Source organism: Micromonospora sp. NPDC049139 (genome assembly GCF_055586845.1).
In genome coordinates, this window is the sequence record NZ_JBVJHK010000007.1 from 113070 (window position 1) to 170376 (window position 57307).

General features: G+C 73.1%; 49 protein-coding genes and 1 pseudogene (2 of these 50 only partly in view). 20 read left to right on the forward strand and 30 right to left on the reverse strand.

Annotated features, from left to right (window positions below):
• Together ACZ6Q9_RS15485 and ACZ6Q9_RS15490 are read right to left on the reverse strand one after the other, a co-directional pair.
• Positions 1 to 477 carry the 5' portion of a D-alanine--D-alanine ligase family protein gene (locus ACZ6Q9_RS15485; protein ID WP_393259532.1) on the reverse strand. It extends 522 nt beyond the left edge of the window, so the window shows 477 of its 999 coding nt (coding positions 1-477); its start codon is at positions 475 to 477; its stop codon lies off the left edge, out of view.
• 7 nt (positions 478 to 484) lie between these two features.
• Positions 485 to 1798, reverse strand: a complete 1314-nt coding sequence (locus ACZ6Q9_RS15490; RefSeq protein WP_393457649.1) for an aminotransferase-like domain-containing protein — start codon at positions 1796 to 1798, stop codon at positions 485 to 487.
• 292 nt (positions 1799 to 2090) lie between these two features.
• Here ACZ6Q9_RS15490 and ACZ6Q9_RS15495 point away from each other — a divergent pair, with 292 nt between their 5' ends.
• Positions 2091 to 2756, forward strand: coding sequence for a GNAT family N-acetyltransferase (locus ACZ6Q9_RS15495; protein ID WP_357450258.1), 666 nt, complete (start codon positions 2091 to 2093; stop codon positions 2754 to 2756).
• Between the two features lie 85 nt (positions 2757 to 2841).
• Here ACZ6Q9_RS15495 and ACZ6Q9_RS15500 read toward each other — a convergent pair whose 3' ends face one another.
• The 7 genes from ACZ6Q9_RS15500 to murJ form a co-directional block, all read right to left on the reverse strand.
• Positions 2842 to 4005 carry an N-acetylmuramoyl-L-alanine amidase gene (locus tag ACZ6Q9_RS15500; protein ID WP_393457652.1) on the reverse strand — a complete coding sequence of 388 codons (1164 nt, stop codon included), beginning with the start codon at positions 4003 to 4005 and terminating at the stop codon, positions 2842 to 2844.
• 151 nt (positions 4006 to 4156) lie between these two features.
• Complete coding sequence (gene trxA / locus ACZ6Q9_RS15505) at positions 4157 to 4480, reverse strand: thioredoxin (RefSeq protein ID WP_132235478.1); 324 nt, start codon at positions 4478 to 4480, stop codon at positions 4157 to 4159.
• 29 nt (positions 4481 to 4509) lie between these two features.
• Entirely contained in the window at positions 4510 to 5463 is a 954-nt protein-coding gene (trxB, locus tag ACZ6Q9_RS15510) for a thioredoxin-disulfide reductase (RefSeq protein WP_393260640.1), read from the reverse strand.
• A gap of 182 nt (positions 5464 to 5645) precedes the next feature.
• The gene (locus ACZ6Q9_RS15515) at positions 5646 to 6725 is read right to left on the reverse strand and encodes a hypothetical protein (RefSeq protein ID WP_393259527.1); all 1080 of its coding nucleotides are present in this window, start codon (positions 6723 to 6725) and stop codon (positions 5646 to 5648) included.
• Positions 6722 to 7543, reverse strand: a complete 822-nt coding sequence (gene sigM / locus ACZ6Q9_RS15520) for an RNA polymerase sigma factor SigM (RefSeq protein ID WP_393259526.1) — start codon at positions 7541 to 7543, stop codon at positions 6722 to 6724. The genes ACZ6Q9_RS15515 and sigM overlap by 4 nt, the downstream gene beginning before the upstream one ends.
• A gap of 43 nt (positions 7544 to 7586) precedes the next feature.
• Positions 7587 to 9185 carry a protein kinase family protein gene (locus tag ACZ6Q9_RS15525; RefSeq protein WP_396829211.1) on the reverse strand — a complete coding sequence of 533 codons (1599 nt, stop codon included), beginning with the start codon at positions 9183 to 9185 and terminating at the stop codon, positions 7587 to 7589.
• 457 nt (positions 9186 to 9642) lie between these two features.
• A complete protein-coding gene (murJ, locus tag ACZ6Q9_RS15530; protein WP_393457660.1) occupies positions 9643 to 11391 on the reverse strand; it encodes a murein biosynthesis integral membrane protein MurJ in 1749 nt (582 codons plus the stop codon).
• Positions 11392 to 11526: 135 nt separating this feature from the next.
• Here murJ and ACZ6Q9_RS15535 point away from each other — a divergent pair, with 135 nt between their 5' ends.
• Complete coding sequence (locus ACZ6Q9_RS15535; RefSeq protein ID WP_393457662.1) at positions 11527 to 12987, forward strand: CCA tRNA nucleotidyltransferase; 1461 nt, start codon at positions 11527 to 11529, stop codon at positions 12985 to 12987.
• Positions 12988 to 13068: 81 nt separating this feature from the next.
• On the opposite strand, the gene ACZ6Q9_RS15540 is transcribed toward ACZ6Q9_RS15535, so the two are convergent.
• Positions 13069 to 14586, reverse strand: a complete 1518-nt coding sequence (locus tag ACZ6Q9_RS15540; protein WP_396829213.1) for a flotillin family protein — start codon at positions 14584 to 14586, stop codon at positions 13069 to 13071.
• Between the two features lie 29 nt (positions 14587 to 14615).
• Positions 14616 to 15137 (reverse strand): hypothetical protein, encoded by a 522-nt coding sequence (locus ACZ6Q9_RS15545; RefSeq protein ID WP_393457786.1) that lies wholly within the window; start codon positions 15135 to 15137, stop codon positions 14616 to 14618.
• A 107-nt stretch (positions 15138 to 15244) separates the two neighbouring features.
• On the opposite strand from ACZ6Q9_RS15545, the gene ACZ6Q9_RS15550 reads away from it, so the two are divergent.
• Complete coding sequence (locus tag ACZ6Q9_RS15550) at positions 15245 to 15649, forward strand: hypothetical protein (RefSeq protein ID WP_393457668.1); 405 nt, start codon at positions 15245 to 15247, stop codon at positions 15647 to 15649.
• A 69-nt stretch (positions 15650 to 15718) separates the two neighbouring features.
• Here the strand turns inward: ACZ6Q9_RS15550 and ACZ6Q9_RS15555 are convergent, their stop codons facing one another.
• Positions 15719 to 16618: an SdrD B-like domain-containing protein gene (locus ACZ6Q9_RS15555; RefSeq protein ID WP_393259515.1), complete on the reverse strand. Its 900-nt coding sequence runs from the start codon at positions 16616 to 16618 to the stop codon at positions 15719 to 15721.
• Positions 16619 to 16792: 174 nt separating this feature from the next.
• On the opposite strand from ACZ6Q9_RS15555, the gene ACZ6Q9_RS15560 reads away from it, so the two are divergent.
• On the forward strand, positions 16793 to 17275 hold the full coding sequence (locus ACZ6Q9_RS15560) for a methylated-DNA--[protein]-cysteine S-methyltransferase (protein ID WP_396829215.1): 483 nt from the start codon (positions 16793 to 16795) through the stop codon (positions 17273 to 17275).
• 100 nt (positions 17276 to 17375) lie between these two features.
• Here ACZ6Q9_RS15560 and ACZ6Q9_RS15565 read toward each other — a convergent pair whose 3' ends face one another.
• From ACZ6Q9_RS15565 to ACZ6Q9_RS15575, 3 genes are all read right to left on the reverse strand, one after another.
• A complete protein-coding gene (locus tag ACZ6Q9_RS15565; protein ID WP_396829216.1) occupies positions 17376 to 18050 on the reverse strand; it encodes a hypothetical protein in 675 nt (224 codons plus the stop codon).
• A gap of 144 nt (positions 18051 to 18194) precedes the next feature.
• Positions 18195 to 19274: an inositol-3-phosphate synthase gene (locus ACZ6Q9_RS15570; RefSeq protein ID WP_393259510.1), complete on the reverse strand. Its 1080-nt coding sequence runs from the start codon at positions 19272 to 19274 to the stop codon at positions 18195 to 18197.
• Positions 19275 to 19297: 23 nt separating this feature from the next.
• The gene (locus ACZ6Q9_RS15575; protein ID WP_350677787.1) at positions 19298 to 19936 is read right to left on the reverse strand and encodes a PadR family transcriptional regulator; all 639 of its coding nucleotides are present in this window, start codon (positions 19934 to 19936) and stop codon (positions 19298 to 19300) included.
• A gap of 175 nt (positions 19937 to 20111) precedes the next feature.
• Here ACZ6Q9_RS15575 and ACZ6Q9_RS15580 point away from each other — a divergent pair, with 175 nt between their 5' ends.
• The 3 genes from ACZ6Q9_RS15580 (at position 20112) to ACZ6Q9_RS15590 (ending at position 25259) form a co-directional block, all read left to right on the forward strand.
• Entirely contained in the window at positions 20112 to 20579 is a 468-nt protein-coding gene (locus ACZ6Q9_RS15580) for a DUF5318 domain-containing protein (RefSeq protein ID WP_393259507.1), read from the forward strand.
• A 197-nt stretch (positions 20580 to 20776) separates the two neighbouring features.
• Entirely contained in the window at positions 20777 to 23635 is a 2859-nt protein-coding gene (locus ACZ6Q9_RS15585; protein ID WP_396829217.1) for a transglycosylase domain-containing protein, read from the forward strand.
• 118 nt (positions 23636 to 23753) lie between these two features.
• Entirely contained in the window at positions 23754 to 25259 is a 1506-nt protein-coding gene (locus ACZ6Q9_RS15590) for a glycosyltransferase family 87 protein (protein ID WP_396829218.1), read from the forward strand.
• 54 nt (positions 25260 to 25313) lie between these two features.
• Here ACZ6Q9_RS15590 and ACZ6Q9_RS15595 read toward each other — a convergent pair whose 3' ends face one another.
• Positions 25314 to 27734 carry a hypothetical protein gene (locus tag ACZ6Q9_RS15595; RefSeq protein ID WP_396829219.1) on the reverse strand — a complete coding sequence of 807 codons (2421 nt, stop codon included), beginning with the start codon at positions 27732 to 27734 and terminating at the stop codon, positions 25314 to 25316.
• A complete protein-coding gene (locus ACZ6Q9_RS15600; protein WP_396829220.1) occupies positions 27731 to 28522 on the reverse strand; it encodes a deoxyribonuclease IV in 792 nt (263 codons plus the stop codon). The genes ACZ6Q9_RS15595 and ACZ6Q9_RS15600 overlap by 4 nt, the downstream gene beginning before the upstream one ends.
• 635 nt (positions 28523 to 29157) lie before the next feature.
• Here ACZ6Q9_RS15600 and rpsF point away from each other — a divergent pair.
• From rpsF to rplI, 4 genes are all read left to right on the forward strand, one after another.
• A complete protein-coding gene (gene rpsF, locus ACZ6Q9_RS15605; RefSeq protein ID WP_076468436.1) occupies positions 29158 to 29448 on the forward strand; it encodes a 30S ribosomal protein S6 in 291 nt (96 codons plus the stop codon).
• An 81-nt stretch (positions 29449 to 29529) separates the two neighbouring features.
• Positions 29530 to 30066 (forward strand): single-stranded DNA-binding protein, encoded by a 537-nt coding sequence (locus ACZ6Q9_RS15610; protein ID WP_172896610.1) that lies wholly within the window; start codon positions 29530 to 29532, stop codon positions 30064 to 30066.
• 41 nt (positions 30067 to 30107) lie between these two features.
• Positions 30108 to 30347 carry a 30S ribosomal protein S18 gene (gene rpsR / locus ACZ6Q9_RS15615; protein ID WP_007073789.1) on the forward strand — a complete coding sequence of 80 codons (240 nt, stop codon included), beginning with the start codon at positions 30108 to 30110 and terminating at the stop codon, positions 30345 to 30347.
• Between the two features lie 14 nt (positions 30348 to 30361).
• Positions 30362 to 30808 carry a 50S ribosomal protein L9 gene (gene rplI / locus ACZ6Q9_RS15620; protein WP_091100601.1) on the forward strand — a complete coding sequence of 149 codons (447 nt, stop codon included), beginning with the start codon at positions 30362 to 30364 and terminating at the stop codon, positions 30806 to 30808.
• Positions 30809 to 30896: 88 nt separating this feature from the next.
• Here the strand turns inward: rplI and ACZ6Q9_RS15625 are convergent, their stop codons facing one another.
• Positions 30897 to 31085 (reverse strand): hypothetical protein, encoded by a 189-nt coding sequence (locus ACZ6Q9_RS15625; RefSeq protein ID WP_393457687.1) that lies wholly within the window; start codon positions 31083 to 31085, stop codon positions 30897 to 30899.
• A gap of 1087 nt (positions 31086 to 32172) precedes the next feature.
• Here ACZ6Q9_RS15625 and dnaB point away from each other — a divergent pair.
• Both dnaB and ACZ6Q9_RS15635 read left to right on the forward strand, forming a co-directional pair.
• Complete coding sequence (dnaB, locus tag ACZ6Q9_RS15630) at positions 32173 to 35013, forward strand: replicative DNA helicase (protein WP_396829221.1); 2841 nt, start codon at positions 32173 to 32175, stop codon at positions 35011 to 35013.
• Between the two features lie 164 nt (positions 35014 to 35177).
• Positions 35178 to 35969 (forward strand): hypothetical protein, encoded by a 792-nt coding sequence (locus tag ACZ6Q9_RS15635; RefSeq protein ID WP_396829222.1) that lies wholly within the window; start codon positions 35178 to 35180, stop codon positions 35967 to 35969.
• A 27-nt stretch (positions 35970 to 35996) separates the two neighbouring features.
• Here ACZ6Q9_RS15635 and ACZ6Q9_RS15640 read toward each other — a convergent pair whose 3' ends face one another.
• The 5 genes from ACZ6Q9_RS15640 to ACZ6Q9_RS15660 all read right to left on the reverse strand — a co-directional run bounded on the left by ACZ6Q9_RS15640 (position 35997) and on the right by ACZ6Q9_RS15660 (position 41760).
• A complete protein-coding gene (locus ACZ6Q9_RS15640; RefSeq protein ID WP_396829223.1) occupies positions 35997 to 36617 on the reverse strand; it encodes a maleylpyruvate isomerase N-terminal domain-containing protein in 621 nt (206 codons plus the stop codon).
• A gap of 188 nt (positions 36618 to 36805) precedes the next feature.
• A complete protein-coding gene (locus ACZ6Q9_RS15645; protein WP_396829224.1) occupies positions 36806 to 37201 on the reverse strand; it encodes a TFIIB-type zinc ribbon-containing protein in 396 nt (131 codons plus the stop codon).
• A 22-nt stretch (positions 37202 to 37223) separates the two neighbouring features.
• Entirely contained in the window at positions 37224 to 37859 is a 636-nt protein-coding gene (locus tag ACZ6Q9_RS15650; RefSeq protein WP_393259490.1) for a phosphoribosyltransferase, read from the reverse strand.
• A gap of 9 nt (positions 37860 to 37868) precedes the next feature.
• Positions 37869 to 39170: a glycosyltransferase 87 family protein gene (locus ACZ6Q9_RS15655; RefSeq protein WP_396829225.1), complete on the reverse strand. Its 1302-nt coding sequence runs from the start codon at positions 39168 to 39170 to the stop codon at positions 37869 to 37871.
• Between the two features lie 70 nt (positions 39171 to 39240).
• Positions 39241 to 41760, reverse strand: a complete 2520-nt coding sequence (locus ACZ6Q9_RS15660; protein ID WP_393259488.1) for a putative bifunctional diguanylate cyclase/phosphodiesterase — start codon at positions 41758 to 41760, stop codon at positions 39241 to 39243.
• A gap of 904 nt (positions 41761 to 42664) precedes the next feature.
• On the opposite strand from ACZ6Q9_RS15660, the gene moaC reads away from it, so the two are divergent.
• From moaC to ACZ6Q9_RS15680, 4 genes are all read left to right on the forward strand, one after another.
• Positions 42665 to 43156, forward strand: coding sequence for a cyclic pyranopterin monophosphate synthase MoaC (moaC, locus tag ACZ6Q9_RS15665; protein WP_393259486.1), 492 nt, complete (start codon positions 42665 to 42667; stop codon positions 43154 to 43156).
• Positions 43153 to 43623 carry a MogA/MoaB family molybdenum cofactor biosynthesis protein gene (locus ACZ6Q9_RS15670; RefSeq protein ID WP_393259485.1) on the forward strand — a complete coding sequence of 157 codons (471 nt, stop codon included), beginning with the start codon at positions 43153 to 43155 and terminating at the stop codon, positions 43621 to 43623. Before moaC ends, ACZ6Q9_RS15670 begins: the two co-directional genes overlap by 4 nt.
• A gap of 98 nt (positions 43624 to 43721) precedes the next feature.
• Complete coding sequence (locus tag ACZ6Q9_RS15675) at positions 43722 to 44981, forward strand: molybdopterin molybdotransferase MoeA (RefSeq protein WP_396829226.1); 1260 nt, start codon at positions 43722 to 43724, stop codon at positions 44979 to 44981.
• The gene (locus tag ACZ6Q9_RS15680) at positions 44978 to 45442 is read left to right on the forward strand and encodes a molybdenum cofactor biosynthesis protein MoaE (protein WP_393259482.1); all 465 of its coding nucleotides are present in this window, start codon (positions 44978 to 44980) and stop codon (positions 45440 to 45442) included. Before ACZ6Q9_RS15675 ends, ACZ6Q9_RS15680 begins: the two co-directional genes overlap by 4 nt.
• 15 nt (positions 45443 to 45457) lie before the next feature.
• On the opposite strand, the gene ACZ6Q9_RS15685 is transcribed toward ACZ6Q9_RS15680, so the two are convergent.
• Positions 45458 to 46900: a glycosyltransferase 87 family protein gene (locus ACZ6Q9_RS15685; protein ID WP_393259481.1), complete on the reverse strand. Its 1443-nt coding sequence runs from the start codon at positions 46898 to 46900 to the stop codon at positions 45458 to 45460.
• A gap of 215 nt (positions 46901 to 47115) precedes the next feature.
• The gene (locus tag ACZ6Q9_RS15690) at positions 47116 to 47661 is read right to left on the reverse strand and encodes a DoxX family protein (RefSeq protein WP_393457708.1); all 546 of its coding nucleotides are present in this window, start codon (positions 47659 to 47661) and stop codon (positions 47116 to 47118) included.
• Positions 47662 to 47829: 168 nt separating this feature from the next.
• On the opposite strand from ACZ6Q9_RS15690, the gene ACZ6Q9_RS15695 reads away from it, so the two are divergent.
• Positions 47830 to 48375 (forward strand): GNAT family N-acetyltransferase, encoded by a 546-nt coding sequence (locus ACZ6Q9_RS15695; RefSeq protein ID WP_396829227.1) that lies wholly within the window; start codon positions 47830 to 47832, stop codon positions 48373 to 48375.
• Positions 48376 to 48394: 19 nt separating this feature from the next.
• On the opposite strand, the gene ACZ6Q9_RS15700 is transcribed toward ACZ6Q9_RS15695, so the two are convergent.
• The 3 genes and pseudogenes from ACZ6Q9_RS15700 to ACZ6Q9_RS15710 form a co-directional block, all read right to left on the reverse strand.
• Positions 48395 to 49636 carry an ATP-binding protein gene (locus tag ACZ6Q9_RS15700; RefSeq protein ID WP_350702516.1) on the reverse strand — a complete coding sequence of 414 codons (1242 nt, stop codon included), beginning with the start codon at positions 49634 to 49636 and terminating at the stop codon, positions 48395 to 48397.
• Positions 49637 to 49786: 150 nt separating this feature from the next.
• Positions 49787 to 50215 (reverse strand): LppU/SCO3897 family protein, encoded by a 429-nt coding sequence (locus tag ACZ6Q9_RS15705; protein WP_393260635.1) that lies wholly within the window; start codon positions 50213 to 50215, stop codon positions 49787 to 49789.
• 590 nt (positions 50216 to 50805) lie between these two features.
• A pseudogene (locus ACZ6Q9_RS15710) lies at positions 50806 to 51318 on the reverse strand (LppU/SCO3897 family protein); the annotation flags it as partial.
• 347 nt (positions 51319 to 51665) lie between these two features.
• Here ACZ6Q9_RS15710 and ACZ6Q9_RS15715 point away from each other — a divergent pair.
• Entirely contained in the window at positions 51666 to 52694 is a 1029-nt protein-coding gene (locus ACZ6Q9_RS15715; RefSeq protein WP_396829228.1) for an EamA family transporter, read from the forward strand.
• Positions 52695 to 52704: 10 nt separating this feature from the next.
• Positions 52705 to 53451, forward strand: coding sequence for a prepilin peptidase (locus ACZ6Q9_RS15720; protein WP_396829229.1), 747 nt, complete (start codon positions 52705 to 52707; stop codon positions 53449 to 53451).
• Positions 53452 to 53464: 13 nt separating this feature from the next.
• Here ACZ6Q9_RS15720 and ACZ6Q9_RS15725 read toward each other — a convergent pair whose 3' ends face one another.
• A complete protein-coding gene (locus tag ACZ6Q9_RS15725) occupies positions 53465 to 56659 on the reverse strand; it encodes a UvrD-helicase domain-containing protein (RefSeq protein ID WP_393457717.1) in 3195 nt (1064 codons plus the stop codon).
• A 100-nt stretch (positions 56660 to 56759) separates the two neighbouring features.
• Positions 56760 to 57307: the 3' end of a metallophosphoesterase gene (locus ACZ6Q9_RS15730; protein WP_396829230.1), read on the reverse strand. It continues 697 nt past the right edge of the window; 548 of the gene's 1245 nt are visible here — the last part of the coding sequence; its start codon lies beyond the right edge, outside the window — the gene reads right to left on this strand; it ends in the stop codon at positions 56760 to 56762.

A 57307-nucleotide genomic window follows, 5' to 3' on the forward strand; every position in this document is an offset into this window, starting at 1 on the left:
GAGCGGCAGCCCCAGCCGGTCGACGATGCGGTCCAGCACCGCCACCGCGCCCAGCTCCGAGAAGCGGTCGTGCGGGAGGGCGACCCAGTCCGGGGTGGGGATGCCCGCCTCGCGGAGCACCGCCTTGGCCGACGGCTTGTCCCAGGCGAGCCGGGACGCGCGGGCGTCGCACCCCACGTACGGGACACCGCAGAGGTCGAGCACGCCGCGCAGCGAGCCGTCCTCGCCGGTCGCGCCGTGCAGGGCGATGACGACGGCGTCCGGCGGGTCGACGGTCAGGGCCGGCAACAGGGTCACGTCGGCGTCCCGCAGCTCGGCCTCCATCCCGACGGCGCGCAGCGCGTCGAGCACCCGGCGGCCGGACCGGAGCGAGACGTCACGTTCGTAGGAGAGCCCGCCGGCGAGCACCAGCACCCGCAGGTCGGCGGTGACGGCGGAGTCGGTCACGACGGAACGGTCGGCAGCGGTGGGAGCCATGCCGGAATCATGCCAAGTCGGGACCCGGCGTGTCCGAGCCGGCCTGCCCCCGCCGCGATCCGGGGCGGCCGACCGCGCCGAACACCCGCCGCATGGCGATGTCCTGCTCCATGACGCCGGCCAGCCGGCGCACACCCTCGCGGATCCGCTCCGGGGGCGGGAAGGAGAAGTTGAGCCGCATGTTGCCGCTACCCGTGCCGTCGGCGTAGAAGCCGGTGCCCGGCACGTACGCCACACGCGCGGCGATGGCCCGCGGCATCATCGCCTTCGAGTCGAGGCCGTCGGGGAGGGTCGCCCAGACGAAGAGGCCGCCGCCCGGCGTCGTCCAGGTGGTGCCCGCCGGCATCAGGTCCTCCAGCGCGGCGAGCATCGCGTCGCGCCGTTCCCGGTAGACCTCGCGGTAGACCTTGAGCTGCTCCCGCCAGGGCATGGTGCCGAGGTAGGTGGAGACGGCGGCCTGTGCGTAACCGCTGGGGCAGAGGATCTGCGCCTCGCTGGCGATCACCAGCTTGTCGCGGACGGCGTGCGGCGCCAGGATCCAGCCCACCCGCAGGCCCGGGGCGAAGGTCTTGGAGAAGGTGCTGAGGTAGAAGACCCCGTCGCGGCGCCGCGCGCGCAGCGGCGCGGGCGCGTCCCCCTCGAAGCCCAGCTGACCGTACGGGTCGTCCTCGACCACCAGGAGGCCGGCGCGCTCGCAGATGTCGAGCACCCGTTCCCGCCGCTCCTCGGTGAGCGTCACGCCGGTCGGGTTCTGGTAGGTGGGGATGGTGTAGAGGAACTTCACCCGGCGGCCGGCGCGCGCCTGCTCGGCGATGGCCGCCTCCAGCGCCTCCGGGACCAGCCCGTCGTCGTCCATCGGCACGTGCACCACCTGCGCCTGGGCGGCCTGGAACACCCCGAGCGCGCCGACGTAGGTCGGGCCCTCGGCGAGCACCACGTCACCCGGGTCGAGGAAGAGCCGGGCCACCAGGTCGAGCGCCTGCTGCCCACCGACGGTGACGACCACGTCCTCCGGGGAGGCGCCGCAGGCGGCGTCGATGCCGGAGAGCGCCATCACCTCGCAGATCCGCTCGCGCAGCTCCAGGGTGCCCTGACCGATGCCGTACTGGAGGGTGGTGACACCGTGCTCGGCGCCGAGCCGGCCGAGCATCTCACCGACGGCGTCGAGTGGCAGCGCCGCGATGTAGGGAGCGCCGCCGGCGAGCGAGACCACCTCCGGCCGGCTGGCCACCGCGAAGAGCGCGCGGATCTCCGAGGCGGTCATGCCCCGCACACGGCGGGCGTACCGGTCGGTGTAGTCGTCGAGCGTCGTGCCGGTCATGACATCACCTCGATGGCTGCTCGGGTGGATCCCGCCCCGGCGTACCCGGGACACCGGCGACCATGGCGACGCGGGACGCCGGGTGTCGATCCTAGTCGCCCCTGCCAGGAAGGCCGCTACGACGTGACCAGCGTCCACATCGCGGACCACCGGTGGCCCTCCCGGAGGTGGTCATTCGTGCGTCCCCTCCCGTGGCGTCCGGAACCGGCGTACGATCGCTCGTCGGGGGCAGGAAGGCGGCGTTGTCGTTCCGTGCCGGTCTCACCTCCGAGCCTAATGTGGGGATGCGCCAATGTCGCGACGTCTGGTCAGCTTGACCCTCGACACCCTGGAGGACGTGCCCCGTCCGTGCCGGCAGTGCGTCTACTGGGAGCTTGACCCGGTTTCGGCGGACCGGGCCTGCGCCGCGGGCGACCCGGGGCTGGAGAAGGAGGCATGGGTCTCGCAGACGCTGCTGGAGTGGGGGTCCTGCGGCAAGCTCGTCTACGTCGACGGCATGCCGGCCGGCTACGTCCTGTACGCCCCGCCGGCCTACGTGCCCCGCTCGATGGCGTTCCCCACCTCCCCGGTCTCGGCCGACGCGGCGCTGCTGATGACGGCCAACGTGGTGCCCGCCTTCGCCGGTGGCGGGCTGGGCCGGATGCTGGTCCAGGGGGTCGCCCGGGATCTCACCAAGCGCGGCATCAAGGCGATCGAGGCGTTCGGCGACGCGAAGTTCGGTGACGCGGCGGACCCGGCCGGCACCTGCGTCGCCCCGGCCGACTTCTTCCTCTCCGTGGGCTTCAAGACGGTCCGCCCGCACCCGCGCTTCCCCCGCCTCCGGCTGGAGCTGCGCACGGCCCTGAGCTGGAAGTCCGACGTCGAGTACGCGCTGGAGAAGCTGCTCGGCTCGATGAGCCCCGAGACGCTGCTCCGCCCGGTCCGCCCGGCCCCCGCCACCCGCTCCACCGCCGGCTGACCACGCCGACCGCCCACCCGGTCCACGACACCATCGGGCCGCTGCCGGTCCACGCCCGCCCGTCCGCGACCGCGCCGACCGCCGTTCAGTCCACCACCGTGCCGGCGGCCACGACCGCCCGCAGCTCGCTCACGTCGATCGAGCCGGTGGGCACGTCCCGCTCCACGGGGAAGAACATCCGCTGCACCGCGGCCACGACGGCCTCGGCCACCAGGTCCCGGAACCGGGGGTCGACCAGCCGGGCCCGGTCGCCGGGCGAGGTGAGGTAGCCGACCTCGACGCGTACGGCCGGCATCCGGGTCAGCCGGAGCAGGTCCCACGCCTTCGCGTGCGTACGGCAGTCGCGCAGCCCGGTACGGGCGACGATCTCCCGCTGCACGAGCCCGGCGAGCCGTTCCCCGGTCGCCGAGGTGACCCCGTTGTCGGTGCCGTAGTGGTAGGTCGCGACGCCCTCGGCCGCCGGGTTGGCGTGCCCGTCGAGGTGCAGCGAGATGAACACGTCGGCCCCGAGCGAGTTGGCCAGCCCGGCCCGGTCGACGTCCGGCAGGCAGTCCTCCGGGGCCGGCCCGCGGGTGAGCTGCACCCGGACGCCGGAGGCGGCGAGCCGGCCCTCCAGCCGGCTGGCCAGGTCGTGCACCAGGTCCGCCTCGGTCCACCGCAGCCGCCCGTCCGGCACCACCACGCCCGGGTCGGTGCCCCCGTGACCGGGGTCGACGACCACGGTCCGCCCCACCAGCGTCGGGCCGGACTGCCGGATGGCGTCGGACTCGCGCAGCCACTGCGGCCGCCCGCCGACGACCTTGCGCCCGAGCCGGCGCAGCGCGTTCATGGTGTGCGGCCCGCACGAGCCGTCGGGCGTCAGCCCGACCTCGCGCTGGAACTGGGCGACCGCCCGCGAGGTCCGTACGCCGTAGATCGCGTCCGCGCGACCCACGTCGTACCCCATCTCCAGCAGTCGTTCCTGGAGCGACCGGACGTCCTCGCCGGTGAGCGGCTCGGGGACCGAGTGGTAGAGGGTGCGGGCGCCGAGCCGCCAGCGGGCGGCGTCCAGGGCCCGCCAGGTCTCCGCGCCGACCCGGCCGTCCACGCTGAGCCCCCGGGACTGCTGGAAGGCCCGGACGGCCCGTTCGGTGTGGGCGTCGAACTCGTCGACGTCGGGTGCCATCGGCGCGAGCAGGTCGAGGCCGGTCAGCACCGTACGGATCTCGGTGACCGCGGGTCCACGGTCACCGGGTCGGATCGGACGCACGCACGACCCCCTCTGCACGGACGCTGGCTGGCCGGGCGGCCCCGGGGTTGAGGTTATGCGTTCCGGGGACCTCAGGTGGGCGCGCCGGGAAAAGACGTCGACCCCGTCCCCCGGGCGGACCGGGTACGGGGTCGACGTGCGTACGTGCAGATCAGAGCGCCGATTCGATGAGCCTGACCAGCTCACCCTTCGGCTTGGCGCCGGCGATCGACTGCACCGGCTCGCCGTTCTTGAACACGGTGAGGGTCGGGACGGACATCACCCGGTACGCGCGGGCGGTCTCCGGGTTCTCGTCGATGTTGAGCTTGACGATGGTGACCTGGTCGCCCATCTCGCCGGCGATCTCCTCCAGCAGCGGCGACACCTTGCGGCACGGCCCGCACCACTCGGCCCAGAAGTCCACCAGAACCGGCTTGTCGGACTTCAGCACGTCGGCGGCGAAACTCGCGTCGGTGACCGACTTCGTTGCTCCCACTATGACCCTCCTCCGGAGTTTTCGGTTGTTCAGCCCTGCAGCGTGGCGATGAAGCGCTCGGCGTCCAGCGCGGCGGCGCAGCCCGTACCGGCGGCGGTGATGGCCTGCCGGTAGGTGTGGTCCACCAGGTCACCGGCGGCGAAGACACCGGGCACGCTGGTCCGGGTGCTCGGCGACTGGACCTTCACGTAGCCCTCGTCGTCCAGCTCCACCTGACCCCGGAAGAGCTCGCTGCGCGGGTCGTGGCCGATGGCCACGAAGACGCCGGTGACGTCGAGGACCTTGGACTCGCCGGTGTGCGTGTTGCGCACCCGTACGCCCGAGACCTTGCCGTCGTCGCCGAGGATCTCCTCGACCACGGTGTTCCACTCGACCTTGATCTTTTCGTTGCCCAGCGCCCGCTCGGCCATGATCTTGCTGGCCCGGAAGGAGTCCCGGCGGTGGATGATGGTGACCGACTCGGCGAACCGGGTGAGGAAGCTGGCCTCCTCCATCGCCGAGTCACCGCCGCCGACGACCACGATGTGCTGGTTGCGGAAGAAGAAGCCGTCGCAGGTGGCACAGGACGAGACACCGTGGCCCAGGTACTCCTGCTCGCCGGGGACGCCCAGCGGACGCCACGCCGAGCCGGTGCTGAGGATGACGGCCCTCGCCCGGTAGGCGGTCTGACCCACCCAGACGGTGCTGACCGCGTCGGAGCCGACGCTGCCGGTGTCCTTCAGCTCCACCCGCGTCACGTCGTCGGTGAGGAACTCCGCGCCGAACCGCTCGGCCTGCTTGCGCATGTTGTCCATCAGCTCGGGGCCGAGGATGCCGTCGGCGAAACCGGGGAAGTTCTCCACCTCGGTCGTCGTCATCAGCGCGCCGCCGGACTGCACGCCCTCGATGATGAGCGGCTTGAGGTTGGCGCGCGCCGCGTAGACCGCCGCCGTGTAACCGGCCGGCCCGGAGCCGATGATGATCAGGTTGCGGACCTCGTCCACTGCCGTCTCCCGATAGGTGTTGTTCGCCATCGGCGCGCGCACCGATGCCGATCCGATGCCGACGCCCCTCGCGGTGCCGGCAGTCTGATGTGCAGAACGTCATCGTAGGAACCGGGGATTCCCGAGCCGGTCATCCGGTGGGTCAGGTCACGTGGACGGTCAAACGTCCGGTGGCCGCGAATTCACCCTACCCGCGTGCGGTAGCGGCTGTCCGAGCCGGATCCGGGCACCCCGCAATCCGGTCCGCTCACCCAGGCCCAGTGGGCGCCGCTGTTGTCGGTGAACCGGACGACCAGCGCTGGGCGGCCCTGGAACCGGGCGTAGTCGACCACCTCGACCACCAGCGGCCCGCCGCCGTGCTCGGCGCCGATCTCGTCGATGCAGTCGCTCAGCGAGGCCGGGTCGGTGAGCCGGTCGAGGCCGACCACGTCGCCGGGCAGCCGCCCACCCTCCGCCTGGGCATCGGGCCGGGGGCCGGCGCTGAACTGCTGTGCCCTCATCGTCGGCGAGACGTCGGCCAGGGACTCGGGTTTGTAGTCCCTCCCACTGCGGAGTGTGGGCTCGCCCGCCCGGAATGGCGTGCCGGCGGGGCCGGCGACCTCCGGTCTGGTCGGCCGGGACAACGCCGTGTCCGCGGCGCCGTCCCCCTGCTCCCCGGTGAACTGGCCGATGCCCAGCCCGACCGCCGCGATCGACGCCGCGGCGAGCGCGACCGGGCCGGCCAGCCGGGACCAGCGGCGGCGCCGTCGGCCCGGCCCCGTGGTCGCGCCCCGGCCGGGCTCCGAGCGGGGTACGCCGGCAGGGCGCCGCGCGGACCCGCCGAGCGGCTGCGCCGGCACAACCCCGCCCGACCTGCCCGTTCCCGGTTCGTCGGCCGGCACCGCGTCGCCGCCCCCGGAGGGGGAGCCGACGGCCTCGGAGCGGGCCGGCTCGGAGTCGTGTGGCTCGGGATGCACCAGATCGGAGCGGGCCGGCGTCGGGTCGAGCGGGCCGGAGTCGGGCGCGGGGGCGTTGGCCAGGGCCGCGACGAGCCGGTCGGTGACGTCCGTGGGCATCTCGGGGGCGGGGCCGGCCCAGGCGGCGGCCAGGTCGGCCCGGACGCTTGCCAGGGCCGGGGCGAGCAGCGCGTACGCCTCCGCCCAGGCCGCGTCCTCGTCGACCAGGCGGGCGACGCGTGCTTCGTCCGGGGTGCCGTCCAGCGCCCCGCCGACGTAGTCGGCGAGCAGGTCGTGGTCGACCTCTCCGAACCCCCCGGCCGTCACGCGTCCTCCTGGTGGGCATCCCGCCGGGACCGTCCCGACCCCGATCGGACGCCCTCGGGCGGTCGCGGGTTCCCTTCGGTGACGGCCGGCACGTTGGGGCCCGCCGCCGGGGCGGGCTGCGGCGACTCCTGCCGCTGCGGGGCGGGGCCCGGCGGCTCGGACTGCTGCGGGGCGGGCCGGGGGCGCAGGTGCCCGAGCTGCGTTGCGAGGCGGGCCCGGCCCCGGGCGCACCGGCTCTTGACCGTGCCCTCGGCGACGCCGAGGATCCTGGCCACCTCGGCCACCGGGTAGCCCTGCACATCCACCAGGATCAGCGCCGATCGTTGCTCGGCCGGCAGCCCGGCGAGTGCCTGACGGACCACCAGCGCCGTGTCGTGGTCGTGGACGGGAGCCGCCGGCTCGACGCCGCCCGTGGCGGATTCGGAGCCGCCGTCCCGGACACCGTCCGGCAGCGGAACCGTGGGATGCGCCTGCCGGCGCCGGATCCGGTCCAGGCAGGCGTTCACGACGATCCGGTGCAGCCAGGTGGTGACCGCCGAGTCGCCCCGGAACCGGCCGGCGGCGCGGTGGGCGGACAGCAGCGCGTCCTGGAGGGCGTCGGCGGCCTCCTCGCGGTCGCCGAGCGTCCGCAGCGCCACCGCCCAGAGGCGGTCGCGGTGCCGGTGGAACAGCTCGGCGAAGGCGTCCCGGTCGCCCGCCACGTGGGCGTGCAGGAGTTCCAGGTCCGTCGGCCCGGCCGGCGGCACGGACGACGCGACCGGTGGGCCGCTCGCTCCGCCCACCGGTCCACCGCTCGTCCGCTCCCCGCGTACGCCCATCACCACGTCCGGCGGGTGCGGTGCCCTGGGCGCGGCGGCCGGCTCACGATCCCTGGACCGTGATCTCCTGGACGCCGACCTTGTAGCCGCGCTCGCTCGGCGGCAGCTCGGTGATCCAGAGCAGCAGGTAGCGGTACTTCTTGTCGGCGTCGAAGCCGTTGAAGGTCATCTTGGTGCCGTCGTGCTCCTCGAACGGCTGCCCGATCGGCGTCTTGTACTCCGCGACGAGCTGGGCGTCGCCGGAGGCCGACGAGGGGGGGTTGGAGGTCCCCGTGAGAAGCCGGGCGGAGGCGCCTCGGGCGGAGAGCAACACCTGCACCGACTTGACGGTGTGCTCCTCGCCCAGGTCGACCCAGACGCCCATGCCCTTCTTCAGATTGCCGAAGTTGGGGCGGTTCTCGTAGGTCTGGGTCTCCCAGCCCTTGTCCTCGTCGCCGTCGTACACCCGGTCGGCGTTGCGGAGTTCCGTGCGGTCGCCGTCCGGATCGATGATCCGGGCACCGCTGATCTTCAGCTCCCGCACCGTGGTGGCGGCCGGGGTGGCGTCGCCGCCGGGCGCGCTCGACGAGGGCGCGGCCACCGGGGTCTGTGGGCTCTCGTCGCCCCCGCCCAGCGCGCTGATGCCGATCAGCAGGCCCACCAGGGCGACCGCCAGCAGGCCGGCGATGCCGATGGCGACCTTGCGACCGCCGGCTGCGGCCAGCGGGGACGGCTCGTCGGCGGTGTCGGCGGCGAAGCGCAGCGGGCCGGTGTTGTCCAGGAACTGCTCGTCGGCCGGCACGTCCAGGCGGGCCAGCTCGGCGGCGAGCACGTCCGACGAGGGCGGCGCGATCTCGGCGTCGAGCAGGTCCATGGTGAGGTCGTCGAGGTACGCCGGCACGCCCGCCCGGACCTGCCGGGGCGCGGCGATCGCGCCGGCGGCGTCGCGGACGGCGTCGGGGATGGCGGCCCGGCCGTGGCCGGCGGTGGCGCCGCGCAGCGGGGCCTCGGCGTGCGGCCAGTGCCCGGTCAGGGCGAAGTAGAGGACCCCGCCGATCGCGCGCACGTCGCTCTGCTGGCTGTCGTCGCCGTCGGTACGCGCGTCGGCCAACACCACCCGGCCGTCGTCACTGATCATCACCGTGCCGGGGTGGACGTTGCCGTGCACCATGTCGGTGGCGTGCACGGCGGCGAGGGCGCTCGCGACGGCGTTGCCGATGGTGGTGGCCCGGGCCGGGTCCAGCGGGCCGTCGGCGACCAGCTCGCGCAGGGACCGCCCGTCGACCCACTCGCGCACCACGTACGCCCGCTCGGCCTCGTCGATCGCGTCGTAGACGCCGACCAGGTTGGGGTGGATGACCCGGCTCGCCGCGACGGCGCCCTGGAGCATCTCGGTGGCGGAGTCGCCACCCGGGTAGCGCAGCACGACCGCGACGGGACGGCGGAGGATGACGTCGACGCCCCGCCAGACCAGCCGACCCGCGCTGTCGTTGTTGATGTGCTCGACCAGCTCGTAACGCTCGGCGAGGATCTCACCGGCCGTGGGAGCACCGAAGGTCATGACGTGCGGAGCGCTCTCCTCCGCCTCCTGACCCTCGCCGACCTGGGTCACCCGTCCTCCCTCGGTGATCGTGTCGATCGATGGACCCGCGCTGCTGGGCATGTGGCTTCCCGCTCTGCCTTCGAAGGAACCGGCCGACCGGTGTCGACGCGGAGCGTCGGCGCCTGCCGTACCCGTCGAGAGCGACCTTACCCGGGTTGGCGGTCTCCCCGACATGTCATCTTCGCGCCGCTCCCGGGTCGGGCTGCCGGCCGGCGATCAACTTGTCCGGTTGCGACCGTTGTCAGCCACGTTGCTGGCACATGTACTAACCAATCTAGACGTTGACCGCAAGTGCTCGCCGGAGGGGTTGACCTGTGTGGCGGCGACGCCGACGCCCCCGGGTTCCCTCCGACCGTGCCGCCATGCTCAGCCGTACGGCTGGTTATCCACAGGCCCGTCCGGCGTCTGAGCCGTGATTCGTGGAGTTATCCACAGGCGCATCCCCAGGCTGGTGATCCTCGTTCACAGAGCGTGCAGACCATCCGCGGGTCGTCGGCCCGCACCCGAGCGCGGCGCGTCAGCGGCCCAGTCGGCGGCGGACCATGCCGACGACCTCGGTGATCTCACCGATCCGCAGCGCCATCGCGAGCCCGAGGTAGGCCCCGCCGATCACCGCGCCGCCGACCACGAGCTGGATGATCGCCTCCAGGCGGGTTGGCGTGTCGTCGCCCGGCAGCAGCGCGACCACCAGTAGACCGGCCAGCGCCGCGCCGAGCGCGGCGACCGCGACCCGGCCGAGAGTGCGCATGATCCCGCCGAGCCCGATCCGGCCGACCCGGGGACGGAGCAGCCAGGCGGAGGCGATCGCGGCGGCCAGGTAGGAGACGGCGTTGCCGATCATCATCCCGGCGGCCGCGAAGTGGGCGGCGAAGGCGGCGAAGAGGACGATCTGGACGCCGATCCGAAGCGCCACCACCGGGATGTTGATCAGCGCCGGGGTCCGGGTGTCGGGGAGCGCGTAGAAGGCGAAGGTGAACAGTTGGCTGACCGCGAACGGCACCAGCGCGAGCGCGGCCACCAGCAACACCACCGAGGTGTCGGCCGCGTTGTCGTCGCTGAACGCGCCGTAGCGGAACAGCACCACCGACAGCGGCGTGGCGAGCACGGCGTAGCAGACAGCAATCGGGGCCAGCACCGCCGAGACGGTCCGGGTGCCCCGGGACAGGTCGGCGGCGAGGTCGGCGTAGCGGCCGTCGGCGGCGGCCGCGCTCATCCGGGGCATCAGCGCCGTGATGATCGAGACAGCGATGATGCCGTGCGCCATCATCAACAGCAGGAAGACGTTGTTGTAGATCAGTGCGCCGGCGTCGCCGTCGCCCGCCCGGTTCAGCAGGTTGAACAGCACGATCAGGCCGACCTGGCTGACCGCGACGTAGCAGAACATCCACCCGCCCAGGCGGCCCAGCTCGGCCAGCCCCAGGGCGCGGAAGTCGAAGCGCAGCTTCCACCGGAAGCCGACCTTGCGCAGCGCCGGCAGCAGACCGGCGGCCTGGATGGCCACGCCGAGCAGCGTGCCGCCGCTGATCAGCACGATCCGCCCGGGGGTCATCTGCTCCGGCCGGATGATGTCCGCGCCGAAGATCGCGATGTAGAGCCCGGCGGTGCCGATCACCACCAGGTTGTTCAGGATCGGCGCCCACATCGGCGCGGCGAAATGCCCCCGGGTGTTGAGCACCGCGCTGATCAGCGCGCTGAGGCCGGTGAAGAAGATCATCGGCAGCATCAGGTACGACAGGTTGGTGACCAGGTCCTGGTAGTCGGTGCCGCGGTTGTCGCTGGTGTACAGCTCAGTCAGCCAGGAGGCGGCGAGCACCGCGAGCAGCGCGGCCCCGGCCAGAGTGACCACCGCGAGGGTGAGCAGCCGCTGGGCGTACGCCTGACCGCCGTCCGCGTCCGCCTTGCGCCGGCGTACCAGCACGGGGATCAGGACGCTGGTGAGGATGCCGCCGAGCAGGAACTCGTAGACCATCCCGGGCAGGATCTGCGCGGTGGTGTACGCGTCACCGACCAGCGCGCCGCCCAGCGCGGCCGTCAGCACCAGGGTGCGCAGGAAGCCCGTACCCCGGCTGACGAGGCTGCCGATCGCCATCACCGCGCTGTTGGTCGCGGCGCTGGCCTCGGCCACCTGCTCCTGCGGCGGCGCGGTCGACTCCATGGCCGGCTGGTTGAGCGGCTCGGCGGAGATGAACGTCGCGCCGTCCGACGGCCGGCCGGGCGCGGCGCCGCCCTGGGCGGCGTTCGCGCTGCGGTAGAGACCGCCGCTCATCTTGTCGCCTCCAAGGCAGAGGGGGTACGTCCGAGCCGGGCACGGGCCCGCACGTCACAGACGATAGTCAACGGTTGCCCGATACCCGCGCCCGGCGGACCGCATCCCCGCCGGGACCGATAGTCTGGCGCTCCCATGTCCGAAGCCTCCGCTCCCCACGCCGCCGACCGCCGCGAACTCACCGCCGCGCAGCGCAACGCCGTCGCCGAACTGCTCCGGGTCTCCCCGGTCGCCGACGAGCTGGGCCGCCGGTTCGCGCGGGCCGGCCACGAGCTGCACCTGGTGGGCGGCTCGGTCCGCGACGCCCTGCTCGGCCGCCTCGGCGACGACCTCGACTTCTGCACCGACGCGCACCCGGACGAGACCCTGCGCATCGTGCGCGGCTGGGCCGAGTCGATCTGGGAGACCGGCCGGGAGTTCGGCACCATCGGCTGCCAGCGCGACGGGCTGCGGCTGGAGATCACCACCTTCCGGGCCGAGGCGTACGACCAGGTCAGCCGCAACCCGATCGTCGAGTACGGCACCGACCTCGCCGAGGACCTGCGGCGGCGCGACTTCACCATCAACGCGATGGCGGTCAGCCTGCCCGAGCACCGCTTCACCGACCCGCACGGCGGGCTGGACGACCTCGCCGCCAAGGTGATCCGCACCCCGGGCACGCCCGGGGAGTCCTTCGGCGACGACCCGCTGCGGATGCTGCGCGCCGCCCGGTTCGCCGCCCAGCTGCGCTTCGCGGTGCACCCCGACGTCCACGCGGCGATGACCCTGATGGCCGCCGACCTGGACCGGATCACCGCCGAGCGGATCCGCGACGAGTTCACCAAGCTGCTCTGCGGCGCCGACCCGATCACCGGGCTGCGGCTGCTGGTCGACACCGGGCTCGCCGAGCGCTTCCTGCCCGAGCTGACCGGGCTGAAGCTCACGATCGACGAGCACGCCCAGCACAAGGACGTCTACGAGCACACCCTCACGGTGGTGAGCAACGCCGTCTCGTACGAGACCGACGGGCCGGACTTCGTCCTGCGGATGGCCGCGCTGATGCACGACGTCGGCAAGCCGGCCACCAAGGCGGTGGGCCCGGACGGCCGGGTCAGCTTCCACCACCACGAGGTGGTCGGGGCCCGGCTGACGAAGGCCCGGATGAAGGCGCTGCGCTACCCCAAGGAGATCACCTCCAAGGTCACCGCGCTGGTCGCGCTGCACCTGCGGTTCTACGGCTACGGCCGGGGCGAGTGGACCGACTCGGCGGTGCGCCGCTACGTCGCCGACGCCGGCGACCTGCTGCCGCGCCTGCACAAGCTGACCCGGTCGGACTGCACCACCCGCAACCGGCGCAAGGCCGCCCAGCTCGCCGCGGACTACGACGCGCTGGAGGAGCGGATCGCCCGGATCGCCGCCGAGGAGGACCTGGCGAGGGTCCGGCCCGACCTGGACGGCAACGCGATCATGGAGCTGCTGGGCGTGCCGCCGGGGCCGGTCGTCGGGCGGGCCTGGAAACACCTCAAGGAGCAGCGCCTGGAGCGCGGCCCGCTGGACCGCGACGAGGCCGAGGCGGAGCTGCTGCGCTGGGCCCGCGACGAGGGCATCGTCGAGTAGTCGGCCACACGACCAGGGCGCCGCCCCCGGCCGGGGACGGCGCCCTGTCGCGACAGCGGCCACACCGCTGCCCCGGTGGTGTCAGCGGGTCTCGACCGCCGTGGCGTCGACCGACGGCTTGCCGTTGCCGGACGCGGACGACGCCGAGCCGAGCTTCGCCAGCAGGCCCGCCAGGTCGATCCCGGTCAGGTCGCTGCCGAGCTGGAGCCCCTGGGCCACGTTGCCCGCCACCGACTTGGTCAGCGACGAGGCGCCGTCGGTGGAGATGACGGTCATCTTGTCGATCGCGCCGATCGGGGCGCTCGCCGCCTCGACCACCTGCGGCAGCACCTTGACCAGCAGGTCCAACACCGCCGCCTCGCCGTACGCCGCGAACGCCTCGGCCTTGCGTGCCATGGCGTCGGCCTCGGCCTGGCCCTTGGCCAGGATGGCCGCGGCCTCGGCCTGGCCCTCCCGCTCGACCGCCTCGGCGATGGCGGAGCGGCGGCGCTGCTCGGCCTCGCCCTCCTTGGCGCCCTCGATCGCGTTTGCCTCGGCCAGCGCGGCCCGGCGGGCCCGCTCGCCCTCACCGGTGAGCCGGGCCTGCTCGGCGGAGGCCTGGGCGGCGGCGATGACGGCCTGCCGCTGCGCGTCGGCGTTCAGCACGGCCGCGTTGCGGGCCGCCTCGGCCTCCTGCTCCACCTTGTACCGGGCCGCGTCGGCCGGCTTGCGCACCTCGGTGTCGAGCTGGCGCTGCTTGAGCTCGGCGTTGCGCTCGGCGACCTTCTGCTGCTCGGAGAGGATCGCCTGGTCCCGCTCGGCCTGGGCGAGCGGCCCGGCCGCGGCCGACTTCGCCTTGGCCGCGTCGATCTCCGCCTGGATGGCGGCCTGCTTCAGCGCCAGGTTCCGGTTGGCCTCGGCGATCACCTCCTCGGCGAGCAGCCGCTCCTGCTCGGCCTGCTGCCGGGCCCGGGCCTCGGCGATGGACGCGTCCTTGAGCACCCGGGCGGCCTCCGGCCGGCCCAGGTCCTGAAGGTAGGAGCCCTCGGCCAGGATGTCCTGGAGCTGGAAGGTGTCCAGCACCAGGCCCTGGTTGGTCATCGAGTGCTCGGCCTCCTCGGCGACCGCGCTGGCGAACGCCGCCCGGTCCCGGATGACCTCCTCGATGGTGAGCCGGCCGACGATCGAGCGCAGCGCGCCGGCGAGCACCTCCCGCGTGAAGTCCTCGATCTCGTCCTGCTGGTGCAGGAAGCGCTGGGCGGCGGCACGGATGGCGTCCTCGGTGCCGCCGACCTTGACGATCGCGACGCCGTGCAGGTCGGCGCGGATGCCCTGCTTGCTGACCGCGCCCTTGATGCCGACGTCGATCCGCCGGCTGGACAGGTCGAGCGACTGGAGCTTCTGCACCACCGGCAGGACGAAGACGGACGCGCCGAGCACGACCTTCTGCCCGGACATGTCGGTGGACCGGCCGCCGTCGGCGGTCTGCGTGGTGCGGCCCTTGCGGCCGGTGACGATGAAGGCCTCGTTCGGCCCGGCGACCTTGATCCGGGAGAGGACGAAGAGCACGAGCACGAGGACGAGGAGGACCGCGCCGCCGATGGCGATGAGAAGGGGCATGTGACCGTCCTGATCTGCTATGAGGGGGTTCAGTAGGTTTCGACGTGCACGCTGGTCTCGCTGAGCGCCTCGACCACGAAGATCTGGGCGCCGACCGGGATCGGTCGGTCGGCCCGGGCGTTCAGCTTGACCGGCTGGCCGGCCACCCGGACCCGGACCTCGCCGTAGCCGTCGGCGGGCACCGGGGTGACCACCAGGCCGAGCGCCCCGACCAGGTGGTGGCGGGTGGGGGTGGGGTCGGTGCGCATGTCGCGGGCAGCCCGGCTCAGCCGGGACGCGGCCCACGCGGTGGGCACGGCCGCAACGAGGCCGCCGGCCAGCGCCACCGCGATCATCCCGGGGGTACGCCCGCCGAGCAACTCGTTGGCGATCGCGGCGCCGAAGCCGAGCGCCCCGGTGAACCCGGCGACCGCCTCGACCGACACGGGACCGTCGAAGTCCGGGTTGCCGAAGTGCAGCAGCTCGGCGCCGAGCAGGGCGAGCGCCAGCACCGCGACGCCCGCGCCGCCGATGATGAGGAAGATCAGTGTCCCCGTGGCCACGACCCGCACCGTACCGATCTGGCGCAACGTGCCGCCGAACTCGCCCGACACGAATCTAGCTGTTGACAAGATTCCGGCGAGCGGTCAATCTTGACATTGACAAGACGGAGGTTTCCATGTCCTCGGCAACCCTGACCACCGCCGGCATCCTGCTGATCACCGTCGTCACGGTGGCGTACGGCGGGCTGACCCTGCTCATGCACCTGACCCGGCGCAAGGCCGGCTACCTCGACAACCCGGTCCGCCGGGGCCTGTGGACCGCCGGCCACGCGCACGCCGGGGTGCTGGTCCTCTTCGCGCTGGCCGTGCTGCCCTACGTCGACCAGGCCGACGCGTCCGACGGCACCCGCACGCTCATCCGCGCCCTGCTCGTGGCCGCGCCGATCCTGATGCCGCTCGGCTTCTTCCTCTCGGTGGCCCGGCCGCAGGACACGAAGCCCAACAAGCTGATCTGGCTGACCGTCGCGGGCGGCGCCAGCCTCAGCGCCGGTGCCCTGCTGCTCGGCTTCACCCTGCTCTGAGCCCCGACGGAGGCGGCTCCGGACCGGAGCCGCGCCGCCCGCCCGTCCTCCGGGCGGGCGGCGACCGACTCAGCTACGAGTGACCAGGCCGGTGTCGACCACGTACTCGCCGCCGTGCACGGCGAAGAACTCGGCGCTCGAGGTGAGCAGGTACGGGTCGGACTGGTACGTGGTGACCATGTCCGAGTCGGTGGCGTCGTCACCCACGTCGGCGGCGGTGCGGCCGTACGTGCCGGCAGCCTCGACCCAGACCAGGTAGAGCAGTTCGGTACGGGTGGTCAGCGACCACGTGCCGTCGGGGTTGACGGTGGCCGTGCCTCCGCCGGTGGTCTGGTTCTGCCGGGCCCCGACCCGGACGCTGAGCACGCCGTCCGGGCCGGCGCCGATGCCCGGCTCACCCTCGTCGCGCTGCCCGTCCCGGTCAAGGTCGTGCCAGACCACGCCCCGGACGACGCAGGTCCCGGAGATCGCCACGGTGACCGAGCTGGTGTTGTTGGTGGTGTCGGACTCCTGGCGCTGCGGTGCGATCGTCGCGGTGATCGGCACCCGGGAGCCGGGCTGGGCGCCGGCCACCACGAACGGCAGCGAGAGCCGCTGGGCCCGTCCGGCGGCGGGCAGGGCCGGGTGGGCGCAGGTGTAGCTCGCCTCGTCCACCACCGCGCAGTTCCATCCGTCGGTGGCCGTGAGCGCCGTCGTACGCAGCCCCGCCGGCACCGACACAGTGACGCTGAGCGGGTCGGACTCACCGGTGCCGCCGTTGCGCACGTCGATCTGCGCGCGGAAGGTCTCGCCCTCCGCCGGGTTGTAGTGGTCGGTCATCAGCAGATCGACGAACAGGTCGGGCTGGGTGCGTCCGGCCGCCACCGCGTCGGCCGGAGCGAGCGCCGCCGTGGCCCCGAGCAGGGCGAGGGTGGCGGTCGAGGTGGCGAAGATACGTCGGATCGAGCGGGACAGGGGATGGGATCGCATGGCGTCCTCACGTCGCAGGGCCGGCCCTCCCGGATGGTGAGGACCGGAGCGGAGATCAACTCCACTTATCCGGCGTCGTCGATGTCCGTGGCGTTACGCGGCTGCCGGAACCGCTTCGCCGTCACGGCGCTGTCCGGCCGTCGACGGTGTCGGGCCGCCGGGGACAATGGGTGGATGCGCTGGACCGTGCTCGACTCCCCGATCGGCGAGTTCTCCATCGCAACCGACGGAACACACGTGTGCCGGGCCCACTTCGGCCGGGTCGACACGGCCGACGAGGAGCCGGGCGACGACGAGACGGCCCGGCAGGCCGTGACGGAGCTGCGGGCGTACTTCGCCGGCGAGCTGACCGAGTTCGCGGTGCCGCTGGCGGTGCCGGGCGGTTCCGACTTCGAGCGTGGCGTCTGGCGGGAGATGACCCGCATCCCGTACGGGGAGACGCTCACCTACGGCGAGGTGGCCCGGCGGCTCGGCGACCAGGGCGCCGCCCGCGCGGTCGGGGTGGCCTGCAACCGCAACCCGATCCCGGTGCTCGTGCCGTGCCACCGGATCGTCGGGGCGGGCGGCAAGCTGGTCGGCTTCGGCGGCGGCCTGGACCGTAAGGTGAAGCTGCTCGAACTGGAGGCCGGGGTCGCCCTGCAACGCGCCTGGTCCTGACGCTGGGCCGCCGTGCGACGGGCTGGTCCTGATGCGGGTCGCTGTGCGACGCGCCTGGTCCTGATCTGGGGCGGAGCCGCCCCGCCGGCACCCGGCGACGTCAGCCCGGGGCGGGCAGGCAGCCGCCGTCGGCGATGCGGGTGCCGATCTCCACGGTGACGTCGCCCGCCCGGACGCTGCCGAAGACGCACGCCCGGCCGGTCCATCCCGCGAAGAGCAGGCCGTCACCGGGGCCGAGGTCGAGCCGACCCGGCGGCCGGACGGTGACGTCGGTCAGCCCGGTCGCGGCGACAGCCCGCCGGACGGATTCCTCCCCGGGGTCGTCCCGCCCACCGGCGGCCAGGAGGTTGAGGCTCCGCATGACCTTCGCCGCGCAGGATCGGGCACCGCTGGCCGCCTCCGCGTCGAGCGTGCCGCGCTGCCGGAAGGCGTCGTTGGCCGCCTGCTGACGGCGGAACTCCTCCTCGCGCCGCTGCTCGTCGGTCAGCGGCTGTCCGCCGCCCGGTCGGCTCGGCGTGGCGGTCGCGGTACCGGGCCGGGCGACCTCGCCGGGGCGGGCGACGGGGGTTGCCGCGCGGACGCAGCGGGCTTCGGTGATCGCCGCAGAGGTGGCCGGGAGGGCCGACGCCGCGCTGTTGCTTGAGGCCGGACCGGTGCCTGGACCGGTGCCCGGAGCCGCGCAGCCGGCGAGGACCGGAAGGAGCACGGTGCCGGTGACCACGCCGATCGCCCATCGTGCCGCTCGGCGGCGGCCGGGGCGTGGGACGGACGTCACGGCGGTCAGCCTAACCGCGCGTCGCCGATCGCTCGACCCCATGTGACACCGGTGGTCGTCGCGCGTACGGCGGTGGGAGAGCCGGACGCGGCGAAGGCCGGGTCCGTGCGGACCCGGCCTTCGGTGGTGCTGGTGGTCGGCGCGTCAGCGCTCGACGTCACCGGCGATGAACGCCTCGACGGCGGCGTGCGCGTCGTGGTCGGCGTACTGCACCGGCGGGGACTTCATGAAGTACGACGAGGCCGACAGGATCGGGCCGCCGATCTTCCGGTCCAGCGCGATCTTCGCGGCGCGGACGGCGTCGATGATCACGCCGGCCGAGTTCGGCGAGTCCCACACCTCGAGCTTGAGCTCGGCGTTGAGCGGGGTGTCGCCGAAGGAGCGACCCTCCAGGCGGATGTACGCCCACTTGCGGTCGTCGAGCCACGGCACGTGGTCCGACGGGCCGATGTGCACGTCGCTCTTGCTCATCTCGTGCGGGATCTGGGACGTGACCGACTGGGTCTTCGAGATCTTCTTCGAGACCAGCCGGTTGCGCTCCAGCATGTTCATGAAGTCCATGTTGCCGCCGAAGTTGAGCTGGTACGTGCGCAGCAGCTCGACCCCGCGGTCCTCGAAGAGCTTCGCCAGCGCGCGGTGCACGATGGTGGCGCCGACCTGGCTCTTGATGTCGTCACCGACGATCGGCAGGCCCGCGTCCTCGAACTTCTTCGCCCACTCGGGGTCGGAGGCGATGAAGACCGGCAGGGCGTTCACGAACGCACAGCCGGCGTCGATCGCGGCCTGCGCGTAGAACTTGTCGGCCTGCTCGGAGCCGACCGGCAGGTAGGAGACGACGACGTCGACCTGCGCGTCGCGCAGCGCCTGCGCCACGTCGACCGGCTCGGCGTCGGACTCCTCGACGATCTCGCGGTAGTACTGGCCCAGACCGTCGAAGGTCGGGCCGCGCTGCACGGTCACGCCGGTCGGCGGCACGTCGCAGAGCTTGATGGTGTTGTTCTCGCTGGCGACGATCGCCTCGGCGAGGTCCATGCCCACCTTCTTGGCGTCCACGTCGAACGCCGCGACGAACTGCACGTCCGAGACGTGGTAGTCGCCGAAGGTGACGTGCATGAGACCCGGGACGCGGTCGTTCGGGTCGGCGTTCCGGTAGTACTCCACGCCCTGCACGAGGGACGAGGCGCAGTTACCCACACCGACGATGGCGACGCGGACGGAGCCCATAGCGTCTGCCTCCTTCTTCTTCATCACGGCCGCTCTTTCCTGGACTCTCCAGGCGGAGGCGGGCTGTTGTCTTCTCGTCGGCCGCCGGCCGTCCCGGTTTCCGGGACCGTCGGGGCACGGCCGGAGCGCTCGTTGGCGATGAGCTCCTCCAGCCAGCGGACCTCGCGCTCACAGGCGTCCAAGCCATGGCGCTGCAGTTCCAGCGTGTACGCGTCGAGGCGCTCGGCCGCCCGGCCGAGCACGTCGCGAAGCCCCTCGCGACGCTCCTCGATCTTTCGCCGGCGACCCTCCAGGATGCGGAGTCGGGTCGCCTGGTCGGTCCGGGCGAAGAACGCGAAGTGCACGCCGAAGCCCGTGTCGTCGTACGTCTCGGGCCCGGCCTGTGCGATCAGTTGGGCGAAGCGTTCCTTGCCCTCCGCGGTGATTTTGTAGACCACCCGACCTCGTCGGCTGGTCAGCGCGGGAACCTCCTCGGCGGTGGCGGGTGTCTCGGCGGCCTCGGTGATCCACCCCGCCGCCTGCAACCGACGCAGGGTCGGGTAGAGCGAGCCGTAGCTGATCGCCGCCCGGATCGCTCCGAGCTTGGCGGTCAGCTCCTTGCGCAGCTCGTAGCCGTGCATCGGAGACTCCTGCAGGAGGCCGAGGATGGCGAGCTCGAGCACGGGCCATCCTCTCTGTACCCTCTACGCGGAGTGGTAACCGCCGCGATGTATCGGACCGATACATCGCACGCTAGCGGATCACCGTGATCAGGGCAAACCCCCGTTTCCGCGGTTCTGTGGTCACGCATCGTCACCGTGGTCGCCCCGTCCGGCGAGACCGCGTACCCTCTTCCGCATGCGTACGCAGCGCCAGGTGGTGGACTACTCGCTCCGGAAGCGAGCGGTGCTGCGTGAGCTCCTCGCCGGTCGGGTCGGCACGTACGACGTCTGCGACGCGTCGCCGTACCTGAAGAACGCCGCCCGCTACCACGGCGAGCCGACCGACGACCGGTGCCCGATCTGTCGGAGCGAGAACCTGACGCGCGTCCACTACATTTACGGCGACGAACTCAAGCAGTCCGCCGGCCAGGCCCGGACGCTGGCCGAGTTGCCCGTGCTGGCGATGACGCTGCGTGAGTTCCAGGTCTTCGTGGTGGAGGTGTGCCTCGGCTGTGACTGGAACCATCTCGTCGAGCAGTACCTGCTCGGCCGGGACGGGCTGGCCGGGGATCCGGAGGGCGGGCCGGAGCAGGACGCGGTGGGCGGCGCGGCCGCCTCGGGCACCGGCGCGGTCGGTCGACGGAGGCGAGAGGCGCAACGGTGATCCTGGCTCGATCGGCCGACCCCGGCCAGCATGCGCGCGCCCGGGGTGACCGACGGCTCGTTGGTCTGATTGGCCCGATTGATTCATACATGACCCCGGTCGGTCGGCACGGACGTGCCGCTACTCTCGGGTGTCCCATCTCACGGCAAACCGGTGGCGGCGCGATCGCGCCACACCGCGACGGCAGGGTGTGAGGAATGAACTCGTACGGCGATCCCAGTTCCCCGCGCGGGCGGGCCCAGATTCCGGGCCGGCACGGCGACTCCGGCGGTGACGTCCGCGGGGGCGGTTGGTCGGCTGCACAGGAGGGTACGGCACCCGGCCGCGCCTCGGTCACGCCCCGGGGTGCCGCCGGTGGGCGGGCCTCGGTCGGCGGCTCGGCGGCCGTGCCGCCGCGCGGCGGCACGGCCGCCGGATCGGCTTCGGTGGGTTCCGCCTCCGCCGGTCGTGCCGGCGCCGGCCGGGCCTCCGTCCCGGTCTCCCCGGCACCGGGCGTGGGCCGGGCGGGCGCGGGCCGCGCATCGGTGCCGGTCTCCCCGGCGGCCGGCGGATCGGCCGGCCGCGCCACGGTGGGCGCCGCGGCCGTCGGCGCCGCCTCGGCCGGGCGGGCCAGCGTCGGGTCGGCGGCCGTCGGCGGCGTCACCGGCCGGGCCTCGGCGCGGGCGAGCGTCTCGGGCGGCCCGGGTGGGCCCGGGGGGCCGACCGGCCCCGGCCGCGGCGGTCGTGGCGCGGGCGACCCGGCACGGGCGAAGAAGCGTAAGCGGGTGAACATGCTGATCGCCGCCTTCGCGGTCTTCATCATGCTCGCCGGCCTCGGCGTGGTCGGCTTCACCTACTACTCGACCAGCGTCGTGCTTCCCGAGGACACCACGCCGCCGCAGGCGACCACGCTTTACGCGTTCGACAACAAGACGCCCATCGCGAAGGTCGGCACACAGAACCGGACCCTGGTCACCATCGACCAGATCCCGAAGCACGTGCAGGACGCGGTCGCCGCGGCCGAGGACCGGAACTTCTACGAGCACTCCGGTGTGGACTACAAGGGCATCGCCCGCGCCGCGTGGAACAACCTCACCGGCGGCGACAAGCAGGGTGCCTCGACCATCACCCAGCAGTACGCCCGCAACGCCTACAACAACCTGAAGGACGACACCTACGCCCGGAAGGTGAAGGAGGCGATCCTCGCCTCGAAGCTGAACGACCAGAAGAGCAAGCCCGAGATCATGCAGCACTACCTGAACATCATCTACTTCGGGCGGGGCGCGCACGGCATCGAGGCGGCGGCGCAGACCTACTTCGGCAAGCCGGCGAAGAGCCTCAGTGTCGCCGAGGGCGCGGTCCTCGCCGCGCTGATCAAGCAGCCGGAGGCCGGCGCGGGCCACAAGGGCTACGACCCGGCGGTCAACCCCACCGACGCCAAGTCCCGCTGGGACTACGTGATCAGCGGCATGGTCGAGAAGGGCTGGCTGAACGCCCCGGGCAAGCCGGCGGCGCCGACCGAGTACCCAACGAAGACCCTGAAGAAGCCGAACCAAGGCGGTGCCGGACTCGACTACGGCGTCAACACCCCGTACGGCAACGTGATCAACTACGTCAAGCAGGAGATGCGGGACCAGGGCCTCTGCGTCGACGACGAATCCAAGGTCACCGAGCAGAAGAAGCTCTGCTCGCAGGCGCTGATGTCCGGCGGCTACCGGATCCGCACCACCATCGACACGAAGATCCAGAAGGCGGCGGTCGAGACGGCCCAGCGCAAGACCAAGGGCTCTGAGCTCGCCGGCCAGCCGAAGAACCTGATGGCGGCGGTGGTGGCCATCAACCCGGACAACGGCCGGGTGCTCGCCTACTACGGCGGCGACAACGGCACTGGCACCGACTACGCCGGCAAGAACACCGACGCCAATGGGAACGTCACCGGCGGCCACTCGCCGGGCTCCAGTTTCAAGATCTACACGCTGGCGGCGGCCCTGAGGGAGGGCAAGGCCCTGGAGTCGCGCTGGAAGGGCCGGGCGTTCACTCCGGAGGGCACCGAGTTCAAGGTCAGCAACGCGGGCAACGACAACCCGAGGTGCGGCGACTCCTGCACCCTGAAGGAATCCACGTTGCAGTCGCTGAACGTGCCCTTCTACCACGTGACCCAGGAGATCGGGCCGGACAAGGTCATCAAGATGGCCGCCGACGCCGGTGTCACCACCATGTGGCGGACGGATACCGACCCGGCGAAGGCGTACGACCTGACCAAGACCGATTCGAAGAAGATCGCGCCGAGCCCGTTCTTCCACGTGGTCGGCTACGGCCAGTACCCGGTCACCGTCCTCGACCACGCCAACGGCGTCGCCACCTTTGCCAACGAGGGGGTCTACAACAAGGCCCACTTCCTCTACTCGGTGGAGGAGCGGGACGAGGTAACCGGTAAGTGGAAGAAGGTCGGCGGGGAGAAGCTCACCCCGAAGCAGCGCATCGAGAAGGACGTCGTGGCCGACGTGACCTCGGTGCTGGAGCAGTACCCGGCGCAGGTCAACCACCGGCTGGAGGAGGGCCGTAAGGCGGCCTCCAAGACCGGCACCTGGGAGCAGAAGCCGGACAGCCCGGAGAACGGCGACGCCTGGATGATCGGTTACACGCCACAGATCGCCACCGCGGTCTGGGTCGGCAACCTGCAGAACCGACTGCCGCTCAAGCTGAAGGACGGCCGTCGGGTCAGTGGTTCGAACCTCCCGGGTGACATCTGGGAGCGGTTCATGGAAGAGGCGCACAAGACCTCAGACGACTATCGGGAGAAGAAGGACTTCCCGCCGGCGGCGAACATCGGCGACCCCAACTCCGGCAACGGCGAGACGCCCCCGCCGTCCCCGCCCCCGACCCCGCCGAACTGCCCGGACCCGTTGAACCCGTTCTGCCCGCCGACCGGCAACAACGGCGGTGGCAACAACGGCGGCGGCAACAACCCGGGCGGTCCCACCGGGCCCACCGACCCGACTGACCCGCGGCCGGGTGGCGGGGGTGGCGGTGACGGGCTACTCCCGAGCCTCACACCCCGACCCGACGACGATTGAGCCACGAACGCCGCCGGCGGCCGGAGCACCCTTCCGGCCGCCGGCGGCGTTTCCGCGTACCGACGTGTCGGGTGCTGCAGGGGACGCGGAGGCCGGTCGTACGGCAGGATGCACCCTCATGAGCACGCAGCCGACGCGAGGCATCGACGACGCCGGTGCCGCCGACCACCCGTCCCGGTCCGACGGCTTCGTCCGGGGCGTCTCCGGCGTCATCGGCGGCCCGTTGGGCGACCACGCCGTTGCGCTCGACCGACCCGCCGGGCGGGAGAGCCGGTTCTGGACGGCGGCGAGGATCGTCCTGGCCCTGGTCTGCCTGACCCTGGCGCTGCACTGGGTGCAGAAGTCGCCCTGCCAGGACGGTGCCTGGCAGAACAACGTGCAGTACACCCGGTTCTGCTACACCGACGTGCTGGCGCTCTACTACGCCGAGCGGCTCAACGAGGGCGCGGTCCCCTACCGGGACCACCCCGTCGAGTACCCGGTGCTCACCGGCTACTTCATGGGCGCGCTCGGCCTGCCCGTGCACGCCCTCGGCGAGAACGACCCGGGGATCAACCAGGGCCAGTGGTTCTACAACCTGAATGCGCTGGTGCTCGGCGCGCTGGCGGTCGCCACTGTGGCGGTGATCCTCGCCCTGCGCCGCCGACGACCCTGGGACGCCGCGCTCTTCGCGCTCGCCCCCGCGCTGATGGTCACCGCCACGGTCAACTGGGACCTGCTCGCCATCGGGCTGGCCGCGTTCGGCCTGTTCGCCTGGGCCCGCAGTCGGCCCCTGCTCGCTGGCGTCCTGCTCGGCCTCGCCGGGGCGGCCAAGATGTGGCCGCTGTTCATCTTCTGGCCGATCCTGTTGCTGGCGCTGCGCGCCGGGCGGCTCCGCGCCGCCCTCACCGCCATCGGCGCGGCCCTGGTGTCCCTGGTCGCCGTGAACCTGCCGGTCGCCGTCCCGTACCGGGAGAACTGGGACCGGTTCTTCGAGCTGAACTCGACCCGGCCGATCGACTGGGGCACCCTCTGGTACATCGGGCGCTACCTGGACGGCAAGGTCGGCAGCGCCAACCCCGCCGATCTCGGGCCCTTCGAGTGGCTGAACGTCAACATTCCGGCGCTGAACACCCTGTCGTACGCCCTCTTCGGGCTGGCCTGCCTCGGGGTGGCCGCGCTGGGGCTGCTGGCGCCGCGCCGCCCGCGGCTCGCCCAGCTCGCGTTCCTGGTGGTCGCCGCGTTCCTGATCTTCAGCAAGGTGTGGTCGCAGCAGTTCGTGCTCTGGCTGCTGCCGCTGGTGGTGCTGGCCCGCCCCAGGTGGGGCGCCTTCCTGGCCTGGCAGGTGGCCGAGGTCTGCTACTTCGCGGCCTTCTACGGGGAACTGCTCGGCGCGTCGACCAGTAAGCCGGTCTTCCCGGAGGGCGTCTTCGTGCTGGCGGCCACCCTGCGCCTGACCACCGTGGTGGTGCTCTGCGTGCTGGTCGTGCGGGAGATCCTGCGGCCGGAACACGACCCGGTACGGGCCACGTACGCCGACGACCCGGACGGCGGTCCCCTCGACGGCGCGCCGGACGCACCCTGGCTCGACCGCTGGCGACGCCGGCCCACCGCCCCCGCCGAGCCGGCACCCCTCCCGGCGTGACCCGTCTCGCCGGCCACCCGAGGTGAGACACCCGGGCGGCCGGCGGCACGCGGGTCAGAGCCGGTAGACCACCACCTGGCCGATCTCCTCGCGGGTGATGCCCAGGCCGTCGACCGGCGCGTCGACCGTGACCTCCCACGGCGTGCCGGCGATCTGGTCGCGCATCAGCAGCACGTTGCGGACGCCGAGGATGCGCAGGTAGTCGACGCTGGTCTGATCCGGGAAGGAGAGCGTCACCCGGCGTACCTCGTCGAGCTGGTGCGGGGTGAAGCCGCTGCCTCCGTTGACCACGTCCTGGAACCTGGTCGTGGACCAGAGCATCACCGGCTGGTCGAGGTTCTGGCTGCTCGGCAGCACCAGCAGCGGGCCGGCCACGGTCCGCATCGCGGCGGGCTGCTGCGGCACGACCGGGTGCGGCGTGACGTTCAGGCCCTCGGCGATCACCAGCACCAGCGGCAGCAGGGTGGCCAGGCGCAGCCACGGGCCCGGCCAGGAGGGGATCCGCTCGGCGCAGATCTCCCGCACCCGCGTGGCGAACGCGCTGACCGCGCCCGCCGCGAGCAGCCCGAGCAGCAGCGTGGTCCAGAGCATCAGCCGGCCGGGGGTGCGCAGGCCGCTCCACCCGGGCAGGTGCTCGAAGAGCGGCACGTAGGTGTACGTGCCGTCGAAGAACCGGGTGCCCATGGCGAGCACCATGGACACCACCACGCCGGCGAGCAGCAGCAGCCGGTGGCGCAGCTTCCAGACGGAGAAGAAGAGCCCGCCGGCGGCGAGGGCGTAGAGCACGAACCCGGGCAGCAGGGTCATCTCCGGGTGCCAGGGCAGCGCCGCCCGCGCGCCCTCGTGCAACTCGCCCCAGATGCGCGACTCGGCGGGCGCGGTGAAGAAGCCGCTCGCCGGCGGGGAGAAGATGCCGATGTCGGCGACCGTCCGCTCCGCCTGCGGGTGCTGCTCCTTCACGGTGAAGTACGGAACCGCCAGCAGCGCGCCGACACCGGCGAAGAGCAGCCCACCGACCAGGTCCGCGGCCAGCAGCCGCCGCCCGAACGGGCGCTTCACGGCCCAGAACCAGGTTCGCCGGACGTACCAGGTCACGGCGGCGACGACCACCGCGCCGCCGAGGAAGTACGCGAACGGCAGCCCGATGCCGAAGCCCAGGCTGAGCTGCCAGGCGGCCACCAGCCAGCCGGTGTAGACCCAGCCGTCGTGCCGGCGCTCCGGGCGGTAGCCGTGGCGGAGCGAGTAGCCGTGCCCCCGCGCCAGCATGGCCAGCGCCAGCGGGATGCCGCCGTTGGAGATCACGTGCAGGTGCCCGGCCTGCGCGAGCAGCCAGGGCGCGTAGGCGTAGCCGACCCCGGCCACCGCCCCGCCGATCCGGCCCGCGCCGAGCTGGCGGGCCAGCGCGTACGCCCCGAGCGTGGCGAGCGCGTGGGCCAGCACGAACATGATGTTGTAGCGCAGCACGGCGGCTTCGGGGCCGGTGCCGATCATGCCCGCCGGGGCGTAGCCGAGCAGCGTGTCGGAGAAGGCGAAGCTCCAGTCCTCCGGGAAGAAGGTGTTCGACTGCCAGAGCTGCGCCGGGTTGGTCAGCAGGATGTGCCCGGACCAGGCCATCTGCCACGCCTGCAGGCTCGGGTCCCAGTAGTCCTGCGGGAGGGTGTGCAACGGGTAGCGCATGGTCGGCCAGGTCATCAGGACGGCCAGCGCCAGCGAGCCGAGCGTCGCGAGCGTCCACTCGTGGATCAGCACGCGACCGACCGCCCGGGCGGCACGCCGTACCCAGCTCGGCCGGGGCTCCGGGGCGGACGCGAAGGCGGCCCACCGGTCCGGCTTCCCCGCCTCCTTGCCGCCCTCCTCGCTCTTGCCGCTCTCCTTGCCGTCGCCGTTCTTGTCCGTGTCGTCCTTGGCGGTGTCGTCCTTGGCGGCACCCTCCTTGGCGGCACCTGCCTTGTCCGTGCCGGCCTTGTCCGTGCCGGCCTCGGCGGCACCGTCCTCGCGCTCCTTGCCGTCGGCGTCCTTGGCCCTGCCGTCGCCGGTGGTGCCGGCGTCACCGGCGACGGCCTTGACGTCGCCGTCGGTGGTGACATCGTCGCTGGTTCCGGCGGCACCGGGCTCGGCTCCGGCATCGCCGAGCCTGGTCCTGGCGTCTCCGCTGTTCGTGGCGTCGCCGGCCTTGGCGTCGCCGGTGCCGCTGACGGTGCCCGGCCGGTCGTTGTCCTTGCCGCTCGTGCCGCGGGCGTCCCTGGTGACCGGGTCCTTGTCGGTGGAGCGGGTCCCGGCGGGAGCACCGGCCGTCGGCGCGGTGCCGCCACCCGTGCCGCTGGCCGGGTCGGCCCCGTCGGAAACGCCCGCGCGCGCGGCTTCGGTGGAGGTGGTCGGGCCGGGGGGTGGGCCGGCCGGCGAGTCGTCGCCGGAAGCCGCCGACGGGCCGGCGGCGGGGCGGGGGCCGCCGGTGGCGGACTGGTCGGTCGTCATGCGGCGGGGCTCTCCACGCCGAGCCGGTCACGCAGGAAGGCGATGTCGGCACCCTGGCCCTCGACGCCGCCCGGGGTTTCGACGATCACCGGCGCGCCGGCCGCGCGGATCACCGCCACCAGCAGTTCGGGGTCGATCGTCCCGCCGTCGAGGTTGTCGTGCCGGTCCTGCCCGGAGTTGAACGCTCCCTTGGAGTTGTTGGCGTGCACCAGGTCGATCCGTCCGGTGATCGCCTTGACCCGGTCGACCAGACCGAGCAGCTCCTCGCCGCCGGCGTGCGCGTGGCAGGTGTCCAGGCAGAAGCCCACCTCGTAGTCGCCCACGGCGTCCCAGAGCCGGGCCAGCGCGTCGAGCCGCCGGGCGCACGCGTTGTCGCCGCCGGCGGTGTTCTCGATCAGGACTGGCAGCTCGAAGCCGCCGGAGTCCGCCGCGTACGCGAAGGTCTTGCGCCAGTTGTCGAAACCGACGGTGAGGTCGTCCCCGGCGTTGACGTGCCCGCCGTGCACGATCAGCCCCTTCGCGCCGACGGCGGCGGCCGCCTGGGCGTGCCCGAGCAGCAGCTTCCGGCTGGGAATCCGGATCCGGTTGTTCAGGGTCGCGACGTTGATGACGTACGGCGCGTGGACGTAGAGGTCGACGTCCGCCGCCCGCAGCCGCTCCGCGTCCTCCCGGGCCTTCGGGGCTTTCCACCCCTGCGGGTCGGAGAGGAAGAACTGCACGGCCCCGGCCTCTCGGGCCGTCGCCTCCGCCAGCGGGTCGGTCGAATCGACGTGGGCTCCGATACGCATGCACGGGAGCCTACGTCGCCGCGCCGACAGCTGGGGCGACGGCGGTGGGGAGTGGGAGGTGTGCCGGCGTCACCTCCCGGCGTCGGCGGTCGTTGATGTGAGTGGGATCCACGGTTGGTGCTCCCGGGCGAGGCGGCCGCAGGTCGCCCGCCGGGTGGCCGAGCCGCCCGGGAAGCGGGGGCACCCCCGTCGCGCGGCCCGGCGCGACGGGGGCCGGCCCCGGAACCAGTACCCGGGTCGGCCAAAAAATTTCGGAGAAATCCGCCATTTACGCCGACAAGGGTCAAGAGCCGTTGTAACGTCGGGTAACAACACGATAAAGCTCCGCGGGGCGTCCCCGGTCCAACCTCATCGGTGTGGTCGTTCCTCCCCAGGTCCCACCCAAGGAATGCGGACGGGACGCCCCGCGGCCTCGTGCACGGGGGCTCGCATCGACAGCGACGTCGAGGCGGGCCCCCGTCGCCTCTGCCCGGGGCGGGTGGACCGACCACCCCGGGCATGATCGTCCGGACCGGGTATCCTGGTCCGGTTGTCCGCGTCCGGCCGGGTTCCCCCGGGACCGGCGTGGGCCACGACGCACGACCTCCTGCCACGGAAGGACCGTGGCCGCTTAGCCCACAGGAGGTGAGCACGTCTTGCGTCATTACGAGATCATGGTGATCCTCGACCCCAGCCTCGAGGAGCGCACCGTCGCCCCGTCGCTCGACACGTACCTGAACGTGATCCGGACCGCGGGTGGCTCGGTGGAGAAGACCGACGTGTGGGGCCGCCGGCGCCTCGCGTACGAGATCAACAAGAAGGCCGAGGGCATCTACGCCGTCATCGACCTGCAGGCGACGCCTGCGGCGGTGGCCGAGCTGGACCGTCAGCTGCGGCTCAACGAGTCCGTGCTGCGCACCAAGGTCATCCGGCCGGAGATGCGCTAAGCATTCAACCCCGGTTCACCCGGACCAGCCTCATCGGTGCTGTCGGAGGGCTCTGAGAGCCTGTACGGCAGAACAGATTGAGTGCGCGAGGAGATGGTCATGGCAGGAGACACCACCATCACGGTCATCGGCAACCTGACCGATGACCCCGAGTTGCGGTTCACCCCCTCCGGTGCGGCGGTCGCCAAGTTCCGGGTCGCCTCGACGCCCCGGTTCATGGACAAGGCCTCCGGCGAGTGGAAGGACGGCGAGCCGCTCTTCCTGGCGTGCACCGTGTGGCGGCAGGCGGCGGAGCACGTCGCCGAGTCGCTCCAGCGGGGCGCCCGCGTGATCGTCTCGGGCCGGCTGCGTCAGCGGTCGTACGAGACCCGCGAGGGCGAGAAGCGCACCGTCATCGAGCTCGAGGTCGACGAGATTGGCCCGTCGCTGCGCTACGCCACGGCGAAGGTGCAGAAGATGTCCCGCTCCGGCGGCGGTGGCGGCGGCTTCGGCGGCGGTGGTGGAGGTGGCCAGGGCGGCGGCGGAGGCAACTTCGACGACCCCTGGGCCTCGGCCGCTCCGGCACCCTCGCGCGGTGGTTCGGGTGGCGGAAACTTCGACGAGGAGCCCCCGTTCTAATGGCGCCGAGCGCCCGCGATCGCAAACCAGGAGCACGAGCAATGGCCAAGGCCGCTGCACTTCGCAAGCCGAAGAAGAAGGTGAACCCGCTCGACAAGGACGGGATCACCTACATCGATTACAAGGACACCGCGCTGCTGCGCAAGTTCATCTCCGACCGCGGCAAGATCCGCGCTCGGCGGGTGACCGGCGTGACCTCGCAGCAGCAGCGGCAGATCGCCCGTGCGGTCAAGAACGCCCGCGAGATGGCGCTCCTGCCGTACACCGCCACGGCCCGCTGAGAGGAGGCACCGATATGAAGATCATCCTGACTCAGGAGGTGTCCGGCCTCGGTGCCCCAGGCGACATCGTCGAGGTCAAGAACGGCTACGGCCGTAACTACCTGCTGCCGCAGGGCTTCGCGATCGCCTGGACCAAGGGTGCGGAGAAGCAGGTCACGGTCATCAAGCGGGCCCGCTCGGCCCGGGAGATCCGCGACCTCGGCCACGCCAACGAGGTCAAGGACCAGCTCGAGGGCCTCAAGGTCAGCCTGAAGGCCCGCGCCGGTGACGGTGGCCGGCTCTTCGGCTCGGTCACCCCGGCCGAGATCGTCGACGCCGTCAAGGCCGCCGGCGGCCCGGTCCTCGACCGTCGTCGGCTGGAGCTGCCCGGTCACATCAAGTCGACCGGCTCCTACCCGGTGCGGATCAAGCTGCACCCCGAGGTGACCGCCAAGTTCGACCTCAACGTCGTCCAGGGCTGACGCCTCACCACAGCACCACGACAGGGCCCGCACCGACCGGTGCGGGCCCTGTTCGCGTTCGACAACCGGCCCGGCCGGATGGGGCGCGTCAGCCGATCGGCTGCCCGGTGACCGCGCTGATCATGACCGTCGAGAGGCCACCGCCGACCACCGCCGCAGCCAGCGCCACCGTGGCCGAACGCCAGGTGGTGCCGACCCGGCGCAGCAGCAGCGCCACGACCAGGCTGCTGGCCAGCGCCAACCCGAATCGCGGCAGGCCTGACGCCAGGGAACCCAACGCCCGTGACCGCGGCGAGTCGCAGCCCCGCCGCTGATGTCGGTGACGCAACCCGCCGGTGCCTGCCCGTCCAGCGTCAACAGCCAGACGAGGATCAGCACCGCCGGCACCACGTAGCAGGCGGCGGTGTAGAGCAGCGGTCGCCACGGCCCACCCGGATCGGCATCGAGCAGGTCGTCCTCGACGCGGCGGCTCCAGGCCCCCGCCCCCGGCGGCCTCGACGCGACGGCGTACGGCTGCCGAGGTCGACGCCCGCGACGGGGCGACCGGCTCGGACGCCCGCCGTCGCGGCGCCATGCGCGGTCGGGGGGCGGTGTGGGAGACCACCGGCGACCGGGGAGCCGACGCCGGCGGGTCCGGGGCCTCCCGCCAGCTTGGCTCGCTGACCCGGTGCCAGCTGCTCGTGGTCTCCGTGGTCCGCCAGCCACCACCGGCCCGGCGGCGGTCGAGGTCGTCCTCGTCGTCCGGGGCGCGTGCCGGCCGCCGCCGTCCGCGCGGCGGACGCCGGACTCGAGCGCCCATCGCGGCAGGTAGGGATCGACGGACTCCTGCTGGCCGGCTGTGATGCCGCGACGTCGCCTCCGGGCGCGGGGCCGGGCGGTGTCCCCGTCGTAGGGGTCGGCCGGCGACGGGTCTGGGGGACCTTCCCAGGCAACGGCCGGGGGGCGCTCGCGCGGGCCATCGTCTCGTCCCCAGTCCCGGTAACTCACGGCCGGAGCGTGACCCTCCCCAACCGATGGCGCGATCCGCTGCCAAGGTGTAGCCGTTCGCTGGAGACGGTACGGGACGTTCGACCGGGCAGTTCGACCGAAAACTTTCATCCACAGGGTGGGGACTGAGTTTTCCCAGCTCAGCGGCTTGCCTGGGGGAATTCCCCAACCGTTGTCCACAGCCTGTGCACACCCTGCGCACATGGTCGTCCACCGGAATCCACAGGTTGTCCCGAGGCTCGTCCACCGCCACGGTTGAGGGGCTGACCTCGGGTTCCGTAAGGTGGGCCCCCGACCGGCCGTGCGATGACCCCCGATCGACCGGCAGGTCGAGGTTGTCGTACCCCGGCGGTAGAGCTGGCCTTGGATCCGACGCAGTGGAGGGGGGACCCGTGTCGGTCACCGACGACATGCGGGCGGACCAGCGTACCGGCGGCGGCCAGGCGTCCCCGCCGCCCCAGCGCGACGGTCAGTTCGACAAGACCCCACCCCAGGACGTCGCCGCCGAGCAGTGCGTCCTCGGCGGCATGCTGCTCTCCAAGGACGCCATCGCCGACGTCGTCGAGATCCTCAAGACCAACGACTTCTACCGGCCGGTGCACGCCACCATCTTCGACACCATCCTGGAGATCTACGGTCGGGGCGAGCCGGCCGACTCGATCACCGTGGCGGCGGCGCTGGCCGACTCCGGCGACCTCGTCCGGATCGGTGGCGCCCCCTACCTGCACACGCTGATCGCCAGCGTGCCGACCGCCGCGAACGCCGCCTACTACGCGCGGATCGTCAGCGAGCGGGCGGTCCTGCGGCGGCTGGTGGAGGCCGGCACCAAGATTGTGCAGCTGGGCTACGGCACCGGTCAGGGCGGCAGCCGCGACGTTGACGACATCGTCGACCTCGCCCAGCAGGCGGTTTACGACGTCACCGAGCGCCGCGTCAGCGAGGACTTCGCGGTGCTCGCCGACATGCTCCAGCCGACGCTCGACGAGATCGAGGCGGTGGGTGCCCAGGGCGGCGTGATGACCGGCGTCCCCACCGGCTTCACCGACCTGGACCGGCTGCTCAACGGCCTGCACGCCGGGCAGCTCATCATCGTCGCCGGCCGGCCGGGTTTGGGTAAGGCGCTCGCCCTCGACACGCCGCTGCCAACCCCGGACGGATGGACCACGATGGGCGAGGTCGCCGTGGGCGACCGCCTGCTGGCCGCCGATGGCAGCCCGACCACCGTTACCGCCGCCTTCGAGGTGATGTACGACCGGCCGTGCTACGAGGTTGAATTTTCCGACGGCACGGTGATCGTCGCGGACGCGGAGCACCTATGGAAGACCACGACCCGGGCGAGCCGACGCCAGCCTGAGCAGCGAACGCGTCAGTACTGGCCGGAGTCGTCGTTGTCCAGGGTGCGGGCCGCCCAGGCGACGGTCGGTGCCGAATCCCGACGCCTCGTCACCGTGGCGCAGGCCCTGGAACAGGTCGGCCCTGAGTTCCGCAACGTCCTGCACACCGTCGCGCGGGAGGTCGGCGCCGAGGGGCGGGTGAGCCGGCTGGTGACGCGCGCGGGGAAGGCGCGGAACTGGAGCGCACCGGGGTACCCGGCAGGGCCACTGCTGACTGGGCTGCGTGAGCGGGCCGAGCGGCACGTCAATGCCGGTGCCCGGGTCCGGCACGGCGGTGTGGTGACCACTGCCCAGATCGCGGCGACGTTGCGTACCGACACGGCCGACCGGCGGTTGAACCACGCCGTCGAGAACTGCGGTCCCCTGCGACTGCCGGAGCGCGACCTGCTGATCCCGCCCTACACCCTGGGCGTGTGGCTCGGTGACGGGCACACCGGCGCCAGCCGGTTCACCACCGCTGACGACGAGATGGTGGACCTTGTCGAGCGGGACGGATTCGTGGTGCGGCCCAGCGGCCCGATGCTCTACAGCATCTCTCTGCCGGCGGCGACGCCATCGACCGAGCGGACGTGTGTCAACTGCGGCCGGTCCACCCGGGCACTTCGGGAGAACCCTGCCGTCAAGCGCTGCGCGGACTGCAGGGTCGCGCACGGTTCGTTTCTGGCGCTGCTCCGCCGGCTAAGGGTGGCGACGGACAAGCACATCCCGCAGGAGTACCTTCGGGCCTCCGAGCCCCAGCGCCGCGCGTTGCTGGCGGGCCTGATGGACACCGACGGCACGGTCGCTCCCGCCGGTAACCTCCAGTACATCTCCACCTCCAAGCGGCTCGCTGAGGACGTGTGGGAGCTCGTGGTGAGTCTGGGCTACCGCTGCACTGTCACGGAAAAGGCGGTGCCCGGGCGCAGCCCCGATTCGTCGACCGCGTACACGCTGAACTTCTCCACCCCGGATCCAATCTTCCGGTTGGAGCGGAAGCGCTCGGCTCACGCCGCGAGGCGTCGTACCAGTTCGGACGTGCGGACGAATTCCCGCTTCATCGTGGACGTCCGACCGGTGCCGAGCGTCCCGGTTCGGTGCGTGACGGTGGACAATCCCGAGCACCTCTACCTCGCGGGTCGGGCGATGGTGCCGACGCACAACAGCACCGCAAGCATGGACTTTGCTCGAAATGCTGCTATTCGCGCCAACCAGGCATCGGCGATCTTCTCACTGGAAATGAGCAAGGTCGAGATCGTCATGCGGCTGCTCTCGGCCGAGGCGCGGGTGCCGCTGCACGTCCTGCGCAGCGGTCAGCTCTCCGACGACGACTGGACCAAGCTCGCCCGGTGCATGGGCGAGATCAGCGAGGCGCCGCTCTTCGTCGACGACACGCCGAGCATGAACCTGATGGAGATCCGGGCCAAGGCGCGGCGGCTCAAGCAGCGGCACGACCTCAAGCTGATCGTCGTCGACTACCTCCAACTGATGACCTCGCCGAAGCGCACCGAGAGCCGACAGCAGGAGGTCGCGGACCTGTCCCGTGGCCTGAAGCTGCTCGCCAAGGAGGTCGAGTGCCCGGTGATCGCGGTGAGTCAGCTGAACCGTGGCCCGGAGCAGCGCACCGACAAGCGACCCCAATTGTCCGACTTGCGCGAAAGTGGCTCAATTGAGCAAGATGCCGATGTTGTCATCCTGCTGCACCGCGACGACTACTACGACAAGGAATCGCCGCGGGCCGGGGAGGCGGATTTCATAGTTGCCAAGCACAGGAATGGCCCAACCGACACGGTGACGGTTGCGGCGCAGCTCCATCTGTCGCGGTTTGTGGACATGGCTATCGTGTGATGCATTTAGGGGCACGAATGCCGGAGACCGCGCAGGACGCGGCCGTCACGCGTGCTCTGGCCGGCGAGAGTCTGACGAGCATCGCCTGTTCCTTTGGGGTGACGAGGCAAGCGATTCGTGGACTGCTGCGGCGCCGAGGGATACCAGCGCGAGCGGTTGGGAAGTTGACCGAGGAACAGCGTTCCGAAGTCGTCCAGCGCTACCAAGCGGGAGCGACACTGGGGCAACTAGCCACGGCGTACGGCATCACAGAGCCCTCCGTACGCGGGCTTGTTCTCCGGCGCGGTGTTCCGCTTCGACGCGTTGTCCACACGCTGCGGCACGATGCCTTCGACGAGTTGACACCTGATGCCTGCTACTGGATCGGCTTCCTGTTCGCCGATGGTTCGATCAGCTACCGCCGGAACCACATCCCGCAGATCTCGGTCGGGCTCGCCGAACGGGATCGAGCGCACCTGCTCAAGCTCCGTACCTTCCTCGGTTCGACGAGCGCCATTTCGGCACCCAGCCCGACACATCACTCGTGCCAGTTCTCGGTTCGGTCCCAGCGGCTGACTGACCGGCTTGTTGCGCTCGGCCGGTACCAGGGACCGATCAACGCTCGGTTGGTGGAGTCGCGTGACTTCTGGCGTGGTGTGGTCGACGGGGATGGATCAGTCGGCGTCTACCGCAGATCGCGATCGGCTCCGGCCACCACGCCTCAGTTCCGGTTGGTGGGCCGGCACAATGTGCTTGAGGAGTTCCTTGGTTTCCTGCGGGCCCACGGGATTGTCGGTCTCACGGTACGACCAAACAAGTCGATACACACCGTGGGAACCACATGTGGTCCGGCGGAGAGGATCGTTGCGCTGCTCTACTCGGACGCCACCACTGCTCTCTCGCGTAAGGCCGAGACCGCCCAACGGATAATGGCGGCTGCCATCTTCCGCGCGTCCGGCCCGACGGACCTGAGCTGACCGCCGCTCCGGCGATGCCGGAACTGGTCAGCCCAGGAGCGGGAACCAGCCGGCGACCTCGCCGAGTTCGAGCTGGTCGCGGTCGGTGAGTGGCAGCCGGCCGGTCGCCTTGAGCAGGTATTCCGCGTCGCTCCACCCGGACGGGCGGACGGCGTCGTCGCTGAGCAGGCCGTCCATCGTGGCCACGGCGACCCGCGTGGCGAGCACCCCGGGCAGGGGCGCGTCGGGCAGGTCGAGGACCAGGTCCAGGTGGTGCACGACGGCCTCGGTGGTCAGGGTGGCGAGCAGGTCCGGCACGCGCAGCACGTGCCCCTGCGTGGTGACGCGGCCGTCGGGGTCTGCCGCGCCAGCAGCGCGTACGGCGGCGGGGGCCGTGTCGGTCCAGAGCCGGACGATCCCGCTCGGACGGTCGAAGGCGGCGGCGGAGCGGCGCACCCACCAGGCATGTCGGGCGGCGGCTCCGTCCACGTCGGCCGGGAACGCGCGCCAGTAGCTCACGTCGTCCACGTCGGGCGGGCCCTCGGCGGGGCTGGCCAGCGCAACCAGCGCCCGCTGGGCGTCACAGAGCACGTGGAACAGCAGGTCCGCGACGAGCCAACCCCGGCACCGGGTGGGCCGTTGCAGGTCGGGGTCGTCGAGGTCGGCCACGACCGGATGATCCCGTCGTACGCCTGCGCCAGCGCGAAGTGCTGCCCCTGGTGCGTCATGGGATGCAGCGTTGCACGCCGGTCGCCGGCCGGCACGGCTAGCAGTGGCCCGGCGAGTGGCGGTGCGGGGCGCGGGCGTGGCCGCGGGTGACCGGGCCGGTCGAGGCACCGGCCCGGTCGACGGAGGGCTCAGCCGAACATCTCGTCCAGGAAGCTCTTGTGCTTCTTGCGCTTGTAGTGCCCGTGGTAGCCGTGGTGCTGGTGGCCGTGCCCGTACGCGGGGGCCGGCGGGTAGCCGTGGGCCGGCGGGGGCGGGGGCGGCGGGACAGCGCCGTAGCCCGGCTGGTGCGGGGCGGGGGCGGGCGGCGGGGGCGGCGGAGGCGCGTAGCCGCCCTGCTGGTGGGCGGGCTGCGGCGGGGTCGGGGCGCCCTGCTGGCGGTTCCAGTTGGCCTCCGCCTCGAACAGCTTCTCCAGCTCGCCGCGGTCGAGGAAGATCCCCCGGCACTCGCCGCACTGGTCGATGACGACGCCGCTGCGCTCGTACTGGCGCATTTCTCCGTGGCACTTGGGACAGGTCAGGCTCATTCTCCGACCGTACCCGGTCCGGTCACGCGGTTGCTGTCAGCGCTTCCGTTACTTCGGAGTCGGGGACCTCGTGGAAGTCCTCGTAGTAGGCGCTCACCGCCATGAACTCCGGCGGGTGCTGCGCGCAGATGACCTGGTCGGCCTCGGCGGCCAGCATCTCGTACGCCTCCTGCGAGCCGACCGGGACGGCGACCACGACCCGGCGGGCGCCGAGGTGGCGGGCGACCTGGACGGCGGCGCGGGCGGTGGCCCCGGTGGCCAGGCCGTCGTCGACGATGACGGCGGTGCGCCCGGAGAGGTCGAGCGGCGGCCGGCCGGCGCGGTAGAGCTGCTCCCGCCGCTCCAGTTCGGCCTGCTCGCGTTGGCGCACCTCGGCGATGTCGTCGGCGCCGAGCCGGCTGGCCACGACGTCGTTGAGCACCTGCACGCCGCCGGGGCCGAGCGCGCCGAAGGCGACCTCGGGCGCCCACGGCATGCCGAGCTTCCGGACGACCAGCACGTCCAGCGGCGCGCCGAGGCGCTCGGCGACCACCCGGGCCACCGGCACGCCGCCGCGCACCAGCCCGAGCACGATGACGTCCGGTTCGCCGATCAGGGCGGTGAGCCGGTCGGCGAGCATCCGGCCCGCCTCTTCGCGGTCGCGATAGGTGGTGGTCATGCCTCAGGTCTACGCCGTGTCGCCGCCCTTCGCCCGCCAGTTCGGCGAACCGGGGTGCCGCAGCGCGGCGGCCCAGACCAGGAGGGCGAGCGGGTAGAGCAGGTAGCCGAAGCGGGTCGACGGCATCAGCAGGATCGCGGCCAGCAGCCCGTACCCGCAGGTCAGCGTCGCGGCGACGGCGGTGTGGGGCGGGCGGCGGGCGAGCCGGACGGCGATCGCCAGCCCGGCCGCGAGCAGCAGGGCGGCGGCGACCGCGCGGCCGGCGGGCAGCGCGGTGGCGATCAGGTGGCCGGGGAACGGCGACTGTGCCGGGCTGGTCACCAGGCCGTGGCCGAGCGGGAAGCGGAGCACGTTCTCGACCAGCGCGTCGCGGTCGACGAGCAGGGCGGGGAGCAGCGCGGCGACGGGCAGGCCGACCGCTCCCGCCGCGGCCCGCAGGCCGGCCCGCCGGGTCATCCCCCAGATGATCAGCACGAGGGCGACCGGCCAGGCGAAGAGCTTCAGCGCCCCGGCCAGGCCGACGGCGATGCCGGCCCGGCCGGGTCGTCCGGCGGCGGCGAGGGCCAGCGCGAGCAGGCAGAGCGCGAGGACGGGCAGGTCGTCGCCGCCGGTGGCGAGGGTGAGCGCGCAGACCGGCAGCACGGTGGCGGCCTGTACGCCCCGGAGCACGGCGGCGCCGGCCGCGTGGTGGCCGGCGGGGCGGTCGACGCGCGCCAGGGCGCGGATCGCGAGGGCCAGCGCCAGCGCGGTGCCGACCGCGAACCAGACGCGCGCGTCGGTCCACCAGGCGTCGACGGCCGCCCTGGGCAGCCCGAACAGGGCCATTCCCGGCTGGTAGGGGGTGTAGCCGAGCAGCTGCTCGCCGGGCGGCAGGGCGGCGATCGCGTCGTGCCCGAGGTACGGCGTGCCGGTGTCGACCAGCCGCCTGCCGGACTCCTCGACGACCAGCACCTCCTCCTGCGCCCGGTCGCCGCGCCCGCCGGCCCGTTCGACGCTCTGCCAGGCCAGCGGCAGCAGGGCGGTGGTGAACCAGGCGAAACCGGTGACCGCCCAGCGGGCCGGCAGGCCGGCCAGCGGCGACCGCGGGTCGCGCCGGCGCAGTACGAGCTGGGCGGTCGCCGCGAGGGCGGCGAGGAGATACCCGGCGGCGGCGACGCCGCCCCAGGCCCGGTGCGGGACCAGTGTGGACGTGGCGGCGGTGGTCGCGGCGAACGCCGCCGACACGGCGTACAGGCCGAGGTCGAGGGCGAGGCCACCGGCGGCGGAGTCGAGGGCCCGCCAGCCGCGGCGGGTGGTCGGGGCGGCGGTCACGCGCGCCAGTCTGGCAGACCGGGCCCACGCCACCGCCACGCGTCGATGCTGGGCTGGCGGCCGTTCCCGGTCAGGCCGGCAGGTGGCGGTCGGCGCGGCCGCGCCCGCCCTGTCGGCGGCCGGGGGCGAGACGGATGACCGCGCCGGCGTCGTGCAGCGGCGGCGCGAGAGCGCCCGGACTGCCCCCGGAGCCCCGCCGGAACGCGGCGAGGAGCGTGTTGGCGGGCATCGGCCGGGCGAAGAGGTGGCCCTGCCCGGCGGTGCAGCCCAGCTCCCAGAGCGCCCGGCGTTGCGGCTCGCTCTCCACCCCCTCTGCCACCACGTCGAGGCCGAGGCTGCGGCCCAGGTCGAGGGTGGAGCGGATGACGGCGGCGGCCTCGGCGGAGCCCTCCATGGCGGTCACGAAGCTGCGGTCGACCTTCAGCTCGTGCACCGGGATCCGGGAGAGCAGGGAGAGGGAGGAGTAACCGGTGCCGAAGTCGTCCAGCGCCAGCCGCACCCCCTCGTCCCGCAGCCGGCTGAGCACCCGGTCCACCACGTCGAGCTGGCTGAGCGTGAGCGTCTCGGTCAACTCCAGCACCAGCCGGTCGGGGGGCAGGTCGTGGGCCCGCAGCCGGGCCAGCACCGAGCCGGGGAAGCGGGCGTCGAGCAGGCTGCGCGGCGACACGTTGACCGCGACCGGCACGTCGAAGCCGGCCTCCCGCCAGGCGCTGGCCGCGAGCAGCGCCTCGTCGAGGATCGCCTCGGCGAAGGCCGGCAGCAGCCCGGACCGTTCCACCGCCTCCAGGAAGCGCAGCGGGTCGATCACCCCGTGGACGGGGTGGCGCCAGCGGGCCAGCGCCTCCGCGCCGGTGACCTGGCCGGAGCCCAGGTCGACGATGGGCTGGAAGTTGACGGTGAACTCGTGGTCGGCGACGGCGCGGGGCAGCTCCCCGCCGAGGGTCAGCCGGCCGAGGTCGGCGGTGTCCCGGGTCGGGGCGTACGTCGAGGTGCGCTGCCCGGCCCGCTTCGCCTGGTACATCGCCACGTCCGCGCGGCGCAGCAGCTCCGGCATGCCGCCGGTGGCGGGCGCGGCGGCGATCCCGCCGCTCGCTTCGACGCTGATCCGCATGCCGTCCAGGTCGAACGGCTCGTGCAGCGTGGCGAGCAGGGTCTCCGCGCGGTGCGCGGCCACCGCCGGGGCCGGCAGACCCCGCAGGAGTACGGCGAACTCGTCGCCGCCCAGCCGGGCCACCAGGTCGCCCTCCTGGGCGGCGGTGCGCAGCCGCTCGGCGACCTGCACGAGGACCTGGTCCCCGGCGGCGTGCCCGAGGGTGTCGTTGACTTCCTTGAAGTGGTTGAGGTCGATCAGCACCAGCGCGGTCACCCCGTCGGCGTGCCGGGTGTTGAGGTGCTCGGTGCCCTGGTCGAGCAGGTGGCGGCGGTTGGCCAGCCCGGTCAGCGCGTCGTGCGTGGCGGCGTACGCGTGCTCGTCGGCGACCCGGGCCAGCTCGGCGTACGCCTGGGCGTTGCGGACCGCGGTGCAGAGCGCCGAGGCGAAGGTGCGCAGCGTGTACTGCTCCCGCTCGGAGAGCTGCACGGGGCCGCGGAAACGCAGTCGCAGCACGCCCACGTCGGCCGTCCGGTCGTGCCCCTCCAGCGCGGCCGGAACCACGGTGCCGTCGGTGGCGGTCGGCTCGCCGGCCGGCCCGTCGTACGTGATGGAGCCCGCTCCGCCGCGCACGGTGCGGCCGCCGTCGCGCAGCTCGACCTCCACCTCGTCGGCGGAGAACAGCTCGGCGGCCTGGGTGACCGCCGTGGTGAGGACCTTGTCCAGGTCGACCACGTTGAGCGCGTCGGTGGTGCGGGCGAGCCGCTGCCACGCCTGCTGCTCCGTGCGGGCCTTGACCCGGTTGGAGTAGAGCAGGTGGAGGCTGAGCACCAGGGGCGGCACGGCAAGCAGGAGGCGGGGGTCGGCGCGCAGGATGAGCAGCGTGGTGACGATGAGGACGAAGCGTGCCGCCGCGCTCGTCAGGCGCATCCCGAGGTCCTCCCGGAAGAGGTGCCCGAGCCTGGTGCCGGTGGCGAGCGCGATGACCGGGAGGGTCAGTAGCTCGTCGAGGACCACGGCGACTGCGTAGGCGAGCCCGATCAGCCCGACCACATGTGGGAACTCGGTGGGCGATGGCGGCCATCCGAGCGCGTGGAGTGTCGCCCCCGCGCCCGCCGCCAGCAACATGCTCTTGGCTACTCCGAAGGCGGCCTTCAGCGGCGGGAGCTTGATGAGCAGCAGGGCGATCGCCACCCCGAGCCCGGTGGTCAGGACGACCAGCGACGTCGGTGCGACCGCCAGACTCAGGATGATCGCCGTCTCGCTCCAGGAGATCGCGTGAACCGTCGCGCGGATCCGGATGCGCCACTTGATCGTCACGCCGAGTGCGGCCATGAAGATCAAGCTGAGGCTGAGCGCCAGATCCTCGCCCGACAGGTCGAGTTCCGTCAGCGCGTGCAGAGAAACGACCACCGCGACCGTGGCCACAACGCAGACGAGGCCGACGTGCAGCGTCAGCCGCCGCTCGGCCTCTGTCTTGCCCGTGTTCGGTCGTGTCACCGCATCCCCGACTTGCCACCCGCCCCCGATGAGCAGATGTCGAGGCTACCTACGGTCACTCGCCGAACACAATCCTTCTTACTGCCACTCGTGTGCCGACATGGCTTTGTCCCTCCTGCTTAACTGCCCGACCTCATCTGCGGCTGTTGTCTGCGACGGGAACAGCCTAAGGGTGGTTAAGGCAATTTTGGAGGGATATATGTAACTATGGGCAATGGATGAGAATCGCGCTACTTTTCGTGACTTTCCGTTCCCGCGTCGGAACGGAGTGCTGTACTTCTATCCGCTTGTGGTTAACGCAAGATAATGGCTCAGTGTCCGCCTCTGCGCATCGGACGTGAAGGCGCCCTTGAACGCCGATCATGATTGTGGCGCGACGGGCGCGGTGCGCCCCGTGGCGGCGCGATCGTCCATGCGACGGCCCGGAAGCAGCCCGTTCGGGCCGTATCCGGTTGCGGACCGTCGTGGCGCCACTGCCGGCCGTCGACCAGAGCCGCTGCACCGACCTGTCGGAACCACCGAACCCGCACCCGGCAGGGTGGGCACCGCACCATTCATCTGAGGGCTGATCAGGCGTGACCCTCAGCAACCGCGAGCCTTTCGTTCATATGTTCGTGAAACCCTGCCCGTCCATTCGGGACGTCCGACCCGGCGCTCCGCACAACGAACCGAAGGTCGAGGTTCCGATCGGCCATGAAGTGATCGCCTTACAGTGAGAGTCGCCTCACCGATTCGTTATTGCCGAGGCTGGTCGTCGGCCCGAAGGCGGATGAGTTCCTGCTCGGGCCGGAAGCCGGTCGGCCAGGGACGGCAGGTCCCCACGCAGCGGTGCGGGGTCGGGGCGGGACACCGACGCCAGGGCCGTGGCCGACGATCGCGCCGTACGACGGATAGGCTCGCGGCCGTGACCGATCCCGCGCAGCTCACCCACGTCGATCCGGCGGGCGCGGCCCGCATGGTCGACGTCTCCGCCAAGACCGTCACCGGCCGCCTGGCCGTCGCCGCCGGCCGGCTCCGCACCACTGCGGAGGTGGTCGAGTTGCTGCGCCGCGACGGGCTGCCCAAGGGCGACGCGTTGGCGGTCGGCCGGCTCGCCGGCATCATGGGCGCGAAGCGGACCCCGGACCTGATCCCGCTCTGCCACCCCATCGCCCTGCACGGCGTCACGGTCGACCTGACGCTGACCCGCGACACCGTCGAGATCACCGCCACGGCCCGGACGGCGGACCGCACCGGGGTGGAGATGGAGGCCCTGACCGCGGTGGCCGTCGCCGGGCTGGCGCTGGTCGACATGGTCAAGGCGGTCGACCCGGCGGCCAGCGTCGACGCGGTCCGGGTGCTGCGCAAGGAGGGCGGCAAGACCGGCCTGTGGGTCCGCCCGGAGGACCGGCCGTGATCCGGGCGCGGGTGGTCGTGGCGTCCAACCGGGCCGCCGCGGGGGTGTACGCCGACACCAGCGGGCCGCTGCTCGTGGCCGGGCTGCGCGAGCTGGGTTGCGAGGTGGACGACCCGGTGGTGGTGCCCGACGGCGAGCCGGTGGGCGAGGCGCTGCGCGCCGCCCTGGCCGACGGGGTCGACGTCGTGCTGACCAGCGGCGGCACCGGGATCAACCCGACCGACCGCACCCCCGACGTGACCCGGGCGCTGCTCGACTACGAGGTCCCCGGCATCGCCGAGGCGATCCGGGCGCACAGCCGCGACAAGGTGCCCGCCGCCGCGCTCTCCCGCGGGCTCGCCGGCGTGGCCGGCCGGATGCTGGTGGTCAACCTGCCCGGCTCCACCGGCGGGGCCCGGGACGGTCTGGCCGTGCTCGGGCCGATCCTCGCCCACGCCGTCGACCAGCTCCGCGGCGGCGACCACTGACACCCCGCCACGTCGACCCCGGCCGCCCGCTCGACGGGGCACCGGGAGTGGTGCAGGTGACGGGGCGACCGACACTCCGCACCGGCTAGGCTCGGCCGGTGAGCACGGAAACCGCACCGGCCGCCGATCCAGTCGCCGCGCCCCCGCCGGCCGACTGGGAGGAGGCCCGATCCCGGGTGTACGCGGTCGGCCTGGCCGCCGCGCTCGCCACCGTGAGCCGGCCGCTCGCCGAGATCGACGGGCACACCCTCGCCGAGCCGTTGACCACGCGTACGGACCTGCCCGCCTTCCCGACCTCCAGCGTCGACGGCTGGGCGGTGCGCGGGGCGGGCCCGTGGCGCCCGGTCGGGCGGGCGCTGGCCGGCAGCACCCCGGCGCCGCTGACCGACGACGGGACGACCGTCGAGATCGCCACCGGCGCGATGGTGCCCGCGGGCGCCACCGCCGTGCTGCGGGTCGAGGAGTCCCGCCGTACGCCGGAGGGCCTGGTCGACGGCACGCCGCGGCCCGCGCCGGAGTGGCGCGAGCCCGGCGAGGAGGCGTACGCCGGGGAGGAACTGGTCCCCGCCGGCACGCCGGTGGACCCGGCGCTGGTCGGCCTGGCCGCCTCCTGCGGGCACGACAGCCTGCTGGTGCGGCGGCAGCCGCGCGCCGCGCTGCTGGTCTTCGGCGACGAGTTGCTGACCGCCGGTCCGCCCGCCGCCGGCCGGGTCCGGGACGCGCTCGGGCCGGCGGTGCCGGCGTGGCTGCGCCGGTACGGCTGCGTGGTGCGTCCGTCGGACGTGGTGGGACCGGTGGCGGACACCCTGTCCGCGCACGTGGCGGCCCTGCGCGCCGCGCTGGCCACCGCCGACCTGGTCTGCACCACCGGTGGCACGATGCACGGCCCGGTCGACCACCTGCACCCCGCGCTGGAGGCGCTCGGCGTCGACTACGTGGTCAACACGGTCGCGGTGCGGCCCGGCTTCCCGATGCTGCTGGCCCGGCTGACCGACGCCGACGGGCGGGTCCGGTTCGTCGCCGGGCTGCCCGGCAACCCGCAGTCCGCCATCATCGCCCTGGTCTCGCTGGTCGCCCCGCTCCTGGCCGGCCTGTCGGGCCGCCCGATGCCGGTGCTGCCGCACGCCGCGCTCGCCGAGCCGGTGCCCGGCCGGGGGCGGTACACCCACCTGGCACTGGTCCGGCTGGACCGGGCCGCCGGCACCGCCCACCCGGTCCGGCACGTCGGCTCGGCGATGCTGCGCGGGCTGGCCGGCGCGGACGGCTTCGCCGTCATCCGCCCCGGCACCTCGGGCGAGCCCGGTGACCGGGTGCCGGTCGTGCCACTGCCGCTGCTGCCCGGGGAGCGTGCGTGGTGACCGCGCCGACCACCGACGCGTCAGGCCGGCTCGCGGACCACCGGCCCACGACGTTCGGCGAGGTCACCGACCGGCCGCTCGACCTGGCCGCGCACGAGGCGGCGGTCGCGGACCGCCGGGCCGGCGCGGTGGTGTCGTTCCAGGGCGTGGTCCGCGACCACGACCACGGCCGCGCGGTGACCAGCCTGGAATACGAGGGCCACCCGAGCGCCGAGCGGGTGCTGCGCGAGGTGGCGGCCGAGATCGCCAGCGAACCGGACGTGTACGCCGTCGCGGTGTCGCACCGGATCGGCCCGCTCGCCATCGGCGACGTGGCCCTGGTCGCGGCGGTCAGCACCGCCCACCGGGCCGCCGCGTTCGCGGCCTGTGCCCGGCTGGTCGACGAGGTCAAGGCGCGGCTGCCGATCTGGAAGCGGCAGGTGTTCGCCGACGGCACCGAGGAGTGGGTGAACTGCCCCTGACGGGCGGCCCACCCCTCAGCGGCGGACGCCGAGCGCGGCCTGGCGGCCCATCCGGTCGCCGTAGAAGGCCGGCTCGGCGCCGGGGCGCCACGGCAGCGCGGCGACGAGCACGATCAGGGCCAGCGCCAGCGAGTTCTCCATCAGGGCGCCGAAGAGGCCGTCCTGGTAGTGCGACACCTCGGGGAGCTGGTGTTCGTACGGCCAGATCGGGGAGACCAGGAAGAGCAGGTAGAGCCCGATCGCCGCGACGCCGTGCCGGAGCCCGGTCAGCCCCGGGTACCAGATCGGCGGGCGCAGCCCGTTGACCCCCGGCAGCCCGCCGTACGCGCCCTGGCCGGCCCGCTGGGCCAGCCCGCGGCTGGCGTCCCGGCGGCGTACGGCGGCGTCGGCCAGCACGATGATCGCGGGGATCACCCAGACCAGGTGGTGCGTCCAGGAGATCGGGCTGATCACGTTGGCGGTGAGGCCGACCAGCGTGAACGCGGTCAGCTCGTCGCCGTCGGCGCGCGCGTTGGCGGCGCGGGACAGGCCGAGCGCCAGCATCAGCACCGCGAACGCCAGCCAGAGCAGGCCGGGCGTCTCGATCGAGTCGTAGAGCCGGGCCAGCAGCCCGGCCAGCGACTGATTGGGCGTCATGTCGGCGGCGCCGACCCGCTCGGTCTGCCAGAGCACGCCGCCGAAGTAGGCCCGGGACTCGGTGCCGACGACGGCGAAGGAGCCGAGGGTCACGGCGATCACCGTGCCGACCGCGGTGGCCGCCGCCCGCCACTGTCGGGTGATCATCAGGTAGGCGATGAACAGGGCCGGGGTCAGCTTGACCGCGGTGGCCAGACCGATGCCGACGCCGGCCCACGCGCCGCTGTAGACGAAGCGCAGCAGCGGGCCGTCGGTCTCGGCGACGTGGGTGCCCCGGCGGGACCGCCAGCGCAGGCCGATCAGGTCGGCCATGATCAGTGCGAAGAGGAGCAGGTTCACCTGGCCGTAGCCGAGGGTCTCCCGGGCCGGCTCGATGGCGACCGCCAGCGGCGTCGCGATCGCCACGGTGAACGGGAGCGGCCAGCCGAGCCGGTCGACGATGGGGCGGAGCAGACCGGCGAGCACGACCGCCAGGGCGGCGATGCTGGCGAGCGCGTTGACCATCCCGGCCAACTCGACCGGCAGGTGCGCCATCGGCAGCATGACCAGGCCGCCGAACGGCGGGTAGGTGAAACCCAGGGTGGTGCCGGGTGCGATGAACTCGTAGAGCTCGTGACCGCTCGCCCACCACACCACCGCGCCGTGGTAGATCTTCATGTCGAAGAAGTTGTACGGCCGCCCGAAAGCGCCGATGGCGAGCCATGCGGCATAGGCGACGGCGGCCACGAAGCCGGTCCGTACGACTGTCCTACGATCGATCCCACGCGTTACGCGACGGACTGGGGCGAGGCGGTCCACCCTCCTACCGACGGTCGCCGGCATGGCGTGGCCACCCCCGTACCAAGGTCGTCCTACCCGTCCAGGTCCGGTACGGAGCCTAGAACGGCGCCTCACGTTAATGCCTCCCGCGTTATGCGACCGTGTCCGATCCCACACATGTTTTTGACATTTCCACCGCGTTAACGCCTACCGGGTGGTTCAGGTAATTCGTGGCGTTGGCGGGTGGTGGACCGGCGGAGGGGAGGTATCGACGCAGGTCAGCCGGGGATTCGTCGGGCCGTCGCTGCCGATCGTACGGCGATCCGGGCCTCTCTGCGGGCGGTACGGACGGCTCGCTGCACCGAACGTCGGGAGTGGCCGATCCGGTGGCCGGTCCGCCACCGCAGGCCGGGCTTGCCGCCGGTGTCGGCGGCGGCGAGCAGCAGCCCGCCGAAGAGGCCGATGTTCTTCAGGAAGTGGATCTGGTTGTTGTTCCGCGCTCCCGGGTCGTCGTTGTTCCAGAAGGGATGCCCGGCGATGGTCACCGGGACCAGCGTGCCGGCGAGGACCAGCGCGGCCGGCCGGGCGAACCTGCCGGTGGCGAGCATCAGCCCGGCACCGACCTGCACCACCGCGTTGACCCGGATCAGCGTCTCCGTGTCGGTGGGGATGCGCGGGCCGGCCTTCTCCAGTAGCGGGGTCACCCGGTCGGTCAGGGGCTTCGCGGCCGAGACCAGCCGCCCCGGGTTCTGGAAGTTGTGTAACCCGCTGACCACGAAGATGCCGCTCAACATGGCGCGGGCGAGGGAGCGTACGGGTTTCATGGGTCAGTCATACCCCGTCACCGGCCCGGTTACCCCCGCAACCGCCGATCCGGATCGGCCCACGTGGACCTCCCCGGGCTGGTCGCCACGCCGACCCGGCGAGGTCGCGCCACGCCGATTCGAGCGACCGTCGCTGATGGACCGCCGACGAGGGGTAACGTCCCCCGCGTGACGACGCTGCGGCTGCGACCCGAGGACCCGGCCGACACCGGCGCGGTCCGTCGCGTGCTGGCCGCCGCCTTCGCCCGGCCCGACGTGGCCACGCCGCCCGAGGTGGGGCTGGTCGACGAGCTGCGCGGCAGCGACGCCTGGCTGCCGGAGTTGGCGATGGTCGCCGAGTACGGCGGCGAGGTCGTGGGGTACGCCCTGCTCACCCGGGTCCGGGTGAGGTCCGACGACGCCACCGCCCCGGCACTGGCCCTCGGCCCGGTGGCGGTCGCGCCGCACCGGCGGCGGATCGGGCTCGGCACGGCGGTGGTCCAGGCCGGCCTCGACGCGGCCACCGAGCTGGGCGAGCGGCTGGTGGTGGTGCTCGGCGACCCGTCCTACTACCACCGCTTCGGCTTCGGCCGGGCCGACCGGATGGGGCTGACCAGCCCCTGGTCCGGCCTCGGCGACCCCTGGCAGGCGCTGGTGCTCCCGCCGAACACCGGCGGCGAAGGGCCGTCGCCGCGCGGCGAGGTCCTCTTCCCCCCGCCCTGGTCGAAGGTCTGACCCGCGCCCACCCCGCCCGTCAGGCCGGCTGGGTGCGCAGGTAACGGCCGAAGTGGGGGACGGTGAAGGCCACCGTGCCGCGCTCGCCGGAGTAGATGAGGCCCTTCTTGATCAGCGCGTCCCGGGCCGGGGAGAGGCTGGCCGGCTTGCGCCCGAGGGTGCGGGCGATCTCCGCCGTCGGCACGGCGGCGTCCATGTCGTCCCGCCCGCCGCCGTCGACCTCGCCCTCCACCAGGGACAGGGTGGCCATCGCCCGCATGTACTCGCGCTCGGCCGGAGTGGCCCGCTCGAACCGGGAGCCGAAGAAGCCGACCGCCAGTTCGGCCTCGGCCTCGGGCGCGGCGACCCGCACGTCGGCGGCGGTGATCGGCGAGCGCGGCGCGTGGTCCCAGGTCGCCTTCCCGTACGCCTGGACGAAGTACGGGTAGCCGCCGGACTTCTCGTAGAGCAGGTCGAGCGCCTTCTGCTCGTACTCGACCTCCTCGCGTTCGGCGGGCGCGCAGAGCGCCTGGTCGGCGGCGATCCGGTCGAGCCGGTCGATGCGCTGGTAGCGGAAGAGCCGCTCGGAGTACGACTTGGCGGCGCTGAGCACGGCCGGCAGGTGCGGCAGCCCGGCACCGACCACGATCAGCGGCGCGCCCAGTTGGGACAGCTCGTGGCAGGCGGCGCAGAGCGCGGAGACGTCCTCCGCGCCGAGGTCCTGCATCTCGTCGATGAAGACGGCGATGCCGGTGCCGACGTCGGCGGCCACCGCGGCGGCGTCGGTGAGCAGCTCGACGAGGTCGATCTCGATGTCGCCGGAGTCGGCCCGGCCGCTGGCGGCGGGCACGTCGATGCCGGGCTGCCACCGGTCGCGCAGCTTCGGGGCAGCGCCGCCGCGACCGGTCGGCGCGGACCGTTGGGCGAACGCCTTCAGCACGCCGAGGAAGGCGTCGATCCGGTCCGGCGCGCGGTGCCGGGGCGCGAGTTCACGGACGGCCATGTGCAGCGCGGCGGCGACGGGGCGCCGCAGTGACTGGTCCGGCCGCGCCTCGATCTTGCCGCTGCCCCAGAGGTGGTTGATCGCCTGGGACCGGAGGGTGTTGAGCAGCACCGTCTTGCCGACCCCGCGCAGGCCGGTGAGCATCAGGCTGCGTTCCGGCCGCCCGCGGGCGATGCGCTCCAGCACGACGTCGAAGACGTCCAGCTCGCGCCCCCGCCCGGCCAGCTCGGGCGGACGCTGGCCGGCGCCCGGTGCGTACGGGTTGCGGACCGGATCCACGCATCGCACAGTATCGGGCCGTCTAGCTGCGGGGCTAGACATCCGTAGATGGGGCTACCGGCGTGTCGGGTCGCGGCGGCGGCCGGATCCGGGGTCGAGACAAAACTAGGGCTGTCTAGCGTCGATGCTAGACAGCCCTAGTTTTGGTAATCAGCGCTTCTTCAGGCAGAGCACGTAGTCGAGGAAGTCCACCGAGTTGTCGTGCACGTAGTTCGCCGTCGACTTCGGTGCCCGGGTCTTGCACTTGTCACCGTCGCTCGTGCCCGGGATCCGCAGCAGCACCTCGTACGTGTTGGGGCCGCAGGGCACCTTCCGCAGCTCGGCGTCGGTGGACGTGCCGTCGTTGACCACGCAGTCGCCCTTGGCGAAATCGTCGTCGTCGTCCTCGGTCGGGCTCGGCTCCGCCGAACTCGGCGCCGCGCTGGGCTCGTCGGTCGGCTCGCCCGTCGGACTTGCGGGGGCACTCGTCGCCGGTGCCGAGATCGACGGGTCGTCGTCATCGCCGGCCTGCCAGACCGCCCAGCCGGCGATCCCGAGGCACGGGCAGAGCAGGAGCACCACCACCAGGCCGATGATCAGGGCGATCTTCCCGCCGCCCTTCTTCGCCGGCGGAGCGGGCGGCGGCGTCCCGTACCCGCCGGGGGTCGGCGGCGGGGCGCCCCACTGGGCGCCGGGCGCCGGCGCGGGCGCCGGGCCGGCCGGCGGGAACGGCCCGGCCGGCGGATAGCCACCCTGCTCCGCCGACGGCTGACCCCCAGGCGGGGGCGGATATCCGGCTCCGGAGGTGGGCGGCGGCGGGTAGCCCGACCCGGAGGACGGGGGCTGCGGGGGGTAGGCCGGTCCGGGGGCCGGAGGCTGGCTCCACATCGGCGTGGTCGGCGGCTCGGCGGCCGGGCCGGGCTGGCCCCACTGCGGGGTGGCGGGCGTTTCGCCACCCGGCTGCGGCTGGCCCCACTGCGGGGCGGTGGGCGGTTCGCCGCCGGGCTGCGGCTGGCCCCACTGCGGGGCGGACGGCGGCTCCGCGGCGGCCGACGGCGGCTGCCCCCACTGGGGCAGCGTCGGGTCGATGGGCGGCAGGCCCCCGGGATTGTCGGCCGGGCGCTGGTAGGGGTCGTCCGGCTGGCCGGGTGATCCGTAGGTTGTCATCTCTTCCCCAGGGGTGCGGTGGTTCAGCGCTGCTTCAGGCACAGCACGAAGTCGAGGGTGTCCAGCTCGCTGTCGAAGAAATACCAGTTGGTGTAGCCGTCGACCTTGGCGCACTTGGCCGCGGCGTCCTTCTCGCCGCTGGTCGCGCCGTCGATCCGGCGTAGCACCTCGTACGTCTGCGGGCCGCAGTCACTGATCAGCAGCTTGGGCTTGCCGCCGGTCGGACCGTCGTTGCGTACGCACTGCCCCGCCTCGACGAAGCGGGGGTCGGCGGAGGACTCGGGTGCCGCGGCACTGGCCGCCGGGGCGCTCGCCGGTGCCTCCGGCGCCCCGGACCCGGCGGCGGGCGCCGGCCCGCTCGGCGTGGCCACCGGCGCCTCGTCGTCCTGGCCGAGCAGGTAGAACACCGCCGCGCCGCCGACGAGGACCAGCATGGCCACCGCCGCCAGCACCGCGGCCACCGGCCCCCGGGCACGCCGGCGTTCCGGCGGCGACGTGGTGCCCGGCGCGTACGGGGAGGGGGGCGCGGAGCCGGGCCAGGAGGCGTACGGCGGCGCGGCGGGACCGTGGTCGTAGGCGGGAGGCGGTGCCCCCTGCTGGTACGGCCCCGGTCCGTGACCCGGGTCGCCCCGCCGGTACGGCTGACCGCCGTACCCGGGCTCCGGCGGTGGGTACGTGGCGTGCGGATCGTCCCACCCGCCGCGCCCGGGCGAGGCGGCCGACGGGCCGTACGCCTCGTCCGGCTGCCGCCCACGCCACGGTGCCGGGTCCCCCCGACCCGGTGGTGGTCCGTAGTTCGCCATGCACGTCTCCCGCGTGAGTGGTGAGAGGCCGGCCACCAACGAGGGACGCCGACGCCCAGGCCACCGTAGCGTGTCCACCGATGAGACCACGCCCACCGATTCCGCCACCGGCCGCCGAGCCGCCCACCGGGACCGACCCGGGCACCGGGGCGCGTCGGGCGGTCGCCGCCACGCCGGCCCTGGTCTGGACCGCCCTGCTGCTGGTCTACGTCGTCTGGGGCTCCACCTACCTCGGCATCAGGATCGTCGTGGAGTCGATGCCGCCGCTCGGCTCGGCGGCCGCCCGGTTCGCCGCCGCCGGTCTGGTGCTGGCGATCGTGCTGCGGCTGCGCCGGGGCCCGGGCGCGCTGCGGGTCGACCGGCGGCAGCTCGGCTCGGCCGCGCTGGTCGGGGTGCTGCTGTTGGCCGGCGGCAACGGGCTGGTGGCGCTCGCCGAGTCCGGCCCGCCGGGCGTCGCGGTGCCCTCCGGGATCGCCGCGCTGCTCGTGGCCACCGTCCCGCTGCTGGTGGTGCTGCTGCGTACGGTCACGGGCGACCGGCCCCGGTTCTGGACGTTGGCCGGGGTGACGCTGGGCTTCGTCGGCCTGGTGCTGCTCGTGCTGCCGACCGGCGGGGCGGACGCCGTACCGCTCGCCGGGGCGCTGACCATCGTCGCAGGCGCCGCCAGCTGGTCGATCGGCTCGTTTCTCTCCGGACGGATCCGGATGCCCGCCGACCCGTTCGTCGCCACCGTCTACGAGATGTTCGCCGGGGCGGCGGCACTCGCCGTCCTCGCCGTGGGGCGCGGCGAGCTGCACGGCTTCGACCCGGGCCAGGTCACCGGCCGGTCGTGGCTCGCGCTCGCGTACCTGATGGTGGCCGGCTCGCTGGTCGCCTTCACCGCGTACGTCTGGTTGCTGCACCACGCCCCGATCTCGCTGGTCGCGACGTACGCCTACGTCAACCCGGCGGTCGCGGTGGCGCTCGGCGCGCTGTTCGTCGCGGAGCCGGTCACCGCGCAGGTGCTGCTCGGCGGCGCGGTCATCGTCGCCGGGGTCGCCCTCGTCGTGAGCACCGAGAGACCCCGACGTCCTGCCCAGGGGGCCGCGCCGGAGCCGTCCCGCCGGTAGCGTCCGGCCCGTGTCGGGTGGGCTGGTGGCGTGCGCGGCGCTGCTCGGCGGCGTCGCCGGCCTCGCCGCGCTCCGGGTCGCCCGCCACTGGACGGGCCGACCGGCGTCGACCCGGCCGGGGCCCGCCGTCGGGGCGGTGGCGTCCGCCGCGACGGGCCAGCCGGGTCGGCCGGCCGACCGCGGTGGGCCGGCGGCCCCCGCCCGGGCCGCTGGCGTCGGCCCGTCCACCGGGTTCGGCGCGGTCGCCGGGGCGGTGGTGGGCGCGGTCGTGTTCGCCGGGCTCGCGGCGGCCCTCGGCGGCGACCCCGTCCTGCCGGCCTTCCTCGGGCTGGCGGCGGTGGGGCTGGTGCTGGCCGTGGTCGACCTGGCCTGCCTGCGGCTGCCCGACCCGCTGGTGGGCGCGGCCGCGCTGGTCGCCGCCGTCGGCCTGACCGGCGCGGCGCTGCTGGCGGGGGCCCCGGAGCGGCTGCTCGGCGCGGTGGCGGGGGCCGGGCTCTGCTTCGCCGGGCACGCGCTGCTGGCCCTGTTGCCCGGCTCGCGGCTGGGCTTCGGCGACGTGAAGCTCGCCGCCGTGCTGGGCCTGCCGCTCGGCTGGCTGGGCTGGTCGCCGCTGGCGCTCGGGCTGCTCCTGCCGCACCTGCTCAACGGCGTGGTGGTGCTCGCCCTGCTGGCCGCCGGCAGGGTGCGCCGGGACACCCCTCTCCCACTCGGCCCGGCCCTCCTCACCGGCGCCTGGCTCGCCACCCTCACCCCCTGACCCGCGCGTTCCCTCAGATGAGGCGGAGTTGGTGGTCTCGGGGGCGGCGGGGTTGGGCTTCGCCGAAGCGTTCGAAGAGGCCCGGGTCGATGGCGTCGAGGAACGGCGACGGGGAGCACTCGCGCTCGTTGCCCTGCCGGCTGCGGCGGGCGGCGTGGGTGACGTACAGGCGGTCCTGGGCCCGGGTCAGCCCCACGAAGAAGAGCCGCCGCTCCTCGGCGATCGCGTCGTCGTCGGGCGTGCTGCCGGGCCAGCGCAGCGGGAGCAGCCCGTCCTCGGCGCCGACCAGGAAGACGACCGGGAACTCCAGCCCCTTCGCGGCGTGCAGGGTGAGCAGGGTGACCGCCTCGGCGCGCGGGTCGAGGGCGTCCACCTCCGCGCCGGTGGCGAGCTGGGACAGGAACAGCGGCAGGTCGTCGCCGCAGCGGCGGGCCAGCGGGGTGAGCAGGTCGACCGCCGCCCGGACGTCCTCCGGGCGTACCGCGCCGGCGCCGTCCAGCGTCGGCACGGCGAAGCGCTCCGCCAGCACCTGACCGGCCAGCCGGACGCGGGCGGCCAGCGAGCCGTCGAGCCCGTCGGCGTGCCGCAGCTCGCGGGCGATGGCCGCCACCCCCGGCCGGTCCCGCAGCCGGTCGTGCGAGCGCTTCTGCACCGGGATGTTGGCCCGCGCCAGCGCGTCCACGATCGGTGCGGCCTGCGCGTCCGTGCGGTAGAGCACGGCGATGTCGGAGAAGGAGAGCGAGGTCGACCGGCCGTCGATCCGCCCCGAGTCGAGCGACCGGTGGGAGAGCCCGCCGACCAGCTCGTCGACGGTGCGTACGACGAAGTCGGCCTCGTCGGCGACGGAGGCCGCGGGGTAGCGGCCGACCAGCGGGGCCTCCGGGTCGAGCCGGGCCGGGTCGAGCCGGCGGCCCCGGACCAGCGACGACGGCGCGATCGCCTGCACCGCGGCGGCCAGGATGGGGGCGGAGGAGCGGTAGTTGCGGTTCAGCCGCACCAGCCGGGCGTCGGTGAAGTCCTGCGAGAAGCGCAGGAAGTAGCCGACGTCGGCGCCCCGGAAGGAGTAGATGGCCTGGTCCGGGTCGCCGATCGCGCAGAGGTTGCCGTCGGCGGGGCTGAGCAGGCGCAGCAGCTCGTACTGCACCTCGTCGACGTCCTGGTACTCGTCGACGAAGATCCACCGCCAGCGCTCCCGGTAGCGCTGCACCAGCTTCCGGTCGGCCCGCAGCAGCGCGACCGGCAGGGTGAGCAGCTCGTCCAGGTCGACCAGGTCCTGCTTGCGCAGCAGCGCCGCGTAGCCGGCGTCGTCGGCACCGGCCTCGGCACGGGCCTCCGCCCGCTGGGCGTCGTCGGCGATCCGGAAGTCCGCCGGCAGGCCGACGGCGTCGGCGTTCTCCCGCAGGATGGTCAGCCCCAGCGAGTGGAAGGTGCCGACCGTGACGTCCTCGGCGACCGGCCCGAGCAGGCCGTCGAGGCGGTGCCGCAGCTCCTCGGCGGCGCGCCGGGTGAACGTGATCGCCAGGCACTGCTCCGGGAAGACGTTCAGCTCGGCGCAGAGGTAGGCGATCCGGTGGGTCAGCGTCCGGGTCTTGCCGGTGCCGGGCCCGGCGACGATGAGCAGCGGCCCGCCGGGCGCGGAGGCGGCCACCCGCTGCATCGCGTCCAGCCGGTCCAGCAGGCCGGTGCCGACCTCCTCCATGCCCGCGAGCATCGGCTCGAACGGCTCGTGCGGCGAGGGCGCCGGCGCGATCGGGGGCGGCGGCGTGGCCGGCGCGGCCTTGCGCTTCGGCTCGGCCTTGGCCGCCGCCGGGCGCTTGGCCCGCGGCTTCGGCGCCGGCTCCGCGGGGGTGCGCTGCGCCGGCACGGGTACGTCGAAGAGGGTCTCCTGCGCCGTCGCCGCGCCGCCACCCAGCTCGGCCGGGTCGAACAGGGTGATGACGCCGTACTCGCCGTCGTAGCCGGGGACCCGGCGGACGTCGCCCCGGCGCAGCCGGCCGATGCCCTCGGCGAGCAGTTCCCCGCCGACCCGGGCGATCTCGGCGAGCGGGGTGGTGGTGAGGATCTCCAGCTCCGGGCCGAGCGCGGCGAGCAGGTCGTTGAGCTTCCCCTCGACCTTCTTCGAGCGGGCGCCCACCTTGTTGATCTCGCCGAGGACCTCGGCCAGCGGCACGAGGTGGGTGACGTCCCTGGCGTGCGGGGGCCGGTGCCCCGCCGGACGGTCGGCCAGCTCCTCCACCCGGCTCAGCACGCCGACGGTCAGCGGCTTGTCGCACTCCGGGCAGCGCCCGCCGGCGGCCCGGGTCCGCTCCGGGGACCAGTTGACCCCGCAGAGCCGGTGCCCGTCCGCGTGGTACTTGCCCTCCTCGGGGAAGAACTCGATGGTCCCGGCCAGCCCGTCGCCGGTGCGCAGCGCGTCCCGGACGGCGAAGTAGTCCCGGGCGGTGGCGAAGACGGTGGCCTCCCGGGCCAGGGCGGGCGGCGAGTGCGCGTCCGAGTTCGACACGAGCTGGTAGCGGTCCAGGCTGCCGACCCGCCAGTTCATCTCGGGGTCGGAGGAGAGGCCGGTCTCCACCGCGAAGACGTGGTCGGCGAGGTCGGCGTAGCAGTCGGCGATCGCGTCGAAGCCGGATTTCGAGCCCAGCGCGGAGAACCACGGCGTCCAGATGTGCGCGGGCACCAGGTAGCCGTCGGCGCTGGCCTCCAGGGTGATCTCCAGCAGGTCCCGCGAGTCCAGGCCGAGGATCGGCCGGCCGTCCGAGCCGAGGTTGCCGATCCGCCCGAGCGCCGTGTTGAACCGCGCCACCGCGTCCAGGTCGGGCAGGTAGATCAGGTGGTGCACCTTGCGGGTGCGGTCGTCCCGCTTGTAGATCGTGGAGATCTCCACGCTGAGCATGAAGCGGACCGGGTCCGTCTCCGCCTCGCTGGCCAGCCGGGGCGGCAGCCGGCGGGCGACGTCCCGCTCCGCCTCCGGGCTGAGCCGGTACAGGCCGGGCTCGGCGGGGTGCAGCGTCTCGCGCAGGTGGTCGTACCAGGCGGGGTGGGTGAAGTCGCCGGTGCCGAGCACGCCGATGCCCTTGCGCCGCGCCCACCAGGCGAGGTTGGGCAGGGTGAGGTCGCGGCTGCACGCGCGCGAGTACTTCGAGTGGATGTGCAGATCCGCGACGAACGGCGGGAGGCCACCGGAGGGTGCGGCGCTGAACGGAGGCACGCCGCATCCTGTCACGCCCGCTCGATTACCCGCCGGTCGCCACGCAGACCCGTGACCTGAGCGTCCGGTGCTGGACAAGCCGCCTGCCCCGCGCTATGGGTCAGCGGGCGCGGAGCTCGACCAGGGTGACCTGCGGCTCCGCGCCGACGCGCACCGGCGGGCCCCAGAAGCCGGCGCCGTTGGTGACGTACACCTTGGTGCCGTCGACCTCGCCGAGGCCGGAGACCACCGGCTGCTGGAGCTTCACCAGGAGGTTGAACGGGACCATCTGGCCGCCGTGGGTGTGCCCCGAGAGCTGGAGGTCGACGCCGAACTTCGCCGCCTCCACCGCGGCCACCGGCTGGTGGGCGAGCAGCACCACCGCGCGGCTCGGGTCGCGGTCGCCGAGCGCCGCCGCGTAGTCCGCCGGGGCGGCCAGCCCGGTGCCGGCGGCGGTCACGTCGTTGACCCCGGCCAGGTCGAGCACGCCGCCCCGGGCCTGGATCTCCGTCCGCTCGTTCTGCATCACCCGCAGCCCGAGCCGGTCCACCTCCTGGACCCACTCCTCGACGCCCGAGTAGTACTCGTGGTTGCCGGTGACGAAGTAGCTGCCGTGCCGGGAGCGCAGGCCGCGCAGCGGCTCGGCCGCCTCGCCCAGTTCGGCCACCG

Excerpts from the sequence above, each read along its gene's own strand:
- ACZ6Q9_RS15490 (WP_393457649.1), bottom strand. The coding sequence starts at position 1,798 with ATGACCGGCACGACGCTCGACGACTACACCGACCGGTACGCCCGCCGT.
- ACZ6Q9_RS15495 (WP_357450258.1), top strand. The coding sequence starts at position 2,091 with ATGTCGCGACGTCTGGTCAGCTTGACCCTCGACACCCTGGAGGACGTG.
- sigM (WP_393259526.1), bottom strand. The coding sequence starts at position 7,543 with ATGGGCGTACGCGGGGAGCGGACGAGCGGTGGACCGGTGGGCGGAGCG.
- ACZ6Q9_RS15525 (WP_396829211.1), bottom strand. The coding sequence starts at position 9,185 with ATGCCCAGCAGCGCGGGTCCATCGATCGACACGATCACCGAGGGAGGA.
- murJ (WP_393457660.1), bottom strand. The coding sequence starts at position 11,391 with ATGAGCGGCGGTCTCTACCGCAGCGCGAACGCCGCCCAGGGCGGCGCC.
- ACZ6Q9_RS15535 (WP_393457662.1), top strand. The coding sequence starts at position 11,527 with ATGTCCGAAGCCTCCGCTCCCCACGCCGCCGACCGCCGCGAACTCACC.
- ACZ6Q9_RS15540 (WP_396829213.1), bottom strand. The coding sequence starts at position 14,586 with ATGCCCCTTCTCATCGCCATCGGCGGCGCGGTCCTCCTCGTCCTCGTG.
- ACZ6Q9_RS15550 (WP_393457668.1), top strand. The coding sequence starts at position 15,245 with ATGTCCTCGGCAACCCTGACCACCGCCGGCATCCTGCTGATCACCGTC.
- ACZ6Q9_RS15555 (WP_393259515.1), bottom strand. The coding sequence starts at position 16,618 with ATGCGATCCCATCCCCTGTCCCGCTCGATCCGACGTATCTTCGCCACC.
- ACZ6Q9_RS15560 (WP_396829215.1), top strand. The coding sequence starts at position 16,793 with ATGCGCTGGACCGTGCTCGACTCCCCGATCGGCGAGTTCTCCATCGCA.
- ACZ6Q9_RS15570 (WP_393259510.1), bottom strand. The coding sequence starts at position 19,274 with ATGGGCTCCGTCCGCGTCGCCATCGTCGGTGTGGGTAACTGCGCCTCG.
- ACZ6Q9_RS15580 (WP_393259507.1), top strand. The coding sequence starts at position 20,112 with ATGCGTACGCAGCGCCAGGTGGTGGACTACTCGCTCCGGAAGCGAGCG.
- ACZ6Q9_RS15585 (WP_396829217.1), top strand. The coding sequence starts at position 20,777 with ATGAACTCGTACGGCGATCCCAGTTCCCCGCGCGGGCGGGCCCAGATT.
- ACZ6Q9_RS15590 (WP_396829218.1), top strand. The coding sequence starts at position 23,754 with ATGAGCACGCAGCCGACGCGAGGCATCGACGACGCCGGTGCCGCCGAC.
- ACZ6Q9_RS15595 (WP_396829219.1), bottom strand. The coding sequence starts at position 27,734 with ATGACGACCGACCAGTCCGCCACCGGCGGCCCCCGCCCCGCCGCCGGC.
- ACZ6Q9_RS15600 (WP_396829220.1), bottom strand. The coding sequence starts at position 28,522 with ATGCGTATCGGAGCCCACGTCGATTCGACCGACCCGCTGGCGGAGGCG.
- rpsR (WP_007073789.1), top strand. The coding sequence starts at position 30,108 with ATGGCCAAGGCCGCTGCACTTCGCAAGCCGAAGAAGAAGGTGAACCCG.
- rplI (WP_091100601.1), top strand. The coding sequence starts at position 30,362 with ATGAAGATCATCCTGACTCAGGAGGTGTCCGGCCTCGGTGCCCCAGGC.
- ACZ6Q9_RS15645 (WP_396829224.1), bottom strand. The coding sequence starts at position 37,201 with ATGAGCCTGACCTGTCCCAAGTGCCACGGAGAAATGCGCCAGTACGAG.
- ACZ6Q9_RS15650 (WP_393259490.1), bottom strand. The coding sequence starts at position 37,859 with ATGACCACCACCTATCGCGACCGCGAAGAGGCGGGCCGGATGCTCGCC.
- ACZ6Q9_RS15685 (WP_393259481.1), bottom strand. The coding sequence starts at position 46,900 with ATGCCGGCGACCGTCGGTAGGAGGGTGGACCGCCTCGCCCCAGTCCGT.
- ACZ6Q9_RS15690 (WP_393457708.1), bottom strand. The coding sequence starts at position 47,661 with ATGAAACCCGTACGCTCCCTCGCCCGCGCCATGTTGAGCGGCATCTTC.
- ACZ6Q9_RS15715 (WP_396829228.1), top strand. The coding sequence starts at position 51,666 with ATGAGACCACGCCCACCGATTCCGCCACCGGCCGCCGAGCCGCCCACC.